The organism is Ningiella ruwaisensis (assembly GCF_004798935.1).
GTDB classification, from domain to species: Bacteria; Pseudomonadota; Gammaproteobacteria; order Enterobacterales; family Alteromonadaceae; genus Glaciecola; species Glaciecola ruwaisensis.
In genome coordinates this window covers 1-57,671 of sequence record NZ_RAHT01000011.1, presented here as the reverse complement: position 1 = coordinate 57,671, position 57,671 = coordinate 1, and the positions used below count along the sequence as shown (strand labels likewise).

General features: G+C 42.7%; 52 protein-coding genes (1 of these 52 running past the window's edge). 29 read left to right on the top strand and 23 right to left on the bottom strand.

What is annotated here, in order from left to right; all coding sequences use genetic code 11:
* Positions 1-37, bottom strand: partial view of a TetR/AcrR family transcriptional regulator gene (locus D6V41_RS17270; RefSeq protein ID WP_168711074.1) — the start only. It extends 533 nt beyond the left edge of the window; 37 of the gene's 570 nt are visible here — the first part of the coding sequence; the start codon lies at positions 35-37; its stop codon lies beyond the left edge, outside the window.
* 243 nt (positions 38-280) lie between these two features.
* Here D6V41_RS17270 and D6V41_RS17265 point away from each other — a divergent pair, with 243 nt between their 5' ends.
* The 4 genes from D6V41_RS17265 to D6V41_RS17250 all read left to right on the top strand — a co-directional run bounded on the left by D6V41_RS17265 (position 281) and on the right by D6V41_RS17250 (position 5,632).
* Positions 281-1,945 carry a serine hydrolase domain-containing protein gene (locus tag D6V41_RS17265; RefSeq protein ID WP_136252797.1) on the top strand — a complete coding sequence of 555 codons (1,665 nt, stop codon included), beginning with the start codon at positions 281-283 and terminating at the stop codon, positions 1,943-1,945.
* Positions 1,945-3,069 (top strand): sensor histidine kinase, encoded by a 1,125-nt coding sequence (locus D6V41_RS17260; RefSeq protein ID WP_136252796.1) that lies wholly within the window; start codon positions 1,945-1,947, stop codon positions 3,067-3,069. Before D6V41_RS17265 ends, D6V41_RS17260 begins: the two co-directional genes overlap by 1 nt.
* Entirely contained in the window at positions 3,070-3,765 is a 696-nt protein-coding gene (locus D6V41_RS17255) for a LytR/AlgR family response regulator transcription factor (RefSeq protein WP_136252795.1), read from the top strand.
* 238 nt (positions 3,766-4,003) lie between these two features.
* Positions 4,004-5,632, top strand: a complete 1,629-nt coding sequence (locus D6V41_RS17250; RefSeq protein WP_421907943.1) for a M28 family metallopeptidase — start codon at positions 4,004-4,006, stop codon at positions 5,630-5,632.
* A 41-nt stretch (positions 5,633-5,673) separates the two neighbouring features.
* Here the strand turns inward: D6V41_RS17250 and slmA are convergent, their stop codons facing one another.
* Entirely contained in the window at positions 5,674-6,261 is a 588-nt protein-coding gene (gene slmA, locus D6V41_RS17245) for a nucleoid occlusion factor SlmA (RefSeq protein WP_136252793.1), read from the bottom strand.
* 14 nt (positions 6,262-6,275) lie between these two features.
* Entirely contained in the window at positions 6,276-7,523 is a 1,248-nt protein-coding gene (gene coaBC, locus D6V41_RS17240; RefSeq protein WP_136252792.1) for a bifunctional phosphopantothenoylcysteine decarboxylase/phosphopantothenate--cysteine ligase CoaBC, read from the bottom strand.
* 117 nt (positions 7,524-7,640) lie between these two features.
* Here coaBC and radC point away from each other — a divergent pair, with 117 nt between their 5' ends.
* The 7 genes from radC to mutM all read left to right on the top strand — a co-directional run bounded on the left by radC (position 7,641) and on the right by mutM (position 13,702).
* Positions 7,641-8,315, top strand: a complete 675-nt coding sequence (gene radC, locus D6V41_RS17235) for a RadC family protein (protein ID WP_136252791.1) — start codon at positions 7,641-7,643, stop codon at positions 8,313-8,315.
* Positions 8,316-8,477: 162 nt separating this feature from the next.
* The gene (rpmB, locus tag D6V41_RS17230) at positions 8,478-8,714 is read left to right on the top strand and encodes a 50S ribosomal protein L28 (RefSeq protein WP_136252790.1); all 237 of its coding nucleotides are present in this window, start codon (positions 8,478-8,480) and stop codon (positions 8,712-8,714) included.
* A 33-nt stretch (positions 8,715-8,747) separates the two neighbouring features.
* Positions 8,748-8,903: a 50S ribosomal protein L33 gene (gene rpmG, locus D6V41_RS17225; RefSeq protein ID WP_136252789.1), complete on the top strand. Its 156-nt coding sequence runs from the start codon at positions 8,748-8,750 to the stop codon at positions 8,901-8,903.
* Positions 8,904-9,124: 221 nt separating this feature from the next.
* Complete coding sequence (locus D6V41_RS17220; RefSeq protein WP_136252788.1) at positions 9,125-11,353, top strand: VTT domain-containing protein; 2,229 nt, start codon at positions 9,125-9,127, stop codon at positions 11,351-11,353.
* A gap of 25 nt (positions 11,354-11,378) precedes the next feature.
* Entirely contained in the window at positions 11,379-12,092 is a 714-nt protein-coding gene (locus D6V41_RS17215) for an endonuclease/exonuclease/phosphatase family protein (protein ID WP_241664590.1), read from the top strand.
* Positions 12,093-12,337: 245 nt separating this feature from the next.
* Positions 12,338-12,889: a hypothetical protein gene (locus tag D6V41_RS17210; protein WP_136252787.1), complete on the top strand. Its 552-nt coding sequence runs from the start codon at positions 12,338-12,340 to the stop codon at positions 12,887-12,889.
* A complete protein-coding gene (gene mutM / locus D6V41_RS17205) occupies positions 12,890-13,702 on the top strand; it encodes a bifunctional DNA-formamidopyrimidine glycosylase/DNA-(apurinic or apyrimidinic site) lyase (RefSeq protein WP_136252786.1) in 813 nt (270 codons plus the stop codon). It begins immediately after the preceding gene.
* Between the two features lie 26 nt (positions 13,703-13,728).
* On the opposite strand, the gene D6V41_RS17200 is transcribed toward mutM, so the two are convergent.
* Positions 13,729-14,499, bottom strand: coding sequence for a glycosyltransferase family 2 protein (locus D6V41_RS17200; protein WP_136252785.1), 771 nt, complete (start codon positions 14,497-14,499; stop codon positions 13,729-13,731).
* 259 nt (positions 14,500-14,758) lie between these two features.
* Here D6V41_RS17200 and D6V41_RS17195 point away from each other — a divergent pair, with 259 nt between their 5' ends.
* Positions 14,759-15,487, top strand: a complete 729-nt coding sequence (locus D6V41_RS17195; protein WP_136252784.1) for a glycosyltransferase family 25 protein — start codon at positions 14,759-14,761, stop codon at positions 15,485-15,487.
* Between the two features lie 65 nt (positions 15,488-15,552).
* On the opposite strand, the gene coaD is transcribed toward D6V41_RS17195, so the two are convergent.
* Positions 15,553-16,077: a pantetheine-phosphate adenylyltransferase gene (gene coaD / locus D6V41_RS17190; RefSeq protein ID WP_136252783.1), complete on the bottom strand. Its 525-nt coding sequence runs from the start codon at positions 16,075-16,077 to the stop codon at positions 15,553-15,555.
* A 162-nt stretch (positions 16,078-16,239) separates the two neighbouring features.
* On the opposite strand from coaD, the gene D6V41_RS17185 reads away from it, so the two are divergent.
* The gene (locus D6V41_RS17185) at positions 16,240-17,712 is read left to right on the top strand and encodes a capsule assembly Wzi family protein (RefSeq protein WP_241664589.1); all 1,473 of its coding nucleotides are present in this window, start codon (positions 16,240-16,242) and stop codon (positions 17,710-17,712) included.
* Here the strand turns inward: D6V41_RS17185 and D6V41_RS17180 are convergent.
* A complete protein-coding gene (locus tag D6V41_RS17180) occupies positions 17,709-18,434 on the bottom strand; it encodes a 3-deoxy-D-manno-octulosonic acid kinase (protein ID WP_136252782.1) in 726 nt (241 codons plus the stop codon). The two genes, D6V41_RS17185 and D6V41_RS17180, sit on opposite strands and share 4 nt — an antisense overlap.
* 198 nt (positions 18,435-18,632) lie before the next feature.
* On the opposite strand from D6V41_RS17180, the gene D6V41_RS17175 reads away from it, so the two are divergent.
* Positions 18,633-19,703, top strand: a complete 1,071-nt coding sequence (locus D6V41_RS17175) for a glycosyltransferase family 9 protein (protein WP_136252781.1) — start codon at positions 18,633-18,635, stop codon at positions 19,701-19,703.
* Between the two features lie 93 nt (positions 19,704-19,796).
* Here D6V41_RS17175 and D6V41_RS17170 read toward each other — a convergent pair whose 3' ends face one another.
* Positions 19,797-20,306 (bottom strand): acyl-CoA thioesterase, encoded by a 510-nt coding sequence (locus tag D6V41_RS17170; protein WP_136252780.1) that lies wholly within the window; start codon positions 20,304-20,306, stop codon positions 19,797-19,799.
* 315 nt (positions 20,307-20,621) lie between these two features.
* Between D6V41_RS17170 and kbl the strand changes: the two genes are divergently transcribed.
* The 4 genes from kbl to D6V41_RS17150 are packed head-to-tail and all read left to right on the top strand — an operon-like array spanning position 20,622 to position 24,250.
* Complete coding sequence (kbl, locus tag D6V41_RS17165; protein WP_136252779.1) at positions 20,622-21,821, top strand: glycine C-acetyltransferase; 1,200 nt, start codon at positions 20,622-20,624, stop codon at positions 21,819-21,821.
* A 56-nt stretch (positions 21,822-21,877) separates the two neighbouring features.
* Positions 21,878-22,906, top strand: coding sequence for an L-threonine 3-dehydrogenase (gene tdh / locus D6V41_RS17160; protein WP_136252814.1), 1,029 nt, complete (start codon positions 21,878-21,880; stop codon positions 22,904-22,906).
* Between the two features lie 50 nt (positions 22,907-22,956).
* Positions 22,957-23,286 carry a thiosulfate sulfurtransferase GlpE gene (gene glpE, locus D6V41_RS17155; RefSeq protein ID WP_136252778.1) on the top strand — a complete coding sequence of 110 codons (330 nt, stop codon included), beginning with the start codon at positions 22,957-22,959 and terminating at the stop codon, positions 23,284-23,286.
* A 40-nt stretch (positions 23,287-23,326) separates the two neighbouring features.
* Positions 23,327-24,250 carry a rhomboid family intramembrane serine protease gene (locus D6V41_RS17150; RefSeq protein WP_136252777.1) on the top strand — a complete coding sequence of 308 codons (924 nt, stop codon included), beginning with the start codon at positions 23,327-23,329 and terminating at the stop codon, positions 24,248-24,250.
* Between the two features lie 15 nt (positions 24,251-24,265).
* Here the strand turns inward: D6V41_RS17150 and D6V41_RS17145 are convergent, their stop codons facing one another.
* Positions 24,266-24,715 (bottom strand): flagellar basal body-associated FliL family protein, encoded by a 450-nt coding sequence (locus D6V41_RS17145; RefSeq protein ID WP_241664588.1) that lies wholly within the window; start codon positions 24,713-24,715, stop codon positions 24,266-24,268.
* 82 nt (positions 24,716-24,797) lie between these two features.
* Between D6V41_RS17145 and D6V41_RS17140 the strand changes: the two genes are divergently transcribed.
* The 3 genes from D6V41_RS17140 to D6V41_RS17130 all read left to right on the top strand — a co-directional run bounded on the left by D6V41_RS17140 (position 24,798) and on the right by D6V41_RS17130 (position 27,371).
* Entirely contained in the window at positions 24,798-25,454 is a 657-nt protein-coding gene (locus tag D6V41_RS17140) for a chorismate--pyruvate lyase family protein (protein WP_136252776.1), read from the top strand.
* A 54-nt stretch (positions 25,455-25,508) separates the two neighbouring features.
* On the top strand, positions 25,509-26,378 hold the full coding sequence (gene ubiA / locus D6V41_RS17135; protein ID WP_136252775.1) for a 4-hydroxybenzoate octaprenyltransferase: 870 nt from the start codon (positions 25,509-25,511) through the stop codon (positions 26,376-26,378).
* Between the two features lie 207 nt (positions 26,379-26,585).
* Complete coding sequence (locus tag D6V41_RS17130; protein WP_136252774.1) at positions 26,586-27,371, top strand: alternative oxidase; 786 nt, start codon at positions 26,586-26,588, stop codon at positions 27,369-27,371.
* Between the two features lie 123 nt (positions 27,372-27,494).
* On the opposite strand, the gene D6V41_RS17125 is transcribed toward D6V41_RS17130, so the two are convergent.
* Positions 27,495-28,580 carry a hypothetical protein gene (locus tag D6V41_RS17125; protein WP_136252773.1) on the bottom strand — a complete coding sequence of 362 codons (1,086 nt, stop codon included), beginning with the start codon at positions 28,578-28,580 and terminating at the stop codon, positions 27,495-27,497.
* Positions 28,581-29,014: 434 nt separating this feature from the next.
* Entirely contained in the window at positions 29,015-29,287 is a 273-nt protein-coding gene (gene ubiK / locus D6V41_RS17120; RefSeq protein WP_136252772.1) for a ubiquinone biosynthesis accessory factor UbiK, read from the bottom strand.
* A gap of 170 nt (positions 29,288-29,457) precedes the next feature.
* Here ubiK and rep point away from each other — a divergent pair, with 170 nt between their 5' ends.
* Entirely contained in the window at positions 29,458-31,470 is a 2,013-nt protein-coding gene (gene rep, locus D6V41_RS17115) for a DNA helicase Rep (RefSeq protein WP_136252771.1), read from the top strand.
* A 20-nt stretch (positions 31,471-31,490) separates the two neighbouring features.
* Here rep and D6V41_RS17110 read toward each other — a convergent pair whose 3' ends face one another.
* The 4 genes from D6V41_RS17110 to D6V41_RS17095 all read right to left on the bottom strand — a co-directional run bounded on the left by D6V41_RS17110 (position 31,491) and on the right by D6V41_RS17095 (position 37,176).
* The gene (locus D6V41_RS17110; protein WP_136252770.1) at positions 31,491-34,073 is read right to left on the bottom strand and encodes a sensor domain-containing phosphodiesterase; all 2,583 of its coding nucleotides are present in this window, start codon (positions 34,071-34,073) and stop codon (positions 31,491-31,493) included.
* A 104-nt stretch (positions 34,074-34,177) separates the two neighbouring features.
* Complete coding sequence (locus D6V41_RS17105) at positions 34,178-34,579, bottom strand: c-type cytochrome (RefSeq protein ID WP_241664587.1); 402 nt, start codon at positions 34,577-34,579, stop codon at positions 34,178-34,180.
* Positions 34,580-34,828: 249 nt separating this feature from the next.
* A complete protein-coding gene (gene nagZ / locus D6V41_RS17100) occupies positions 34,829-35,884 on the bottom strand; it encodes a beta-N-acetylhexosaminidase (protein WP_136252769.1) in 1,056 nt (351 codons plus the stop codon).
* A gap of 50 nt (positions 35,885-35,934) precedes the next feature.
* Positions 35,935-37,176: an anhydro-N-acetylmuramic acid kinase gene (locus D6V41_RS17095; protein ID WP_136252768.1), complete on the bottom strand. Its 1,242-nt coding sequence runs from the start codon at positions 37,174-37,176 to the stop codon at positions 35,935-35,937.
* Positions 37,177-37,533: 357 nt separating this feature from the next.
* Between D6V41_RS17095 and D6V41_RS17090 the strand changes: the two genes are divergently transcribed.
* Both D6V41_RS17090 and D6V41_RS17085 read left to right on the top strand, forming a co-directional pair.
* Entirely contained in the window at positions 37,534-40,245 is a 2,712-nt protein-coding gene (locus tag D6V41_RS17090) for a TonB-dependent receptor plug domain-containing protein (RefSeq protein WP_179952569.1), read from the top strand.
* Positions 40,246-40,389: 144 nt separating this feature from the next.
* On the top strand, positions 40,390-41,127 hold the full coding sequence (locus D6V41_RS17085) for a GntR family transcriptional regulator (protein ID WP_168711073.1): 738 nt from the start codon (positions 40,390-40,392) through the stop codon (positions 41,125-41,127).
* Positions 41,128-41,149: 22 nt separating this feature from the next.
* Here D6V41_RS17085 and dkgB read toward each other — a convergent pair whose 3' ends face one another.
* Positions 41,150-41,959 carry a 2,5-didehydrogluconate reductase DkgB gene (dkgB, locus tag D6V41_RS17080; RefSeq protein ID WP_136252766.1) on the bottom strand — a complete coding sequence of 270 codons (810 nt, stop codon included), beginning with the start codon at positions 41,957-41,959 and terminating at the stop codon, positions 41,150-41,152.
* 81 nt (positions 41,960-42,040) lie between these two features.
* On the bottom strand, positions 42,041-42,598 hold the full coding sequence (locus D6V41_RS17075) for a redoxin domain-containing protein (protein ID WP_136252765.1): 558 nt from the start codon (positions 42,596-42,598) through the stop codon (positions 42,041-42,043).
* Positions 42,599-42,923: 325 nt separating this feature from the next.
* Between D6V41_RS17075 and D6V41_RS17070 the strand changes: the two genes are divergently transcribed.
* Positions 42,924-43,169 (top strand): hypothetical protein, encoded by a 246-nt coding sequence (locus tag D6V41_RS17070; protein WP_136252764.1) that lies wholly within the window; start codon positions 42,924-42,926, stop codon positions 43,167-43,169.
* A gap of 20 nt (positions 43,170-43,189) precedes the next feature.
* On the opposite strand, the gene D6V41_RS17065 is transcribed toward D6V41_RS17070, so the two are convergent.
* Both D6V41_RS17065 and D6V41_RS17060 read right to left on the bottom strand, forming a co-directional pair.
* Entirely contained in the window at positions 43,190-44,059 is an 870-nt protein-coding gene (locus D6V41_RS17065) for a LysR family transcriptional regulator (protein WP_136252763.1), read from the bottom strand.
* 454 nt (positions 44,060-44,513) lie between these two features.
* Positions 44,514-45,743, bottom strand: coding sequence for a serine hydrolase domain-containing protein (locus tag D6V41_RS17060; protein ID WP_136252762.1), 1,230 nt, complete (start codon positions 45,741-45,743; stop codon positions 44,514-44,516).
* A 261-nt stretch (positions 45,744-46,004) separates the two neighbouring features.
* On the opposite strand from D6V41_RS17060, the gene D6V41_RS17055 reads away from it, so the two are divergent.
* Positions 46,005-46,460: a methylglyoxal synthase gene (locus D6V41_RS17055; protein ID WP_136252761.1), complete on the top strand. Its 456-nt coding sequence runs from the start codon at positions 46,005-46,007 to the stop codon at positions 46,458-46,460.
* 48 nt (positions 46,461-46,508) lie between these two features.
* Complete coding sequence (locus D6V41_RS17050; protein ID WP_136252760.1) at positions 46,509-47,195, top strand: hypothetical protein; 687 nt, start codon at positions 46,509-46,511, stop codon at positions 47,193-47,195.
* Here the strand turns inward: D6V41_RS17050 and D6V41_RS17045 are convergent.
* Together D6V41_RS17045 and D6V41_RS17040 are read right to left on the bottom strand one after the other, a co-directional pair.
* A complete protein-coding gene (locus D6V41_RS17045) occupies positions 47,166-47,990 on the bottom strand; it encodes a gluconate 2-dehydrogenase subunit 3 family protein (protein ID WP_136252759.1) in 825 nt (274 codons plus the stop codon). The genes D6V41_RS17050 and D6V41_RS17045 overlap by 30 nt on opposite strands.
* Positions 47,983-49,707: a GMC family oxidoreductase gene (locus D6V41_RS17040; RefSeq protein WP_241664586.1), complete on the bottom strand. Its 1,725-nt coding sequence runs from the start codon at positions 49,705-49,707 to the stop codon at positions 47,983-47,985. Before D6V41_RS17040 ends, D6V41_RS17045 begins: the two co-directional genes overlap by 8 nt.
* 212 nt (positions 49,708-49,919) lie before the next feature.
* On the opposite strand from D6V41_RS17040, the gene D6V41_RS17035 reads away from it, so the two are divergent.
* Complete coding sequence (locus tag D6V41_RS17035) at positions 49,920-52,103, top strand: prolyl oligopeptidase family serine peptidase (RefSeq protein ID WP_136252758.1); 2,184 nt, start codon at positions 49,920-49,922, stop codon at positions 52,101-52,103.
* Positions 52,104-52,165: 62 nt separating this feature from the next.
* The gene (locus D6V41_RS17030) at positions 52,166-54,244 is read left to right on the top strand and encodes a S9 family peptidase (protein ID WP_136252757.1); all 2,079 of its coding nucleotides are present in this window, start codon (positions 52,166-52,168) and stop codon (positions 54,242-54,244) included.
* A gap of 715 nt (positions 54,245-54,959) precedes the next feature.
* On the opposite strand, the gene D6V41_RS17025 is transcribed toward D6V41_RS17030, so the two are convergent.
* From D6V41_RS17025 to D6V41_RS17015, 3 genes are all read right to left on the bottom strand, one after another.
* Positions 54,960-55,664: a hypothetical protein gene (locus D6V41_RS17025; RefSeq protein ID WP_136252756.1), complete on the bottom strand. Its 705-nt coding sequence runs from the start codon at positions 55,662-55,664 to the stop codon at positions 54,960-54,962.
* A gap of 85 nt (positions 55,665-55,749) precedes the next feature.
* Complete coding sequence (locus tag D6V41_RS17020) at positions 55,750-56,034, bottom strand: hypothetical protein (RefSeq protein ID WP_136252755.1); 285 nt, start codon at positions 56,032-56,034, stop codon at positions 55,750-55,752.
* A 453-nt stretch (positions 56,035-56,487) separates the two neighbouring features.
* A complete protein-coding gene (locus tag D6V41_RS17015; RefSeq protein WP_136252754.1) occupies positions 56,488-57,420 on the bottom strand; it encodes a toll/interleukin-1 receptor domain-containing protein in 933 nt (310 codons plus the stop codon).
* Positions 57,421-57,671: the final 251 nt, after the last annotated feature.

The following is a 57,671-nucleotide window of genomic DNA, read 5'->3' as shown; positions in this document are numbered from 1 at the left end:
ATACATTTTCTAATTTATATTTGGCTTGCTTGGGCATGTTAATCCCTCTCATTCCATACGCTCAAGTAATAAAAGCTAAAAAAAGAGCTGTACATTAAGCGCTTAGAATATTTGTTCTTGTAAAGCATAGTAACGCATTTTAAACAGAGGGTAGTATAATTTTTGTTCACAACACTTTTGACCTTCCGTTTATCATCTTTATTTCCCGTTCGTCATAAAGTTATGCATAGCTTTAATATTCGCGCTAGATTTGCGGTGTATCTACAAAAAAGGAGCGTATATGTCTACGTTAAAACAAATTGTAAACGCCATTTTATTGCTGATTGGTTTGTTTATTTCGTATTTTAGTTATGCAGCAAATGATCAAGCTATGATTATCGATGGAATTTGGCGGGGTGAACTGCAGGTGCAAAAAGGGGTATACCTTGCACTAGGGATAGAAGTGCGTGATGAAAATAAAACGCTGACGTTAAGCAGTCCAAATCAAGGCATGTATGAGCGAGCGCCCACTGCCTTTTTGATAGATGGAAATACCTTAACATTTAAAGATGAGGGCCTAAGTGCCAGCTTTGAAGGAGTTATTGAAGGCGATAAAATCAGCGGTACTTTCACGCAGGGAAGAAAAATGCCGCTGACTTTACGAAAGTTAGATGAGAGCGATTTGGCAAGAATGCAGTACGAAGGTAAATACACTGGCGATTTGCTTGTAAACGAAAACTCAACCTTGCCACTTGCCTTAAACGTTGCCGTGATAAAGGATGCTTATTCCGCTACTTTAGATAGCCCCTCACAAAACAGCTTTGGTATTCCAATTGAACAAATTACGATAAACGATGAAAGTTTGCGTTTTACCTCTAAAATGATTGGCGCCAAATTTTCTGGAGAGAGCGCTTCTGGTAAAAGCTCCTCAGGTGACAAGCAAGTAGCCGTCTATGAAGGAACCTTTATACAGGGAATGCCAATGTCTTTAAGCCTGAAAAAGGTGACTCAAGAAAACGCTCATCTACAGTTTGTTCCACCTACCTTTGGCGAACAAGGCGGTGCGATCGCCATTATCGAGCCTAATGAGACTCAAACACGTTATTTTGCCAATCATAATACATCCACGCAGTATGAAATTGGCTCTATCACAAAAACGATGACCGCTTACTTGCTTGCTTTCCAATCGCTTGAACAACAATTGCACTTATCTGATCCACTCACACTATTTTTTGAGGATGGCCCATCGCTTAAGCTTCAGGATTTGGCCACTCACACCAGCGGTTTAGCGCGCGTGCCGCCAAGCCTTTCCAATTCGCTTGATATGACAAATCCTTATGCGCATATTTCAAGAGACGATCTCTCACGTGATTTAAAAAATTTGAGTCTGGAAGAAACAGCACATCCCCACGCGTATTCAAATTTTGCTTATGCACTATTAGGAGAAGTTTTAGCGATTAATGCCAAATCAAGCTTATCTGAGCAATTTGAAAAGGTGCTATTTGCTCCGCTAAGCATGCAATCCACTTATTTGGCTGACTCAGCTTTGATGCGCAGCAAAAAATTAGCTCAAGGGTATAATACCTTGGGCGAGCCGGTGGTAGCCTGGGAGTTTGCGGCCGCGTCCGGGGCGGGTGCGGTTGTATCAACGCTAGACGATATGTCAAATTATGCGCGTCATATGATGTCAGAAGCTAACAAAGATACCGCGCTTGCAAAGCTGTTATTTACGCCATACCTTGCAATAGGGGATTGCTGTGAGCAAGGATTGGCATGGATGATGAGAAAGGACAAGAGAGGAAAACCCTACGCCTGGCATAACGGAATGACAGGAGGATTTAGCGCATTTTTAGGATTTTACCTTGACGGTTCACGTGCGGTTGTGATGCTCAACAGCCAGGCCGCTAATTTTGATAAGCTGGCGCACGATTTATTAAGTGGTGACGCTTCTTTACAGAGTATTTAATGCAATCAAGCTATTTTCATTACTACCAATGTGTTGCATGGTTAGCGGTTTTTATCGTAATAACGACCACGATCCATTTATCCAGAGGGCTAACGGAATATGAGTTATATTTTGCTGCGGCGTTGATTGGCAGTACGGCGCTTTATTCTTATTTCATACGCTATTTGTTTCTTCGTTTTATGAGTCATCGTGCAGTGCTTCTGCAGGTTGTTTATTTTATTTTTCAATCCATACTCGGTGCTGCGTTTGGCAGCTTCATGCTGATTTTATGTATTCTCGCGTTCAGCTATTTTCAACTGATCCCTCATATACCTTCTGACAGTGTTATGTTTGCTGTTAATACGCTGTTTTGGGGCAACTGGTACAATATGTTTAGTGCGCTTGTTTTATGGTCAAGCGCTTATTTGGTTCTGATTAAAGCGCGTCAGCTTTACGCGGCGAAAGAAGCGCTGGCGAGTAGCCGACTGGAGGCGCTTTCTCAGCAGCTTAATCCCCACTTTTTATTTAATACGTTAAACAATATTCGGGCACGGATTTTAGAAGAGCCGCAAAAAGCAAGGGATTCCCTTGCTCAATTAGCTGATATGTTACGCTACACACTCGAGCAGCATAAAGACAGTAAGGTCATATTGAAAAAGGAGCTAGCGGTAGTTGAGCAGTTTATTGCGCTTTGTAAAATTCAGTTTGAAGAGCGGCTGAACTTTGAAGCGCAAGTCGATAAGCGTGCCGAAAACGCGCTAATTCCAAGAATGGTATTGCAGCTTTGTGTCGAAAACGCCATAAAACACGGTATTAGCAAGTTAAAAAAGGGGGGTAAAGTTGCATTAACAGTTGGCATTGAAGCTGATAACGCCCTAAGTGTGCAAATAACCAATCCTGTTAACGAAGCGATTTCGGCAAAACCTGATCGTCAAAATGACAATGCAAGTGAGTACCTCAATGCAGGTGTAGGCCTAAAAAATATCCGACAGCGTTTGACACTGTTATATCCTGAAAACAGCGAAGTAAAGCCATTTTTTGCTTTGAATATTGCCGATAATCTTGCAACGACGCGAATGAAAATACCGCTTCAATATCTCGAATCTGAAACCGAATCGCAAGTAAAAGAAAAGGGACTTGTCTAAATGCGGGTAGTGATCGTAGATGATAGCCGACTTGCACGTCTTGAGCTAAGGCAACAATTATCAGACCTAACAGAAGTAGAAATTGTTGCTGAGGCAGCAAGCGTTAGCGAAGCGCTCGATGTTTTATCTGAAAAGACAGTTGATCTTTTGCTTTTAGACATCGATTTACCTGATGGAGATGGCTTTGATCTATTGCAACAGACAGAACAAGTCCCCCAGGTTATTTTTGTGACTGCCTTTAATGAGTATGCCATCAAGTCTTTTGAGTTTAATGCTTTAGACTATTTACTTAAACCGGTCCGTAAAGAGCGTTTAATCAAATCGTTGGAAAAGGTAAAGATTGCTTCAAATAATCAAAAACTGACGCCTGATAGACGCATCTTTATTAAAGATAGAGAGCATTGTTATTTCATTTGTATCGATGATATTTATGCGTTTGAAGCTCTTGGGAATTATACAAAGGTGCATTTGCGCGATGCTGCGCCCTGCGTTTATAAATCAATTGGCAGTATTTTTGAACGGCTAGACCCTGCTCAGTTTTTTAAAGCCAGCCGCAGCTGGCTGGTGAATACCCATTTTATTGAAAACATCGAAGCGTTGGACAATGGGAGTTTCAGCGTACATTTGAAAAACAGACAAAAGGTTATGATTTCTAAAAGACAAGCGGCAGAGTTCAAGCGCAGATGGGCACTCTGACTTATGCTCACACCGTTCGACGATTTAAGCTCACACAGTTAGACGCGCATCTTATTAAGCATGCTAGGACCTGTGCCAAAACGATAAAACCTGAAATTGTGTAAGCAATTATTAATAACAAGCACGCGCTACGCCATCGCCATTACAATTGTGATATAAAGCACGTTTTGAACGATAGACAATGGACATACGTGTGAGATTATCCAAACACATTTTTGTAGCGGCGCTTTGTGCCAGCATTTTCAGTTTGCTCCTTTTCGGATGCGCTCAAACTCAGACATCAGCAGTCAGTAGTGCCCAGCAGGTAAAACCAGATGTAGAGGTTGAGCGCATTAAAGCGCACATGGCATTTTTAGCTGATGATCTTTTAGAAGGCCGAGATACCGGCTCAAGAGGTCATGAAATAGCGTCTCTGTATATCGCTGGCGAATTTAAGAAATATGGATTGGCGCCCGCGGGCGAAAACGGCTCTTATATGCAGCGTGTTACCTTCAGAAAAACCAGCCTGGTTCAGGAATCCCCGCGCTTCATGGTTCAAAGTCCTGACGGGAACTACGAGTTGAGTTATCCAAAAGATTTTATTGTGAGCCCTAGCGCAGTACGAGTAGAGTCAAATGTGTCTGCTCCATTGGTGTTTGTCGGCTACGGTATTGTAGCGCCTGAATTTGGCATTGATGATTATGACAATATGAATGTCAAAGATAAGATTGTTGTTGTGTTATCAGGCAAGCCCAAGTCTCTGGAAAATGAAGAGGGTGCGCATCTTTCGTCTGGTGCCCAAAAAGCCAAATATGCCGTCGAAAAGGGGGCTATTGGTATGATCACGGTGCAAACTCCGGCAGGTGAGAAAGTGCGCCCTTACGAGCGTTCACTCAATTACATTCATGCGCCTCGAATGCGCTGGGTGGATGAAAAAGGGAATGTTGGTAATACTTATCCACAGTTGCAAGGCGGCGCTTATTTAAATATGCAGAGCGCTGAAACACTCTTTGCAGACGCGCCGAAGCCTATTAAAGACATTTATGCCGCGTTAGAAGATGATAGGCATGTAAAAGGGTTCGACATTCCGGTAACGGTAAGCATCAGCAGTCAATCTGTTCATGAAGAGTTAAGCAGCCCGAATGTAGCGGCAGTTTTACCGGGTAGCGATCCAATACTAAAAAATGAATATGTTGTATTTACAGCTCATTCTGATCACTTGGGTATCTCCAAATCGGTGGAAAAAGACCGCATTAATAATGGCGCGATGGATAATGCTTCAGGCACTTCAGTAATGCTTGAGACCGCGCGAATGTTTGCCGCGTTATCAACAGCACCAAGGCGGTCAGTTATGTTCTTGGCCGTAACAGGAGAGGAAAAAGGCTTACTGGGTGCAGACTATTTTGCAAAACATCCAACGGTGGATATCCGTTCGATTGTGGCAAATGTCAATTTAGATATGCCTTTATTAACCTATGAGTCTGCTGATGTTATTGCCTTTGGTGCTAGCCATAGCAGCATGGGATCCTATGTGGAATCTGCTGCGGCTAATGCGGGAATTAAACTGACGGATGATCCGTGGCCTGAACAAAATCTTTTTACGCGTTCTGATCACTATGCTTTTGTGAAGCAAGGCGTACCAGCCGTATTTTTAGTAACGGGTATTGAATCAAAGACACCTGGGGTGGATGGCAGTAAAGCCTTGGGGAACTTTCTGGCTACGCACTATCATCGACCCTCAGATGACATGCATCAGGATTTTAATTGGGACGCCGCAAGGACCTTTACTCAGGTCAATTTTGAAATAGGTAGCACGCTTGCCGATGCGCCAGAGCGACCCACCTGGAATGAAGATAGCTTTTTTGGAAAAACCTTTGGGCGCAAGTAAGCGCCCAGCTCAACCTGGTTCAACCGGCGTTTAATAGCAAATTATAAGTAAGAGCTTTTGATATGCGCCCAATGCTCATTAAATTGCTGCGTTGGGCGTCGTTTGAATTGACTGCGGACATATTGATTGATTTTACCGTCGACAAAACAAATAAGCATATTGGCAAGCAATCCTTCGTCAACAGAAGACGCTTTTCCTTCTCGCAGTTTACGCTCGCGTAATACTTGCTTTAGCTGAACCTCAAGACGATCAAATAACTGAGCGATGCGCTCTCGAAGGCGCTCTTGTTCACCCATTAGGGCATCGCCATTTAATATTCTCGTTATGCCCGGATTTTTTTCGGCGAAGCCCAGCAAAAGATGCAAAATCAGTTGGCATCGGTTGGCGGCATCTTTTTCATCGCTTATTATTTTGTTGATTCTAGAAAAGAGTGTCTCTTCAATAAACTCAATTAAGCCTTCAAACATTCTGGCTTTTGAGGGAAAGTGGCGATAAAGCGCGGCCTCTGATACACCAACTTCTTCTGCTAATTTTGCTGTGGTAATACGCTGCCCATGGTGGGTTTCAAGCATTCCAGCGAGTGATTGTAATATTTGGGCCTTTCTGTTTGGGCGTTTTGCTGCAGGCATAATTAATCTATCTTCTACTTCTTATGTGATTTAAATAACTCATCTGACACAATTTTCAACAAATCGCGTGCAAGTGAGTCTTTACTAGCTTTTGCCAGTTTGCGAGTGTTATCTTTAGTAATCACAAGCAATGCATTTTGATCAGAGTTAAATCCTATATCTGCTTGCGATACATCATTTGCGGCTATCATATTCAGCTTTTTGTCTTCAAGCTTTGTGCGAGCGTATGCTTCGACATCCTGTGTTTCAGCTGCAAAACCTAAGGTAAATGGTGCATTTTTTCGTTGAGCTACACGCTTAAGGATATCAGGGTTTTTAGTAAATGTAAGAACAAGGTCTTCAGCTTTTTTCTTCAGTTTTTGCGTATTCTCATGCGCAATTCGATAATCAGCAACCGCTGCGCAGGCTACAAATACATCTTGAGAGTCGATGTCTTTTTCTACCGCATCTAACATTTCTTGTGCGCTGGTAACATCTACTCGAGTTATACCATCAGGTGTGGAAAGACTAACGGGACCTGATATCAAGGTCACTTTAGCGCCTAAATTTTGCGCTGCTCTTGCCAACGCAAAACCCATTTTACCGGAGCTGTGGTTACTGATGTAACGAACAGGGTCAATCGCCTCTCGAGTGGGCCCGGCCGTAATCATAACTTGTTTGCCTGCAAGCGGCTTTGGCTGCATTTCATCAGATAAGTGATTATCGTCAGCCAGATTAATAGCAACAAAACTCGCTAACGCTTCGACTATTTCGACCGGTTCCAGCATGCGTCCATAACCAAGATCGCCACAGGCCTGCTCGCCGGATGCCGGCCCTAACTGCGCCACACCCCTGTCTAGCAAGGTTTGCATATTCTGTTGGGTTGCTTTTGCGGCCCACATTTGTTGGTTCATCGCCGGTGCTATTAAAATAGGCGCAGGTGTAGCGAGCGCAAGCGTGCTCAGTAAATCGTCTGCCAAACCAGTAGCAAGCTTTGCAATACAATTTGCGGTTGCAGGTGCAATTAAAAAGATGTCAGCCCAGCGAGCCAGTTCAATATGGCCCATGCCAGCCTCTGCATCTTCATCTAATAAGTGAGTGCTCACTTTTTCACCAGATACGGCTTGTAGGGAAAGACTTGATACAAAATGTGTGGCTGATTCGGTTAACACAACTCGAACATTTGCGCCCTGTGCTTTAAGTTTTCTGACAAGATCCGGTGTTTTATAGGCCGCAATGCCGCCGCTTACGCCAACTAATACATTCTTTTGTTCAAGTTGCATACTTATCCTAATCGCAGGCAAAATGTTCGATATGGTGTGTTCAGATGCATATCCATTTCACGTATTGCGAAAGCAATTTCTTGTATTATTAAACCATTGTTATCCAAGGATGGGAACATGAAAATATTAGATTGGCCAGAACAAGAGCGCCCTCGCGAAAAATTATTGCATTACGGAGCGCAAAATTTAAGTGACGCAGAATTATTGGCGATATTTTTACAAACGGGTGTTAAAGGGCAAAATGCTGTGCAGCTTGCTAAATCGGCGCTACAGCGCTTTGGTTCGCTTCGCTCTTTACTTCAGGCGCCTAAGCGTAAGTTGATGAGTACACCGGGCTTTGGCGCTGCCAAATATGCGGTATTACAAGCCAGTATCGAACTTCAAAAAAGGCACTTAAGCGAGCAAATGGTGCGTGAGCGCAGCTTTTGCCATGCTGATGATGCCTCTAATTATTTAATATCCCAATTGCGTGATAAGCAGCGAGAAGTATTTTCTATGTTAATGCTAGACAGTCAACATCAGCTCATTGCCTATCGGGAAATGTTTCAGGGAACCATCAACAGCGCAGCCGTCTATCCTCGCGAATTAGTGAAGCAAGCGATGGAAGATAATGCAGCAGCCGTTATTTTAGCCCATAATCATCCCAGTGGGCGCGCTGAACCCAGCCAGTCGGATATTGCCATCACACAAAAAATCAAACAGGCCATGCAACTGGTCGAAGTGACCGTATTAGATCATTTTGTTATTGGGGATGGAAAAGCGGTTTCGTTCGCCCGACGTGGGCTTTTGTAATCAAAATAGCCGCGAGGCCTTAAAAAGATCGCCTTTAGCTCGAATTTTAGTTGTATTTTTTGCCGCGTTGCTGTATAAAATGCGCCCTCTTAATTAAACGCGTTACACAGCAAAACAGTTTGCTGTAGTTAAACGGCAAACAACCTTGTTTTGGAGACAAACATGTCTAGAGTATGTGCAGTTACAGGTAAGCGACCTGCAGTGGGTAACAACCGCTCACACGCTAGAAACGCAACACGTCGTCGTTTCTTGCCAAACCTACAAACACACCGTTTTTGGGTTGAAAGCGAAAATCGCTTTGTAAAATTACGTCTTACCGCTAAAGGTATGCGTATCATTGATAAAAAAGGCATTGATGCAGTATTGTCTGACATCCGTGCTCGTGGTGAGAAAGTTTAAACCTTTCTTTTAACCCTTTTAAGGAAAAGAACAATGCGTGATAAAATCAAATTAGTATCATCTGCTGGCACAGGTTTTTACTACACCACAGACAAAAACAAGCGTAACATGCCGGGCAAAATGGAGATCAAAAAGTACGATCCTAAAGTCCGTAAACACGTTATGTTTAAGGAAGCTAAAATCAAATAGACTTTTGTCTAGGCTCAATTGAGTCGATTTTTGTCTCCATAAAAACCTCGCGCACGCGGGGTTTTTTGTTTTAGGCGCAGCAAGATCTTAATTCCCTCAAGCGGCACTCATTTTGCTATCTTTTATCCTGAATAAATAAAAACACGTAAATTCAGAAAGATACCTAAAAAGAAGGCTTGAAAGCGTGAAGCTTTTACGTGTTTGCAAGTAAGGGTTACCTAATGAGTACACAAGCATCAATATTTAAACCGGATGAAAATTGTTCAACGATAAGTAAAGCGCGCTTTGCCGCGCCGGTGGTTGACTGCGCCAATTACTATCGGGCACTGCATGAAGCAATTTCAAAGGCGAAGCATTCTATTTTCATTGTTGGATGGGATATTGATAGTCGTATTCGTTTATTGCGCGGAGAAGAGGAAAAACAATCAGAACTGCCGTCGGTTATCAGCGAGCTAATTGCCCTCAAAGCAAAAGAAAATCCAGAATTAACGGTTCATCTGTTGCGCTGGGATTCTTCCCTTGCATTTCTGGGTATGCGAGAGGTTTGGGCAAAAGAAGTGTGGGATGAAAAAACACCCGATAACGTGCACACCGTGTTAGATAGCAGCATCCCGATGGGGGGAAGTCAGCACCAAAAAATCGTTGTGATTGATGATGAACTCGCATTTGCTGGCGGCATGGATGTAGCGGTACATCGATGGGACACTCGAGAACACAAAATTGAAGAGCCAGAGCGCGATGATGGAGATGGTACTTATGGGCCATTCCATGATGTACAAGTAGCTGTTTCAGGCGATATTGTAACTGAGCTTTCGAAGCTTGTGAGGTGGCGATGGAATAGGTTGGTTACTGCAGACCAACAGGTAAGTGAAGAGGTTAAACCTGCAATTACCGATGACATTCCACACTGCTGGCCAGATAGTGTTGAACCTATTTTTGAAAATATAGCGTGTGGCGTTGCTCAAACCGTTCCTTTCATGGACAACCAGGAGCCAGTTCAGGAAGTACGAAAAATGCTACTTTCACTTATTGAACAGGCAGAGGAATTTGTCTACATCGAAAATCAATTCGCCAATAGAGGCGAAATTGCGGAGGCCTTAAATAAACGTCTTAAAGAATGCCCGAAGCTAAAAGTACTTATATTCAGTTCCTATGAGCCCAAAGGAACGGTTGAATGTGAAGCATACTGGGCGGGACGAATTGATTTTAAACGTATACTCGAAAATGGCGTTGATGATGGGCGCGTCCTAATGGCTTACTCGTCATCTACTAATGCCGATGGCCTGGCGGGCCATAAACGGGTACACGCTAAAGTGACGATCATTGATGATAAATATTTTGTGATTGGTTCATCAAATTTAAGTAATCGCTCGATGTCGTTGGACACTGAATGCGATCTCATTTTTGAAGCAACTACAAAAGCACACCGCAATAAAATCCGCTGGTTTAGAAATGATCTTATAAGTGAACACTCCGGCTGGGCCGAAGAAGAGGTGCAAAACTATATTGAAAGCAAAGATACGTTTGAAAAGCTCACTTCATGTAAAGATGAGTATGCGTATTGTTTAAAAGAAGCTGAAGATGAGAATTTTACCGACCAAGGTTTACAGGATTTAATTACGCCTTTTGGTGATCCCCAGGAGCCCATCGTGCCCTCTATTCCCTTACCGGGAGGCAGAAAGTTCTTTCTGCCTAATCCAAGCAAACGCACGCTCATTTTATCTGCGGCCTTTTTTATTGTAGCGCTTTTGGTAGGCGGCGGTTATCTGCTCAGTCAAAACGTCGATTTTATGAATCGGGAATATTTAACTGATGTACTTGAATCCTTTCGAAACAGCCCTTGGGCTTTGTTTATTGTTTGCGGTATTTATGTTGTAGCTGGATTGCTGTTTTTTCCGGTCACGGTGCTTTCACTTGCAGTAGCAATGGTATTTGGCGCTTTGTGGGGGACGATTTACGGCATGGCTGGCGTGATGGCATCAACGGCTGTATTGTTCCTTATTGGTCAGATAATGGGGGATAAGGGTTTACGAAAACTGGCTGGCCCAAAAGTCAGTCGCATTGACCGAAAATTTGCTGAAAACGGCATTTTTGGTGTCGCGGTGCTAAGAATGATCCCGGTTGCTCCATTTAGTTTAGTGAATCTGGTTGCTGGGATCTCTTCCATTCGCATCAGCTATTTCCTAGCGGGTACCTTTATGGGCATGCTTCCTCCGATGATTGTCAAGGCGCTGGTAGGGGGTTCAATTGCGGATATTTTCAGAAATCCAACGCCCAAACACATTGCATTTTTAGTAGGTGGCTTACTAGCATGGTTTGGTATGGCCTACGGCTCGCAGAAGCTGGTGACATTTTTTCAAAAGAAATACCAGACAAAAGAAAAAGAAAACCAGACGCCTAAAAGTAAAGAGAGTGAGTCTGAAGATGAAACCGCTACACAGTTAATGTAATGGCGAAATTGATTTAGGTTATAAGATGTTGAAAATTATTTCGTATAACATTCACAGTGGCGTTGGAACAGACGAAAAATTCAGTTATGCGCGTATCGGCAAGTTTTTAGCGTCTCAAGATGCAGATATTGTTTGTTTGCAAGAGATGGATTTGCGCGATCCCAAACTGGACAAGGCCGAGCAAATTCAAGCGCTTTTGGCAGGGCATTTTACAGAGTTTATTCCTTCACCTGCTGTGGTTACTGATCATGGTTACTATGGAAACGCAATTTTATCGCGTGTTAAGAAATTGCAGAGTCGCTCGGTAGATATCAGCGTGGAGAGTCGTCAACCTCGCAATATTCAGGATGTGCTATTCGACTTTGGTTCGCAAAAATTGCGTGTGCTTAATACTCATAAGGGACTAAAACAGTACGAAAGAATGGCACAATTCGAGCAGTTAGAAAATGTGGTAGATGAAATACTCAACGAACAAACTGAGACAGGTCACATTCCCTTATTAGTGACAGGGGATTTTAATGAATGGCAGTTTTTCCCTAAATCACTCAAGCGCATTAATAAAAAACTGCATGCACATAAGTTAGGAGCCACCTTTCCCAGTAAGTTTCCACTTTTTAAGCTTGATAGGTTCTGGTCTAAACCTGCCCACATTGTGCATCGTGCTGGTATTTTGAAAACGCCTGAAACCCGCTATTTCTCTGATCACTATCCTATATTCGCAGAATTAAGTTTGTTGTAATTTAATAAAACAGAAGACAATGCTTGATGTCACAGAGAATTAAGCGATAAATGGATAAGGGGGAGCGATTTTAAGGTTTCAAAGGGCAGGAAGCCCTTTGCAAAGCGACCATGGATGGGACAGCGTCCTTAAAATCGCTCCCCCTTATCCATCAGTGAAGATTCTCTGTGGCATCAAGCATTCTCGTTTCGGTTTTCCTCAAAATTGAGTAAGATTAGCTGTAATGAAAATATAGGTAATTGTGCGTGAGAAAACTGTCCCAAAAAGCCTGGAATAATGTGCTGATTTTTTCCATGTTGATATTAATTGTTGTTTTGAATTACGACAGTCTGTTTAGCGATAGGGGCGATGAGGTGATACCTCTAGTGCCTGAGGGCGCATTTGTAACAAGCATGCAAATCAATCAGCTTACCTTCGAGCGGATTGGCAGCGGATGGCGTGTGTCGGCGCCGAGTGAAGAGGATTTGGCCGGCTTGCAGATGTATCAGCAGTCCCAAGCGCGTAATGGTGAACCTTTTACCGGCGAATCCTTGAATGGTGAAAGTATGTCGCCAACGGACATTATCAATAACATCGTTAGCCAGTGGCAAACAGCTTCAATGCGAATCACTGACAATACCTTGGACAGTAAGCTAAGCGCAAATCCCCAATATATAGTTAGTCTGAACCTCGCCGGTGAAAATCAAACGCGGGTGTATGGCCTGCTCACAGCGAACAATACTGAATATGTGATATATCAAGGTGAACTTTACTTGCTAGATTTCCCTAACGTAAATCAACTGGTCCCTTTTAACTAAATGCCTGAATTACCAGAAGTCGAAGTTACGCGTTTGGGTATCTTACCTTACCTGCATAATCAAACCATTGAGCGTATTTTGGTGCACCAGCCACAAATGCGCTGGCCTGTGCCTCAAAACGTTCATTTATGCGAAGGTTTGCCTGTTAGCGCTGTGAGCCGTCGTGCCAAGTATCTTTTTATTACAACACAAGCTGGCTCGCTCGTGCTTCATCTGGGCATGTCAGGTCGAATGCGAGTGGTTGACCAAGCGCTTGACAGGCAAAAGCACGACCATATCGAAATTTTTCTCTCAAATGGTAAAAAGCTTGTGCTTAACGACGCTCGCCGTTTTGGCAGTTGCTTATGGCAAGGCGCGAACGAACAATCGCTCAAGCTGCTGGAAAATTTGGGCCCTGAGCCTCTTACTGCAGAATTTGATGAGAATCGCTTATATACACTTTCCAGAGGTCGCCAGTCACCCGTTAAAAACTTTATTATGGATAATCAAGTTGTAGTTGGCGTAGGAAATATCTATGCCAATGAAGCCCTTTTTTTAGCCGGTATTGACCCAAGGCGCAAAGCTGGCAAAGTCAGTCGAGCGCGCTATGTCCAACTCACTAAGCACATAAAAGAAGTACTTGCTCAGGCAATAAAACAAGGCGGCACGACCTTAAAAGATTTTGCCCAGGCTGATGGTAACCCGGGTTATTTTGCGTTAAAACTTAATGTTTATGGAAAAGCGGGGCAAGCTTGTGTAGTTTGCAATACTCCCATTCGCAGTCAAAATGTCGGGCAGCGAAACACTTTTTTTTGCATTAAATGTCAAAAATAGCCTTCAAACCTATGACGATGAATAAACTATTTTTTATTCGCAGTTTCCAAGCTATTCTGTTCAAGTTCAAAAAGCTTTGCTTCTTTTATGAAGGCATAATATGCCGTTAATATCGATAGTATAAAGCCTCTTGTACCAGAAAAAACTTTGCGTTGGAAAACATACTCTTTTATAAAAATTAACGGGAAAATAAAAATCAGTTTTACGTAACTGAAGCTTTTACCTCGCTTGAACTTTTCCAGTGCTTTTAAACTGGAGTATTGATTATTCTTATCAGTAACGGTTTTTATTGTTTGATAGCCATAGTGGTCGAACTCTAGATTGGCGAATATTTCTTTACCTGACACAGTTGCACTTTCATGAACCAAGGTTGATGAATCAAAATGAGCCAATGATTTTCTATAAAATCGCAAATTATTAGCTTTTTTACTAAACTTCGATAAGCGCTTTCCTATAAAAATATCATTGCGCCATACTCTTACGGAATCTGCGTTATCTGTGCTTATTATTTCACGTAGACCTTGAAGAAACTCAGGATTAACTACTTCATCTCCATCGAGGTTTAACACCCATTCATGAGTGCATAAAGACATGGCAAATTGTTTCTGCTTTGCATATCCTAGCCATGGCTGGTGCACGACTTTTGCGCCATACTGCTGTGCTATTTCAACGGTTTTATCTGAACTACCGGAATCAACAACAACTATTTCATCAATTCCTTTTATACTCTCAAGGACTTTGCCTATATACTCTTCTTCGTTTTGCGTAATGATAAAGACGCTTATAGGTAATTTCAAAATCAGACCACCATCAATACACTATCGGAACTTTTATGATATACCAAAAATATTGATGCGTACCAATAATTAGACTCAATTTACAAACACATGGCATTAGATATTATCGCAGTTATGCAACAAATTTTCTTTCCCTTTCTGCTTTACCTTCGTCATGCTATCGGTCAAACTTAACGCATCATTCATCTGTTTAGGTGAACTGCTATTAAAGAATTAAATCGAATATTGTGGCGCATACAATAAAATACGTGTTGAAAAGATGTTACCTATTTTTGTGATTAATCTGGATAGATCTGAAGGACGACTTAAGAAAGCGTCTACTCAGCTTGATAATTTAGGTATTAAGTTCGAGCGAATTAGTGCGGTAGACGGCAGAGCGATTTCTAGAGAAGAGTTATACAAACATTATTGTATTGAACAAAATAAACAAAAATACCATCGCGCTTTAACGCCGGGTGAAATTGCATGTTATCTAAGCCACCGAAAAGCTTGGCAACAAATAGTAGAGCGAGCTTTACCAGCTGCAATTATATTAGAGGATGACTTTTTAATAGAAAGTGGGCTAGAAAATATTCTTGCTTTGGTTGCTTCAAACCGCAAATTTGATTATGTAAAGCTGGCAAATCAGCTTGGCAGGCCAAGAAAAACGAAAGTGCTTGAGATGGTAGGTTCGGGTGAGCTAGTTGCGTTTAAGAAAGTTCCGGCTCAAACCTGCGCGCAACTAGTTAGTTTAAATGGTGCGAAACGACTTCTCGAGTTTTCTGACCGATTTTACAGACCAATCGATGTAGATTTGCAGCATTGGTGGGAAATAAATATTGAAATAATCGGCTTGCAACCGTTCCCATTTTCTCATACCCATGACATTAAGAGTGACATTTGCGATACGTCTAAGCGAAATCTCCAAAAAAAGCGACGATTAAACCGAATTTTCCAGCAAATTTCTTTCAAAATTAATAACTCTATCAAACCAAAAAAACGTTATTGATTGTTGATTTTGTAGTTCGAAATCAGTTGTATTTAAACTGGGAGGATAAACTTGTAACTCTATGATTATAAGTGCTTCTTTTTCTCAAATCTATCTTTTAGTGCTTTCAATACAATAGGATGACAGAACTCCCTGACATCTCCGTTGTGCAAAGCAACTTCTTTTACCAAAGATGAGGATATAAATGAGTTTTCTTCTGAAGGAGTTAAAAAAACGCTTTCTAATTTTGGATTCAAGCGTCGATTCATATTTGCTAACTGAAACTCATATTCAAAATCAGAAACGGCTCGTAAACCACGAATAAGAATATTGGAGCCCTGTTCTTTCGCATACTCCGCGAGCAAACCAGTAAAACCCTTGACAGTGACATTTGATAGATGAGCGGTGACTTGTGTGATCATATCGACTCTTTCTTCTAAAGAAAACAGTGGCTTTTTACTGGGGTTAGAAGCAATAGCAACAATCACTTGGTCAAACATGTTAGCTGCACGTTCAATTAAATCTGCGTGCCCATTAGTAATGGGATCAAATGTTCCAGGGTATATAGCAATATTATTTGGATTACGAGAACGTGTCGTCACTTTTGACATAAATGCACCAGATTTTAAGTTTGTACCAACATTAACGAAACCAGTAGGATATTTGCAAATCAAATTTGTGAATAATCAGTTCAATTGGATTATAATCCGATCTCATTTTTGCTCTAGGTGATGAGCAAACACTATTTCGATTGGCGAAGGAATAATCAAAATTTGAATAAATTGGCTTTTAGCGTTGTTTACGCGTTTATATTTGGTGGTTCAATTTCGTATTCATCTAATTTAGAAGCGTCGGCATGGATTGGTACACAAGACAAACAATTGCATTACGATGTGCAAACCCTTGCCGAGTGGGGCTATATAAATTCAGCAGTAACGACCTTCCCAATACCATGGAAAGGTGTGGCTGATGAACTGGCAAGCATTGATGATGACTCCATGCCTTATATGCCGGCTCAAGCGCTAAAACGATTGCAACATTATTTGTCTATCAATAAACGTCAGCAATCCAGGCAGTTTATTACTCTACAGGCAAGTAGCGATGAAGTGCGTTTTCGTAGCCTCGATGATGGAACGGAAGAAACCGGAAAATTAAGCATCAGCAAGGAGTTTTATCATCAGCGTTGGTCAGGTCAATTAACAGCGAACTACGCAAGCGGCGGGCGCACGAATTTTGATAATTCTTTTTTAGCCTATCAGTTTGGTGACTGGAATCTTCGGGTAGGCTCACTTGACCAATTTTGGGGACCGGCTCAGTCTTCGTCATTAATTTTGTCAAATAATACCCGTCCAATAAAATCCGTCGCTTTGTCTCGCTCCTTGACTACCGAATCCGAGAGTAGGTGGTTAAGTTGGCTAGGTCCCTGGTATTTCACTACTCAACTAGGGCAATTAGACAGCAATCGAATTGTACCAGATGCAAGAGTCATTATGACGCGGTTTACGTCCCGTCCATTTAAAGGTTTTGAGTGGGGAGCTTCTTGGGTAGCTATGTGGGGTGGGGATGGTCAACCAGACAGTTTATCGGATTTATGGAAAGTCATCACATTTGAAGCAACGTGTGAACTACCAGAAGGTTGTACAGACGCACAGGTAACAAAGCAGGGAAACCATCTCGCTGGCTTTGATATTTCTTATAGTTTTACAGCCTTTTCTCGCCCAGTAAGTATTTATGCCCAGCGTATTGGCGAAGATGCTGTTCATGGTTACAAGGTGACAGACAATGCAAATTTGTTTGGAGTGTCAACATATATTCATACAGCTAAAGTGTTTCTTGAAACCAGTGATACTAATGTGGCCTGTGCAGGTCAGGGAAGTACTATAACCAACTGTTATTATGAGCACGGTACCTATCAAACGGGTTATCGTATGTACGGCAGAGCTTTAGGCAGTACCTTTGATTCCGATGCCAAGCAAATTACTTTAGGCGCAAATTATCGTTTTGAAGATGGCGCGGTGGCGGAAGTTTATTTGCGCTCTGCTGAATTAAATCCTGATGGTACACGCCCGTCGCCTGTACTGACTGAAGATGTGACAGAGGATGTACTCGAGCTGTCGGGCTATTACCAAAAGCCGGTGGGTAACTGGCTGTTAAAAGCAGGGGGCAGCGTTGCAAATCGCGAGTTTGTCAATCAGGATGATGAGGTTGATGCACTTGTTTATCTTAAAGCCCAGTATGCTTTTTAAGACGTGATCTCAGCATAGCCAGCTTGCAAGCTTTCCCAGTTCGACTGAGTAAAATAGTACGGCTGATGGCCTTTGCTTTGCTTAATCAAAGAGCGATAAAAGCGCGCAAGATTCGCTGACTGCCAGTTTCCGTAGGCTTGCCGGGAGCACTTATCAAAATCAATCAATACAATTTTTTTACCGCCTTGCACCAGGATATTTTTCACATTGATGTCGTCGTGTCGCACCTTCAACCGATGTAATTTCCCTAAGGTTTTGCCAATTTCAACCCATAGCCCATCGTCAACCGTGTGCATTTTTAACATTTCATGCAGCTCTTGTGCATCAGCAACCACTTCTGTGATGATGTCCGCCCTATAGGAAAAGCCGAACCGCTCAATACGCGCGGCAACAGGATGAGGAACGTTAATATCCTGATCGTTTAAAAAGTCTAATATTTGTAATTCTTTAAACGCGCGCGTTTGGAAGATGCCAGTGTAAATAAAATGGTCCTTATTTATTTTACCGACCAGTCCTCCACGATAGTAATGCCGAAGCACCAGCTCTTTATCTGCATGGCGAAAAAAGTAGACTTTTCCGCGACCAGCGGCAGTGTGAGTGATTGCGTTTTTACTTTGCAGATATTCTAAATCGAAGTGTTTTAAACCAAGATGCAGTGACATGCCTAATTCTGTGCGCAACAAACTCACTTTATCGGGTGAGGTCTGTACATCAATGCTCATCCATTCTGTCCTAAAAAAGCCCTTAAAGTAAAAAAACTATGATTATTTTTATCGTCAGGTAACATAACAAAAATTTTAATGCTGTGCCTTGCTTAAACGCTACGTTTTTTAATTAGCTTGAAAATAGGACCACTTAAGCAGTGAACAGTCGACCTCTTGCTTGAAGCAAATTGTGTTAGTAAATGAGCATCATCCGCTGTGACTAAGCCTTTCAAACTTTGTATCCTCAGACTATCGGCCATTGGCGACGTATGCCACGCTGCAGCTATGGTTAATGCCGTGCAAATTCATCGGCCCGATATTGAGATTACCTGGATTATCGGAAAGGTTGAATACAGCTTACTCAAGCATCTACCCAAGGTTCATTTTGTTGTTTACGATAAAAAAGGCGGGAAAGCAGCTAAACAGCAAGTCAAAGCAGCATTGTCAGGTACGGAATTTGACGCACTTTTTGTGATGCAAGTTGCGCTTAGAGCGAATTTGCTTTCAAGACTGATCAAGGCAAAGCGGCGTATTGGTTTTGATTGGCACCGAAGCAAAGAGTTGCACTCGCTGTTTATAAATGAACGTATTGAAGCGCAACCGCATGCACATGTATTAGACGGATTTATGGCCTTTGCCCACACCATTGGTGTGCCTAAAAATGCTGAGATTAGTTGGTCTTTAAGACCTTCTGAGCAAGATGAAGAATGGTTTAGGCAAACTTTTTCAACGTTAAGATCACATGGCGAAAATGAAAATTCGCATGATTTGTGTCCCTATGTGGTGATAAGCCCCACCGCTTCCAAAGCACAGCGAAACTGGTTACCCGAGCGCTATGCCGAGATTGCGGATTATATAAAAAGCAAAGGATTCCACGTTATATTGTGCGGTGGCCCCGGTCCTTTAGATGCAAGCACGCGCGACGCAATCATCAGGTACAGCCCTTCAATAAGCATGGATTTGGTGGGCAAAACCAGTTTATTACAGATGCTTTGCGTGCTTAAACATGCAGAATTGGTGCTCGCCCCAGATACAGGACCTGCGCACATGGCGACCACACAAGGCACCAAAGTCATTGGTTTGTATGCGCATAGCAACCCAAAACGCACCGGCCCCTACATGAGTCAATCGCTGGTGGCGTCTGTTTATGAGCAGTGCGTTGAACAGCAATTTGGTCAGTCGTGGGAAAATCTGCCTTGGGGCAAGCGAGCGAAAGGCGATAACTTAATGGCGAAAATTGAGCTTGAGCAGGTAAAGCAGCTTGTAGACGAAGCATTGAAAAGATGATTCAACACCACGGTCTGGCTTTCTCAGGCAGAATCGAATCGCCATAACGTAAAGCTTTGGGAGTTTGCGCCTCTCGCTTTTAGTTGCGCCTTGCTAGTGAGACTGCATTTTCACTACGCAGTTTTCTACCAATAGTTTTTCTTTCTCTTTTTCCATATCCAGATTTTCTCTTAAGTCCATAAATTGACGCTGATAATCTATTTTGTATTGCTTTCGAAATTTCCCTTTTATAAAGCGCTCTACCTCTTGATGTGTTTCGAGGATTAAGCCTGGCACGGGGATAGATTTACGGCTTACTTCGTCTATCGCTACCATGGTGAAGTAAGACGTGTTGGTGTGTTTATCTATACCTCGTTTAAAGTCCTCAGAGATAACTTTTATGCCTACCTCCATAGAGGAGCGCCCAACATAATTTACAGACGCCATAAGCGTTACGAGTTCACCGACATCGACCGAATTCACAAAATTTACCGAATCCACAGAAGCGGTCACACAATATGCCCTGCTATGAGACGCAGCCGCCGTGTAAGCAATTTTATCCATTAGAGACAGGATCACGCCGCCATGTACTTTGCCGCCAAAATTAGCATAACTTGGGATCATGAGCTCTTTTAAAATAATTTGCGACGATTTAACCGTGCGGAAGTCGCTAGGGGCGTTTTTGTTCTCTTTGAGCATATTATGATGAGTAGTAAGTCGGTAATAGCACGAGCATAAATGCTATGTCTTATTGGATCAATGCCACAGCAGAGTTGGCGAAAGTTTTATTGGTTCGCCAATAAGCATTAAAATGCCTCTGTAAATCCGCGCTACCAATACCTTCACTTTCGCTAAAACTAATTTTTACATAAAGTTTTGCTAAAGCTGTGCGAAACGCTAAAATTCACGCAAATTTGAATTTAGCTAAAAGGCGCGCACATGTCTCAAGCATTTGTTGATCATCTCAATACCCAACTTAACGAAACCAAAGAACAAGGGCTTTATAAAAAAGAGCGGGTGATTACTTCTCAGCAATATTCCGATATTGAAGTGCAATCAGGTGAGCACGTACTGAACTTTTGTGCGAATAATTATTTGGGTCTGGCCAATCATCCTTCCCTCATTCAGGCAGCAAAAGATGGGTTAGATAGTCATGGGTTTGGTGTGGCGTCTGTGCGCTTTATCTGCGGTACGCAAGATATTCACAAAGCATTGGAGCGTAAAATTAGCCAGTTCTTAGGAATGGAAGACACTATCCTGTATCCATCTTGCTTTGATGCAAATGGTGGTTTGTTTGAGACCATTCTAAGCGCCGAAGACGCGGTCATTTCTGATTCGCTTAATCATGCCAGTATCATTGATGGCGTAAGGCTTTCCAAGGCTAAACGATACCGTTATGAAAGTAACAATATGGAAGCACTAGAAGCGCAGTTAAAACAAGCGGCTGCCGATGGTGCTCGTTTTAAACTCATTGCAACCGATGGCGTATTTTCTATGGATGGCGTTATTGCCAATTTGAAGGGTGTGTGTGATTTGGCAGACAAATACGATGCCATGGTGATGGTTGACGACTGTCACGCAACCGGTTTTGTTGGCGAAAAAGGTAGAGGCTCTCACGAATATTGTGACGTAATGGGCAGAGTAGACATTATTACCGGTACGCTTGGAAAAGCACTTGGCGGCGCCTCAGGTGGATTTACATCGGGTAAAAAAGCGGTAATTGATTGGTTGCGTCAGCGTTCGCGCCCGTATCTGTTTTCCAATTCTGTTGCGCCCCCTATTGTTGCCGCTTCGCTCAAAGTATTCGAGATGATGGAAGAGGGACAAGAACTGCGTGATAAACTTAAAGCCAATGCGGCGCATTTTAGAAAGCGCATGGAAGAAGCGGGTTTCACTTTATCTGGCAAAGACCACGCGATTATCCCGGTCATGCTGGGAGATGCCAAACTTGCCAGCGAAATGGCTGATAAAATGCTCGAGCGAGGCATTTATGTGATTGGCTTTTCTTATCCTGTGGTACCAAAAGGAAAAGCGCGAATTCGCACGCAAATGTCGGCTGCTCACAGCATTGACCAAATCGACCAAGCTGTGGATGCCTTTATTCAAGTAGGTCGCGAAATGGGTGTCATAGGATCATGAGCATAACAAACATACGTTCTCAAAATACCGGTTCTACTTCCACAATGAATACGACTATGAAGTCGCTTTCAAAACAAAAGCGTGAGCCCGGAATATGGATGGTTGAAAGCCCAATTCCTGAAATCGGTCCAAACGATTTACTGATTAAAATTCGTAAAACTGCTATATGCGGCACCGATATGCATATTTACAACTGGGATGAATGGTCTCAGCAAACAATTCCGGTGCCGATGGTAGTTGGCCATGAATATGTGGGTGAGGTGGTTGATATGGGCTCTGAGGTCGCCGGCTTTAAAACCGGTGATCGAGTCAGTGGCGAAGGTCATATTACCTGCGGGCACTGTCGCAACTGCCGGGCAGGTCGCAGACACTTATGTCGAAATACTACAGGCGTTGGCGTTAATCGCCAGGGTGCCTTCGCTGAGTATCTGGTGATTCCAGCGTTCAATGCTTTTAAAATTCCAAATAATATCAGCGACGACCTTGCCGCTATTTTCGACCCCTTCGGCAATGCCGTACATACCGCGCTTTCTTTTGATTTAGTGGGTGAAGATGTGCTTATTACTGGTGCCGGACCTATCGGTATCATGGCTGCAGCGGTAGCACGTCATGTCGGTGCACGTCACGTTGTCATCACAGATATTAACGACTACCGTCTTTCTCTTGCTTCTAAAATGGGCGCGTCTCGCGTGGTGAATGTTGCTTCTGAAAATTTAAAAGAAGTAATGAACGAACTGGGTATGACAGAAGGTTTTGATATTGGCCTTGAAATGTCAGGTGTACCGGCTGCTTTCAGAGATATGCTTGATAAAATGAATCACGGCGGCAAAATTGCGATGTTAGGTATTCCGCCGCAAGATGTGGCTATTGATTGGAACAAGGTTATTTTTAAGGGGCTGACGATTAAAGGCATTTACGGAAGAGAAATGTTCGAAACCTGGTATAAGATGGTTAGTCTGTTACAGAGCGGATTGGATCTCTCTCCCATTATTACGCATCAAATGCCGGTGGATGAATTTGCAAAGGGTTTTGAAATTATGGGCTCTGGTCGCTCAGGCAAAGTCATATTGGACTGGATAGCCTAGAGCACACACCTTACTAAAATCTAAATTCAAGCTTATTTAAAGAGACTGTCATGGAACAATTTGAACACATTTCGCCAGAACAAACCAAGCAACGCCTGGATAAAGGTGAGATCAAAGTGGTTGATATTCGCGACGAGCAATCTTTTGCAAAAGGTCATATTCCCGGTGCGTTTCATTTAACAAATGGAAGCATAACGCAGTTTATGCAAGAAAATGATTTTGATATGCCCGTTGTAGTTTGTTGCTATCATGGTATCTCATCTCAACAGGCCGCTCAGTATATGCTGCACCAAGGATTTGAGGAGGTTTATAGCATGGACGGCGGATTTGAAGCGTGGCGAATGAATTATCCTTTCGACGCATTGTCAGATGACCAATAGTGTAAACTAAACACCAAAACCAATACGAGAAGGTTCGTTCTTGAAAGAGTTAACAGATCATCATCCACTTATTCGATTTGGACAAGAACAAGCCGCACGTTTGCTTGCAGCATATCTGAATGAACAGGGAATAAAAGCCTTTGTCAACGAGGCTCCGCAGCAGGACGCCGGTGATAGCGAGGCAATTGATTCAAGTCATTCTTCTGAGGCCTACTTGTTAAGCATTGAAGATCTGTCTCAGAAAGATGCTGCTGTAGATATTGCACAGGAATTTTTAAAAAATCCGAATGCGCCCAAGTTTCAGCAGGCAGCATGGTCAAGTGGCGAGCTCGCAAGGAGCCGTTCGCCAATATTGGCATCAAGTGGATTACCAGGTGTTTCAGATATATTAAAAGCGCCCTTTACTGTATTGGTAATGGCATGTTGTCTATTTGTATTTGGCGCAAGCATGCTCGGTTACTTCGACTTTTGGCAACAAGCGTTGAGCATGCAGTACTTTGATCAGCTTGCCGAGAATCATCAGTGGTGGCGCTTATTTGGCCCCGCATTTTTGCACTTTTCGGCTATTCACATTATTTTTAATTTAATGTGGTGGTGGATATTCGGCGGTCAACTTGAACGTGTGTTCGGTACTTTCTGGCTGATTGTACTTTTTGTGGTGTCTAATCTGTTTGCCAACATTTCGCAGCTACTGGTTTCGGGCCCAAACTTTGGGGGCTTATCGGGTGTCGTTTATGCTCTGTTTGGTTTTGTGTGGTGGATAGGCTGGTTACGCCCTAAGTGGGGGATCAGTATTCCCAATGGTTTTGTGATTTTTCTCCTTGTATGGCTTGCCTTAGGGTATGCCGATTTACTTTATGTCAGCATGGCGAATGAGGCTCACACCTTTGGTTTGATTGCAGGTTGCTTACTGGCTCTGAGTTTACACTTGCTGGTTCCAAAAGCGCAAAAAACCTCTCATTAAACACGCTTTTAGCGCTTAACCGCCTTGTCTTAAATATTTGGTGAAGATGATGTCGCGCACGGTTTCTTCACCCGTCTCACGCACCATAATGTCCCTAAAGCGTTTAAGAATTAGTCGGCGCATCTCTTCGCGACCGGTTAAAGACTTTATTTTTTGCTCAGGCTGTGCACCAATCACCTCGATTGCAGTGGCGCGCAAAAGCGGCATATGATGTTCAACTTCCGGGATCAGAGAAGGTTCATCAAGCATCATTTCAATGGTGATGCGCAAAAACCCTAAACGGTCGCTGTTGTCGCCTGCATAGTTTGTGACAATGTCAGGCTCAATCGCAATGTATGCAATACTTGGTGCAGAGCTTACGCTTTCTTCTTGCGCTTTTACCGCCGTATTGCCTAATATCATTAACCCAAGCATGCTTATATAAATAAAGCACCATCGTTGAGTGTATTGCCAATGTCTCGACATGTTCAAACTCTTTTCTGTTTAGGGAAGTCTTTTTGTCTATGTTAGACTTAGGTTATCGGTAACTAATAAGAATTCTTCACTTTTGTTAATCAATTCTATATTTCCTTTTGGCCTGTCGGTGGACTGGCAGGCCCCAGACTATTTTGCACCATTGTCTCCTGCAATGCAGGACTGGTTACTAGACACCGGCTCGTTGACGGAGCGTTTACAGTCCTTATGTTCAAGTTTTGAGGTAGAAGTTCTTGGACAAAAATCCTTACCTTTGGAAGAGGCGGAACGCGCGGCCATACCAGGTTTTGAAAGTCAGAGATGGCAAATACGAGAAGTCATTTTGCGCGGTGATGGAAAACCTTGGGTGTTTGCACGTTCGGTTTTACCCCACAGCCTATGTGAACAAAAATGGGCAGACTTGGGCAATCAACCCCTGGGACAGCGAATTTTTAATGATACGAGTTTTATTCGGAGTAATTTCGATATTGGGAAGTTATCGCGCCATCCACTGACTCACAAAATATTTGAGCATAAGGATTTGCAAAATACGTCGACGGGAACGAAAAAAGCGGATAGCTTCTGGGCAAGACGCTCCATATTTAGTTATGAAGGTGATGCGCCATCAGATGGTCAATCAAATTATGAAAATAATACATTAAGTCGCACCATACTGGTTGCGGAAGCCTTTTTGCCAGATTGCCCCTGCTATAAAAAACAGACCCAGAAATCCAGCGAGCTTGAAGTCTAAACCTTGCGTTTTTAATATCGTGTAAATGTAATTCAAGGAAAATCTACTTTAAATATGCTGGCTCTCACACCCAAACATAGTAAATACTACTGGCAACTAATGCGGCTTGATAAACCCATTGGTATCTATTTGCTTTTGTGGCCAACATTATGGGCGCTATTTTTAGCCGCCGACGGACTGCCATCGTGGCATATTCTGAGCGTATTTGTGTTAGGTGTGGTGCTTATGCGAAGTGCAGGATGTGTCATTAACGACTACGCAGACAGACATTTAGATGGTAGTGTCGCTCGCACAAAGTCTCGCCCTTTAGCCAGCGGCAAAGTGACAGAAAAAGAGGCTTTACAGCTGTTTGCTTTGTTAGTAGTTCTTGCTTTTTTATTAGTGCTTACCTTGAATTGGCAGACCATACTTCTATCTGTTGTGGGCCTGGCTTTAGCTAGTATTTATCCTTTTATGAAGCGCTTTACTCATATTCCACAAGTGATATTAGGCGCGGCTTTTAGCTGGTCAATGCCCATGGCGGCCATGGCAGTGCTTGAGACCATTCCCTTTTGGATATGGGTTTTATATCTGGCAAACCTATGCTGGACAGTTGCATATGATACCCAGTACGCAATGGTAGATAGAAAGGACGATATTAAAATAGGTATCAAATCAACAGCAATTTTATTTGGAAAATACGATTTACTGATCATCGTATTATTGCAAGCATTAACTATTATTCAACTGGCGTATGTGTTTGATTTACTTAATCTTTCCGTGCCTGCTTACTTGGGCTTAAGTCTGGCGAGTGTTCTATTCACACTTCAATTCGTCAGCACTCGTGCCCGCGACGAGCAAGCCTGCTTTAAGGCTTTTTTAAATAACCATTGGGTAGGACTTATTGTTGCAATAGGCATATTGACGGCCTTACTTCTACCTTAATAACTTACCCATATAAAACATTAACACTGAAAAGTTTTTACATTCGATGTAAGAACTTACTCATCTCACCGCATTTATTTACGACATTCGCTTTTATCTCTTTGAAAACACAGCATAAAACGTTTGGAATAATTCTTGTAAACATGAAAAAAACAAACGTGAGCTAGCGAAAAACGTTAGCGACTTTGACTTATCCAGAGGTGGCAGATGACAAACGAAAGTAAAGAAAGCAAGGCATCTTCATTAGAGCGAGACAGTCAAGATCATCCGCTCGAACGTTACGCTGACGAGAAACATGCTGAAGATGTGCACGTGCATCATGCCCCTAAAACGTTTGGCGACAGATTCGCCTTTGGGTTTGTCAAATTTTTAAGAGTGTTTGCGGATGCCTTTTTTGCCAATCGATATGGACACAGAGCAGTTGTACTCGAAACGGTGGCTGCGGTTCCGGGCATGGTGTCAGGAGCCATGTTGCATCTTAAGTGTTTGCGACGAATGGAAGATGATCACGGTTGGATCCGCACCTTACTAGACGAAGCTGAAAACGAACGTATGCATTTGATGACTTTTATTGAGATTGCCAAGCCCTCAAAGCTAGAGAGAGCGTTAGTCATTATCGCTCAAGGCTTTTTTTATGTCTGGTTTCTGATCCTCTACCTAATATCCACTAAATCCGCTCACCGCGTGGTTGGCTACCTTGAGGAAGAGGCTGTAGTAAGCTACAGCGAGTATTTGAAGATGGTGGAAAAAGGTGAGGTTGACAATATAGCTGCTCCACAATTGGCAAAAGAGTACTGGAACCTGTCAGAAGATGCGAGGTTAACAGATGTAATTCGCGTTATTCGCGCCGATGAAATGATGCACCGAGAAGTGAATCATCTTATCGCAAATAAAATTAAAAAAGAGGATGCTGACGTCAAAATTTATGAAGACATGAGTGAGGACGCCATTGCCAAGCTGCGACAGTATGAAGCGCGTCAGTTTCCAGATTAATATGTGATAAACCTCAACTTAAGATACGCGACAGCGCCACGTAGCGCTAAAAACGAGAACTACTGCGTGCAAAAGCGAGCAATAAAGTGACTATTATGTTACTTTGCATCTCGTACTTCACAATTATTCGCATCGCAAAAATCCCTCAGGTTTACCGCGGTTAGCAACGCTAAATTTAAAATCAACAACCGCCGCTTGAGCAGATTTTGTGCGCAAAAGCCCAATCACCGGGCAGTCATCATTCTCGTTTCTGTTAGAAAAGGCCTTTGCGTATTTATCTGAGGCACTTCTTAGAGCAGCTGGAACAATTGGGCTTCTGGCATTTCCTTGCATGTAGTCACGTGCTATTTTTACCGCGTCGTTTTGACATAAAAAAAGCGTTTCAACTGGTTCATGTGTTTCGCTTTCGATAACTATGTCGATGTGATCTGAGCTACTGCTATAAGGACCAAACAATAAAATAGAAGATGATGGGAGGGCGACTGGTTTAACGTCACTTTCTTTCCTATTGATCAGTGCTTGTTTCAACGCATTGCTGTCGAGCTGTCCTAATTCGACAATACGTTCACCGGTACAAAGGCTGTAAGCCATACTTACGCCATCTTCCAGCTTCTGTTTAAAGCGTTTTTCGCCAATTTTATCAAAGCGTTCATCAGCAATTGAATCGGGCGATTGGCCAACCATTGTTGCTGCGCCGCTTACAAACGAAGACCACACGCTTTGTTTATCAACATCAACATCGCCAGCCACCTTAAAATCAATCTGAACCTCATTATAAGGATGATACCGAATATACATAATCTTATCTTGAGCGGAGTAATCGCTGCTAATAGCACCTTCAAATATCACCTTTACGGTAAAGCGAACAACTTCATTCACTTTAAAGTCAGCGCCTAATTTACTTGAGTTTCGATTTAGCCATCGCCAGCCTTCCAGCTGTAGGTTAAGCGTAAGTTTTTCGGGAGCTTGCAGGTTTGTTTGGGCAACACAATCAGCTACCCAGAGTGTGCCACTTATAACAGAGTTACCCTGCGTATCCAGGCCTTCTATTTCTCGAAAACGATTATCAAGTTGCTCACATATTTTTGCAGCCGCCACATCACTTAATACTGCCTCAAAATCAGCACCGTTGGCGTGCACAGATGTCATAAACAGCGAAATTACAAAGCTAATAAATAGATATGAAATCCGCTTTTTACGTGCTCTCATGATGCTCTCCTTGTTTAGATGATTTTCAGCCAGCAGACTTTGTGATATGTCTGAACGTCATTTTTCTCTGTTTGGAACTGTATTTGTGTAGTGTTTAGCTTCATGAAAACGGTCAAACTAAAACCAAAAAACCAACAAACACAGTATTCAAAAGACAAGCCAAAAAAATTATCAATCATTTCAATCATGTATTTTCAACACTTCATGTATGTCGAGAAACTTCTACAAGAGACTGACAGAACAGTTGCAACTTTTACAGACACAAAAAAAGGTGAAAGGTGTTCTATAACATCTTTGGAAAACGGCTGGATACAAATAGTAAGATTTATATAGAAATGGGTGACGATGCTTTTGCTAGCTTGCAAACGGCTTTGTTGTAAAGATACAAAGCACGTCACCTTCCAATCACAAACAAAGACAATAAAATTTAAAGATTAGGCATCAGCTTGAGTTGTTTCGTCATCTTTACCTGAAGCTTCTAATTCGTTCAAACGAGCTTCAAGTGCTTCGAGCTTTTCTCGGGTTCTAATCAGTACCTGGCTTTGAATATCAAACTCTTCTCGACTGACAAAATCAAGCTTACTTAATTGGGCTTGCAAAACCTGCTTTATTCTCCCTTCTGCCTCATCAGCCATGTTTTTTACACCAGGGGGAATGGCAGAAGAAATATTTTTAGCAATTTCTTCCAGCTTTTTCGGATCAATCATAATTACTCCTATGTCTGCAACCTTATCGTTTAATGGACTTTTCAGGTTGCGAAGCTTTAGCTACTGTCATCTATGCATTGTAGACCCTGATGCAAATAAATGCAGTGTTTAATAAGCCTAATTTGCTATAATTTACGGCCTTTTTATTTTTTCTCAAGTGCTCGAGGTATATGCGCTTAAATGACGCTCAACAATCCGCGGTAGAGTATGTGTCTGGCCCCTGTTTGGTCCTGGCAGGGGCAGGCAGTGGTAAAACTCGGGTGATTACCAATAAAATTGCCTATTTAGTAAATACATGCGGTTACAAGCCTTCGCAAATCGCCGCAGTTACATTTACGAATAAGGCGGCGCGTGAAATGAAAGAGCGAGTCGCGCTGACTCTCGGCAAAAAGGCCTCAAGAGGTTTAAAAGTCTCTACCTTTCATACGCTTGGTTTAAATATCATTAAAAAGCATGTGGGCACGCTTGGCTACAAATCCGGCTTTTCGTTGTTCGACGACAAGGATACCTTCTCATTGTTGAACGATCTGACTCTAGAACACTATGATGGTGATAAAGATGCCTTGCAGGCGCTGATGACGCGGATCTCAAATTGGAAAAATGAGTTGATCGTCCCTGAAGTAGCCATTAAGCATGCAAGTGAGCCACTGTTAGCAGAGCAAGCCGCGTTTTATAAGGAGTATTCGCGCCATTTAAAGGCGTATAATGCGCTGGATTTTGATGATCTCATTCTTTTACCCACCTTGCTTTTCATTCAATACGAAGAAATACGGCAACTTTGGCGCAATAAAATTCGCTATTTGCTGGTAGATGAGTATCAGGATACAAATACCAGTCAATATCAGTTAGTGAAATTGCTAGTGGGTGAACGTGCGAGATTTACGGTCGTGGGAGACGATGACCAGTCTATTTATTCATGGCGTGGCGCTCAGCCAAAAAACCTGCTTTTGCTGAAAGAGGATTTTCCCAGTCTTAAGCTTATAAAGCTTGAACAAAACTATCGTTCGTCAGGACGTATTTTGCATACAGCCAATATTCTTATTCAGAACAATCCGCATGTCTTCGAAAAACGACTATTTTCTGATTTAAGCTATGGTGAACCGCTTAAAGTACTCGTTGCAAAAAATGAAGAGCATGAAGCTGAAAAAGTGGTGGCAGAGATGCTTGCCCATCGTTTTATGCGCGACACTCAATATAAACAATACGCCATTTTGTATCGGGGAAATCACCAGTCCAGAGTATTTGAGAAAGTACTCATGAAAAACCGTATCCCCTACAAGATAAGTGGCGGCACCTCGTTTTTTGGGAGAGCGGAAATAAAAGATATCATGGCTTACTTGCGCCTTCTCACTAACCATGAGGATGACAACGCCTTGCTGAGAATTGTAAATACCCCTCATCGCGGCATAGGCAGAGCCAGTCTCGCCAAAATAGGAGAGTTTGCTAATGCGCATCAATGCACGCTGTTTGAGGCAATGTGTCATAAAGGGCTTTCTTCTGTGTTGCCAGGCAATGCCTTTCAAAGCATTCAGACTTTCATCAGGTTAATAATAGAGACTAAATATAACATGCAGCGAGGTGAGGCGGTTGATGTGCTTCGAGACTTTATTAAGCACCTTGGCTTTGAGGAATGGTTATATGCGCAAAGCGCTAGCCCAAAAGCCGCTGAAATGGCAATGGCGAATGTCTCTACGCTATTTTCCTGGGTCAAAGACATGTTAAAAGGCGATGCTTTAGAAGCGCCTATGAGTCTGGCGGAAATTGTGCAGCGTCTGACGCTTCGCGATATGATGGAGCGGGGAGAAGATTCTGATGAAGCCGACCAAATTCAGTTAATGACTTTACATGCTTCAAAAGGCCTGGAGTTCCCTTTTGTATTTATGGTTGGAATGGAAGAAGGTTTGTTGCCTCACCAAAGTAGCATTGATGAAGACAATATCGAAGAAGAAAGGCGATTAGCGTACGTAGGTATTACCCGTGCTCAAGAACAACTGTTCTTTAGTATTGCGCGCGAACGCCGGCAAATGGGCGAGTTAATTGAGCCAGAGCCAAGTCGCTTTTTATATGAGTTGCCCCATGATGACATTGAGTGGGAGTGGCATAAAAAACAGGATACAGACGAGCAGCGAAAACAAAAAGCGCAAAAAGGCATTGCCAATTTAAAGAATTTATTTTCAGATTAAAAAGTTAATTCGAACCTCACTTAAAGTGCCTGAACTTCTGCTAAATAATCTCCTTGGCCGTATCTGCATCCAGTAATCATTAGCTCTTGCTTAACCGCGGCATCAATTACACCATCGCCAATAACTTCTATATCGATGTGATTTGCAATGCTTATAAATGACTGCACAAGTTTATGATATTTATCAGACATACCAATGGTATTGACCAAGTTTGCATTGAGCTTGACCAAATCAAAATCGTATTTAAATAGATACGAAAGCGCAGCCGTTTCACTGCCAAAATTGTTAAGCACCAACGCTACCCCCATATTTGTGAGAGTATCGAGGATATTCGGAAGATACTTACTAAAGCGAGCTAGAGACTGTTCAGACAGTTCAATGAGCAGTCGACTAGGATCGACTTCGGCCCACTCCAGCAATTGAATTAAACTATCCATCGATTTTTTATGAAGCAGATGCTCAACAGACAGTTTCATACTGATGCGTTGATCATATGTACTGTCGCTTAATCCCCACTGTTTGAGTACTTTGAAACTTTGGTCAATAAGGTATTGATTGATACTGAAGGTAAGACCGCACTGGTCTGCTAATCGCCAAAAGGCCGCATCTTTAATTTCACCGTGGGTATCACTTTCCCATCTGAGCGTATGCTCATAATAAAGCACATCACCATTGTGTAAATCGACAACTGCTTGTAAATAACAATTAAACGCATTTTGCTTGAAGGCTTTTCTGAAATCGCGCTCTAACTCGACCTCTTCAATGAGTTGATTACGCATACTTACATCAAAAACAATAAAGCGATTTTTACCCAGATTCTTTGCCTGATACATAGCTGCATCGGCGTCTCGCAATGCATCGTCTGCTGTCGTATAAGTTTCGCTCAATTCAGCGACACCTACGCTGGCACCAGAATAAACTTCTTTCTTTTCGATAGTGAAAGGACGCGAAACTATATCAACAATACGTTGCGCGATGGCTTCTACATCACTTAGATGATTGTAGCTATCTACTAAAATAACAAACTCATCTCCACCTAAGCGAGCCAGTAAATCATGACTACGTTTACACTGCTTAAGTCGAGCCGCAACTTCTATTAAAAATTCGTCGCCAGCATGATGCCCTAATGTATCGTTTATAGTTTTAAAGCGGTCTAAATCGACAAATAAAAGGGCATAGTTATGCTGACCATGTCTGCGTTTGCTCGATATAGCGAGCTCAAGACGATTATTAAACATTACTCTGTTTGGCAAGCCAGTTAGCGCGTCATGATGCGCATCGTGAATAAGCTTCAGTTCAATTTCTTTACGCTGTTCAATTTGACGTTTGAGAGATTCATTGGTTTGATTTAGCTCAGCAGTGCGCTCTTTGACTTTGTCAGATAACTGCTTGTTATAATTTTTAAGTGCCTGAGCATTTTCTCGTCGCTCCATTGCAACGGCAATATGCTGTGACACATAGCGCAAAATGTTCAAATCTTCTTCGCTATAGTCCTCGCTTGCACCATAGGTTTGCACGGCAATTACACCAAAGACTGCATTATCTAACACAAGGGGTGCACCCATCCATGAATTGCCCTCAATAAGCATATTCTTCCCAATTTGCTCTCTTAGCTCGCCGCCTTCAATAAGACTGCTAATTTTAGCTGCATCGATGAGGCAAGCTTTTGCTTTGCGGATAACATATTCAGTTAATCCTTTTCCCATTTTACGAGAAGAAGAGGCATCTTCGCTTTTACCTACAAAATAGGGGAATGTCAGCAGCTGTTTCTCATCGTCCAGAATGGCGATGTAAAAGTTTTCAGCTTCAATCAAGCGTTTGAGAATTTGATGAATGGCGCCGTAGAAACGAAGAATGTCCAAATCGTAAGAGGCAGACAGTTCTGAAATTTCAAAAAGTGCTTTTTGCAAGGCTTCCACGCGCTTACGCTCAGCAATTTCATCTTCCAACTCTTTATTCGCAATTTGCAACTGCTGGGTACGCTGCTTTATTAGCTCTTCGGTAAGCTCGCGATGCTTCACCCTGTCAACGGTGGTAACGATATGTTGCGAGATAAAAGTAAGAATCTCCAGGTCATCGTCGCTGTAACGCACGTTTTCGTTATAGCTTTGAACGACCATTGTGCCAATAACCTGATTGTTACGCATTAGGGGCACGCCAATGAGGTCTACTGGCGGGGTGCCCAACATTTCAATGCCGTGTTTGGCATACACTTCTTCGTAGTTTTCTTGCGTAATGACGAGCTTTTTACCACTGCGAAGAATGTGCGCAGTGATGCCTTTTTTTATTTTTTCATAAGGAATAGACAGGATGGCTTGTTCATCTCTTTCATCCACAAAATAGGCAAAATTGATGCGTTCGTCGTGTTGTTCATGAAAGGCAACATAAAAATTGTCGGCTGTCATGAAGTCTCTGACGACGTTATGAATAGATTCGTAGAGACTGTCAAGATTAACTGCTGAACTGGATAGCTCACTGATGAGATAGAGCGCTTTCTGAATTTTTTCAGCGCGCTTGTAGCGCTCTGTTAAATGCTGAAGCTCCGGCACAATACTCCGGAGCTCGTTTTCACTTAAGTGACTGACCACTTCACGTTTTTGCATTTACACAATACACTCGCTGGTTCTTGATCAAAGTGCTTTTTTTTTTTACAACTAAAGCGCCCTTGTCGAGCGTTGCCTAGCGAGTCGCTATGCGGATATTAGTTTTAAATACCTTCAATCATATATTCAATTGCTGTTTTGATATCTTCTTCAGTACAGTCGCCGCAAGTTCCCATTGCTGGCATCGCACCAATACCATTAACCGCATTTTTCCAGACCTGATCGAATCCTTTCTCGTCTAAACGTGGTTGCCAATCAGCAGCTACTTGTAACTTGGGAGCGTTTAACACACCGGTTGTGTGACAGGCAACACATGCCGCATCGTAAATTTCCTTACCCGTACGTGGACCGGCTGCTGCTGCACTTGCATCAACTGCGCCTGCTACATTCACTTTACCAACTGGCTTGATTCTTTCTTTGATTTCTTCTTCGCTCATTGTTTGAGCGACTGCAACACTAAAGAACAAACCGGCTAACCCTAGCGTTATCACTGCTTTTAATTTCACAAAAATTCTCCCGCAAACAGGCTGTATAAAATTACTGCATGATTATAACCACATCCAGATGCATCACAACCTCAAAGTCATGAATATCCAATATTTTCCTGTTGCGTATATATGACAAAAGCAGTCTGACAGATTAGTTACTGATGATATATAGCGGTAAATCAAACAAAACCTACAGCAATTTCTAAATAATTGGGTATGAACATCGATACCAACAAATAAATCTTTAGTTGCATGCTAGAGCACGCTCTAGTCTGTTGCTATGGCATGCGTCGCAAAAATATCGCTCATTTCAGCCAGTACAGCTTCATTGTCAATTTCATTGGCTGGCTTTGAAGCGCTTTTACAGGCGTTTATATAACGCTCCAGCGCGCGTCCACTCAATACTTCAAGTGAAGCCGAGAGATCTTTCAAATCTTCGAAGCGACCGCTACACTGTAATACAAGATCACAGCCCGCCGACAGCGCATTTTTTGCTTTTTCATAGGTGCTACCTTGTAGTGCATGCATATCAATATCATCGGTCATAATGAGTCCGTCAAAATTGAGGTGTTTCCTGATAACATTATTGATAACTTTGCTACTCAAGGTTCCAGGCACGTTTTTATCGATATCGCTGTAGAGAATGTGCGCCGTCATCAACATAGTTTCCTGAGAAAAATGAGCAAAAGGAAGAAAGTCCCACTCTGCCAAGCTCTTAAGTGAATCGTCTACTCGAGGTAATGCTTTGTGACTATCCAGTGTGGCGCGTCCATGCCCGGGTGCATGTTTAATAACAGGCTCTACACCACAGTGCTTAAGACCGGCAATAGTCGCATGCCCCAGCGCGATGACTTGCTCAGGTGAATCACCTAATGCTCTGTCAGTAACAACGGTAGACGCGTTTTTTTGAGGGATATCAAGCATTGGCGCACAATTAACGTTTATACCCATTTTTTTTAGGTCATCGCCAATGAGTTGGTAGTTGAGTTCACATGCTTTTAGGGCAGCTTGTTTCGAGCGCTGATACAAAGCTGCGAAGCGTGTTGGACTTGGAGGAATACGCCAGTGAGGTTTTGGCAAACGCGACACCCTCCCGCCTTCCTGATCGATTAGGATGAGAGCGTAAGGATTGTCAGTTATTTCCTTAAACGAATTCGTAAGCTCCCTCAATTGAGAAGGAGAGTCTATATTGCGGGCAAACAAAATCATGCCCGCTGGTCTGATTTCTTTAAATAGCGCACGTTCGTCAGTGCTAAGTACCGTGCCCGATACGCCAACAATTGCGTTGGTAGGAGCGGTATCGAAATTAAGATTTTGCGCCATTTAAGCCTTCTCTCTTTTGCAATTAATCATATATAAAAAATCATGTGCAGTTAATCGGGGAAGCTAATTTTGCCCATCGTAACCGCAGGCACTGCAAGGTCTGACGGATTGATAGAAAACATATCTCTAGCACTTTGATCTGCACTTAGCGTTTCATTTGCCAGTAAGGCGAATAATACCGCTTCCTTTGCATCGGGGTTGATGTCAAAAGCATCAGTGGTATGCAGATTTACGCCTTTAAACTGCACCTGCAGTTTGCGATAAATACTTTCCATTAACACGGGATTGTGGATCCCTCCTCCGCTGCTATAAATATGCACATTGTCTCTGTGAGAAAGGAGCGCACATATCGCATTTACTATCGTAATTGCGCTAAATTCGCATAAGGTTGCCATTACATCCTCATGCCGCAACTCCATCTTTGGATTTTCATGCGTCACTTTAGCAATTGCTGCATCTAAAAAATGCAAATTAAACACTTCCGGGCCTGTTGTTTTTGGGAATCCTAAGGCAAAAAATGGATGGTTCAACAGTGCATTCAACAAAGCTTTATTCACTTTTCCTTGTTTGGCAATCCTGGCATCTTTGTCGAATTGCAAATTGTTAAAAGAGCGCTGGATATACGCATCCATCATTGTGTTGCCCGGACCAATATCGCTGCTGATAATGGTATCTAACTTCGCATCTTTAGAAATAAAGCTTAAATTCGCAATTCCCCCTATATTCAGCAAAACACGATCTTCTTCTGGAGAATGAAATAACAAATAATCGCCATACATGACAAGCGGAGCACCTTGACCGCCTGCGGCAATATGCTTTTGCCTAAAATCGCTTAGGGTAATGATATTTGTGCCAAGGGCGATATGGTCACCATCACCAATTTGTAAGGTGGAATTTTCGTACTGCGCTTGCTGATGTTGAATTTTAGGGCAGTGATAAACCGTTTGCCCATGACTGGCGATGATATCAATTTGCGACGAAGTATAGCCAAGTTCTGCAATGGCTTGATTAACTAATTTAGCGTGGTAGCGGCCAACCCAGGCATTTAGCAGACAAAGCGTTTCTAAGTGACCGTCGGGCTTGGCAAAAATAGAACGGATTTTGGTCCGATACTCTTGATCATAATCGAGTGTTGTAAAATCCAGTAATTCACACTCAGTATGTTTGCCGGCGCCCGATATCTTACAAATTGCAACATCTAGTCCATCTAAAGATGTACCACTCATAAGACCAATAATGATTCGGCTAGGTTTAGCACTGATCTCATAAAGCTTTTTAATATGTGGATGCATTCTCTATTCCGTTGCAATGGCAAGTTGACTGAGTGACTTATCTTTTAATGACGCTCTGGCTTACTTATGGGATATTAAAGACCACTCAAGCGTACCACTGATAAATTACTGAGGTCAATGGAGCTATCATCTTACAAATCAATGAATAAATGTTCGTCCAAATCATCAGTTAGTTTAAATTTTAAACAAAAGACTTGTTGACAGGTACTTAACAAGCACGCTAATTTAATACCAATATAATACAAATTTAAAAGTTTTGTGTTACTTGGTCCAATATTAAGGACTCGTCATGTTCTGCAAATTAGCCTTGAGAGCTAGGTAACACGCATAATAGTGTAATAAAAAGGGACGACCATTATGAAATTTCCACGTAAATCCATCAGCCAGTCTGTCATGTTAGCGCTTTCGTCTATCGCCATCTCAACTATGGTAGCCCCAATTGCGTTTGCCCAGAGTGATAGCGAAGAAGACGAAGCAGAAACCATACAAATAACGGGCTCACGCATAGCTCGAACGGAGCTTGAGGCAACCAGTCCCGTATTTACCGTTAGCGAAATACAGCTTGAAATGGACCAGGCGGTGACGGTTGAAGACATTGTTCGCAAACTGCCTCAAGCGGCAGCAGGTGCCAACTCGACAGGGGCAACAGTGGGCGATTCTCTGGGATCTTCTACTATTGATTTGCGAGGCTTAGGTCAAAATAGAACACTGGTATTGGTCAACGGTTCCCGAGTAGTACCTTTCAGCTTCAGAAACGCTGTGGATGTGAACAGTATTCCCGCTGGTCTTATAAAACGTGTGGAAGTATTAACGGGTGGCGCGGCTGCGGTCTATGGTGCTGATGCAGTGGCAGGCGTGGTTAACTTTATTCTGGATGATGAATATCAGGGATTTGAAACCACTGCAGGTTATGAATTCACCGATGGTGGTGGTGAAACCTTTAACATTGATGCAACCATGGGAACAGCAATAGATAACGGTCGGGGTAATATCACTGCATACATCGGCTATACAAAACGTGAAGAGCTGCTTGCTGGAGAAAGAGATTTTACTGAAAACGGACCCACCCTTGTGGCAGGAGTTGGTGGTAACTTTAGCGATGTAACAAGTGGTAATAGCTTTGCTTTTACCGAATCGGGTAATCTGGTGGACGATGCTCAATTTGTAAACATCACACCACAACGTTATTTGATTCAACCCATTGAACGTCTGACCGGAAACGTCTTTTTCAACTACGAACTTTTCGAAGACAAGATTGAAATGTATGGCCGTGCAATGTTTACTCAGGTTCGGGTAACTGGCGCTGGCTCTACTGGTCAAACACCCGTTACCGTGAATGAACAGGTACTTATCAATAGCGATAATCCTTTTTTAACGCCCGCTATCAGTGATTTGCTGACCTTTGATGCAGACGGAAATGCCCTTGTTTCTGTGCAAAAGAACTTGGGATTTGGTTTACAGGAAACGCGCACTGTGCGCGACACTTTACAATTTCAGCTAGGGTTCAGAGGAGATATCACTGATTTTATTGGTTGGGACATTTACGGACAATACGGCCGCACTGACGGTACAGCAAAAGTCTACAATAATGGTATTCGCACTGATTTCCAAAGCATAGCCGATACGCGCAATATTTTTGGTCCAAGCGACCTGCGAGATCTGTCTTCTACCTTAATTCATTCCAATCGTGAGCGCATTCAGTCGGTTGTGAACTTGACAATATCGGGTGATTCCAGTGATTTCTTCGAATTGCCGTCTGGGCCAGTTGGCTTTGCTTTGGGTTATGAATATCGAGATGAAGAGGGTGTTCAAACCCCTGGCGCTGCGCTTGCCTCAGGCACGGCTTATGGTTTAGGCGGTATCTCTGCGATAGATGCTGGATTTGATACTAAAGAATGGTATGCAGAAGTCTTGGTTCCGGTATTAAGTGATTTGCCATTTATCAAAGAGCTTTCTGTAGAGGGTGCTTACCGCCACTCAGATTACTCCAATGTGGATTCTGCCAGTACGGACAAAATCGGCCTAAGCTGGGCAATTACTGAAGATTTAAGATTTAGAGCTACGCAGCAAAGTGCCATTCGAGCACCAAATTTAGGAGAGTTTGCTGGTCCGGAAGTGGCCTTGTCTTTAGCTTTATTTGACCCCACAAGTCCTTCGTTCATTCCTCGTTTAGGGGGTCGCTTCGATGGCGATCCATGCCTGGACGGAAGAGGAGATAGCGCGCAGTGTGCACGACTTGGTGCTGCCGCGCCGGGGACGCCATTTGATACCGCTCAGGCTATCTATACCTTTGGTGGAAACGATATGATCCAGCCAGAAGAATCGGAAACCACAAGCTATGGGATTGTTTATACGCCTGAATTTGTCGATGATTTGGATATTACCGTAGACTACTACGATATTGAAATTACCGATGCGGTGAGTCAAATTCAGCCCATAGCTGCGTTAACGAGCTGCTATATAGACGATCCAGTTGAAGGCAATCCGCTTTGCGGCGCAGTGCTTCGGGACCCATCCACAGGGCTTATCAGCCAGACGCTCGTGAATGATTTTAATCTCGCCGTGTTATCTCAGTCGGGTTTTGATATTGGTGTCAGATATGGGTTTGGTGATTTAGGCGAGTATGTAAAAGGCTTGCAGATAAGCTACCAGGGCAACATTGTTGATGAACAAAGCCGGCAAAATAACGCAACGGTTGCTGCGCTGGATTGTAAGGGAACCTTTGGGACTTCTTGTACAGGTGATTTTGCCAGCATTGTGCAAGCAGACTATCGTCATAGAGCGTGGATTGATTTTTCAGTTGATGCTGTCGACATTCAAATAGGTTGGCGCTTTATTGGAGAAGTAGATGCAGCGCTTGACGACAGCATCAGTATCGATTCTCAAAGTTACATCGACATTGCCGCTACCTACAAGTTTGCAGAAAAATATGAACTGACTTTTGGTATTGATAACTTATTTGACGAAGAGCCGCCTATACCTGAGGCTGGTGGTAACTTTTTCGGTACGGTGAGCGATTACGATGTGATTGGTCGAACAATTGGGCTAACCTTCAGATTCAGACCATAGTTTTCGTTGAGCTTGTATTAAAATCCGATTCAATTTGCCTTGTTGCCAGCGTATTGACCGAGAGTAGGTAACAAGGCATGCTGAGTTGAGACTTGGTAAGCATTTCATCCGACTTTCAAGGGGACCGGTATAAAAGATCTTTTTTTGAACGACATTGGCTCCAATTGGAACAAGCATTCACCCTTGTATCAGCAATTGGCGAATGATCTGCGAAAGCGTATTTTAGGCGGGCAAGTCAGCAGCGGTGAAGCGATTCCGTCTGAGCGCATATTACAAGATCGAACAGGCGCTTCTCGCGTTACCATTCGAAAAGCCATTGATCAATTAATCGAAGAAGGCTTGCTGTTTAGACGCCAGGGTGCGGGTACGTTTATTAGCGATCGCATTGAGCATAAAGGGGAAGATCTCTCCGGATTTACCGATGAAATGCGTAATCTGGGAGTAGATCCAAGTTCAATCTGGCTTGTCAAAGTTTATGCAGAAGCAACACAAGAAGAAGCTGAGGCCTTAAAACTAAAAACAGGTGCTAAAGTCTGTCGGCTTGGCCGCGTTCGCTTATCGAACAATACGCCAATGGGCATCGAAAATGCTATTGTTCCAGCAAATTTTTTACCCGACCTAAGCACAATATCTGATTCCCTATATCACGCACTAAGTCAGCAGAATTGCGCCCCAGTGCATGGAAAACAAAAAGTCACAGCTTCCATCGCCTCCCCGACGGAGGCTGGCCTATTATCCATTAGGGAAGGCGATCCGGTACTTCGAATCGAACGTTTTACCTTTTTGCAAGACAACACCCCGCTTGAATTTACCCGAAGTGTGTATCGTGGCGATAAATATGTTTTTACTTCTCAGCTTCAGAATTTTGGTAGAGCCTGGTAGCTCAAAACAGTATTGAAACGCGCTAGTCCCACTTAGGTGCAAAATCAGGGTCAACAATCCTGTCTTGATGGTCAATATTGTCTATTCGAGCAATTTCCGCATCGGTCAACACAATATTTTTTGCCGCCAGATTATCCGCCATATGTGCTTTATTTGTAGATGATGGAATGCTAATCATCAGTTTCATATTTAACCATGCAAGTGCAATACTCGCTGGACTGGTATTTTTCTGTTCTGCCAATTCTTTTAATACTTTGTTTTCCATCACTTTGCCCACCGCAAGCGGCATGTAAGCGGTAATTAAAATATTTTGCTTTTGACAATATTGCACTAATTCATGGTTGTTAAACAAGGGATGCACTTCAATTTGATTGGTAAGAATTTGTCGTTCACCCAGAATTTCGATGGCTTTATCGATATGTCCTTTAGTAAAATTGGACACTCCTATATTTTTTGTAAATCCCTCCTGTTTGCATCTTGCTAACTGCTCCAGATACTCTGTCATGGGGACTTCGTTTTCAGGAGAGGGCCAGTGGATTAGAAGTAAATCTACAGAAGAAACTTTTAAGTGGTCCAGACTGTCCTGTACACTATCGATAAACTTTTCTTTTTTAAAGTTATCAAACCACACCTTAGTAGTAAGAAAAATTTCATCACGAGGAATATCAGAGTCTTGGATCGCTTGACCCACTTTATCTTCGTTTTCATAAATCTGTGCAGTGTCAATGTGACGAAACCCAACATCTAACGCGTCTTGCGTCGCTTTGTATGCTTGGTCACCTTTTAATCTGAAGGTACCAAAACCGGAGCTTGGAAGGGAAAGATTTGTCATGGTTACTCTCCTTTGAAATTTATTTATCTAACAACATTTGCCTATTAATGGCATCTGTGAGAATGCATTGCGCGCAATGGATCAATTGTGCTCATACTCCCCTCTAATTGGGTAAACATTTTCCTGAATATGTTTTATTCCAGCTAATAAAGTATCCACTTTAGGCCGTATAAATGGCGCATTAGCGACGTCAACAATTTGTACCTGCCGTTGAGGATTGACTACAAACAATGCAGGTTCGGTAAAAACATGATCCGTTTCAGATGCTGACATTGGCGACGATAAGTAAAGTCCAAAATGTTTAGCTACATCCAGCTTTAGGTTGGCATAGACTGGAAAGCTCACGTCAGAAATTTTTTCCTTGTAAAACTGATTCAACTGCTCAACGCTGTCTGTAGAAACGGCAACAAGTTTCACATTCAGTTTTTCAAATTCATTCTGCTTATTTGCCAGTTCATTCAGGTAATTGGCGCAGATGGGGCAGTGTTGGCCTCGATAAATAACAATTGCGTACCAGGTATTTTCTGAACGGCTAAAGTCACTTTTAATTTTGGGAATAAGCGATACTTCTTCAGAGTCTCGCGTGCTCACCTGGATGTCAGGAAATATGCTGCCTGGTTTTGCATCAATGCTACTCATGTTTACTCCTCTTTCACGCTAATTAATTTGCAAGTCACCCGTAAGTTGCGAGAAGTGTTCCAAAAGCAATTTACTGTTTTTAAACAATAAATTTAATGGCGAAGCGTTTTTATGATGCAAAGTGCGTAATTTGTGCATGCTGCTGTTACGCTATTGCAGACGAATTTGCCATACTGCCTAAAACGCCTTGGGGCTATCAGCCCTTGGGCGAATAATTAAGACTTTATTCGCGCAATAATTTTTGCGCTCAGGAATAAATTAATTTGCTTTTCGTTATCTGTAATTGGCGTTATGTTGCGCGCGTTTCTTTCACTTGGAGAATACAATGAAACGCTTTTTGACAGTATTATTTGCAAGCGCCTTAGTTTCGTTTGCCCCTGCTTTTTTAGCGCAAGCCGACGACCGCCCAGTCGCTGAAGAAGATGTAGTTCTTGAACTTAAAACTTATTGCCAAGACATCGCAAACGATGAGGGCACAGACGGTATGTCACTCGACCAATTTTTGTTGGATTGCGTGAACGAAGAATTAGAAGCCGAAGGTTATCAACCAGTTACACAACTACCTAATTAATCGCTTTAATTATCCGCATATCAATCACAAACAAGGAGGTTTGTGATTTCATCTACACAGGGGTGTCGCCCTTCCTTCAAGCGAACCAGATAAAGCGTTAAGCCAAAAGAGCATTCTTTTTTGTTAAACTTTTCGGTGTGCCTATCTCCTTGTTTTTCCAGGCGCTTGATTAAAATATCAGGCAGGATTGCTCGTCCGTCGCGTTCACGAAGAAAATCAATCGCTTGTTCAACGCTATTGGTTTTAAAGCGTGCATGCTTAAATTCGGGCATGGCGCCTAGAATGCGATCGCAAAGTTTTTGGCTCCACTCAATATGCACATTGTGCATATTTTCGTTTTCACCGTCATTTTCCTCGGCAGGCTCGACCAAATAAAGTTTGAGTGTACACAATTCGATGTGTTCGACATCTCCTGACTTGAGCGTTTCGCTTGTCACTGCAAAATCAATTGTCCGCTCGTGCAAGTGTCGAGAAAGCTGCTCACTGCTGAGTGTATCAACCCGAAAACTCATGCTTTGGTCGTGTTGTGAAAGTTTGAGCATAAGAGAATGTTCCAAACATGCGGCTGCGTTAGGTGTTATCCCAAAAGCCAAAAATGCTGCTGCTTGTTCATTAAGTGCATTGCGCGCATTGTTTAATCCATCCACCAATGATTTTGCATATGGCACTAATTTCTCGCCGGCCGGAGTTAACTGAATGCTATTACGAACACGAAAAAACAAAGTTGTATTAAAATGTTCTTCAAGTTGTTTAATTCGGGCACTGACCGCCGCAGGTGTCAGATAGAGGTTTTCAGCCGCTTTACCGAAGTGTCGTGTGTAGGCAACCTCTAAAAAGGTTGAAAAGAATCGTACATCCACAATGTGTCTCAGGTTAAGTCTTTGCAACAAATTACGATCTTTGTCGTAAAAAGCAAACAAGTTTTTGTAACACAGGAGAAAGGCAAGTGAGTGAAATGAAGCGCTAGCCTGAAGTCAGAGAAAGTGACTGAGCTTCAGACTAGCCTAATTAATCTTATCCTTGGCGTGCCATCCGTTTGAAATTGGTCTTCGCTTTTTGTTTTGCGAGACGCTTTTTATCGCCAATGTTTCGATGTGAATTGTCAGCATATTCGGCTGGCTCATCATCGAAGCCGTATTCTTTTTTGTTAAATCTATAATCCTTGCTCATATTACTTTACCAAAGTTTATACAGGTCGCTGTTTAACACGATTAAATTGGTTGCGACGTTATTATGAGATGACAATCAGTCTTCTCATTTGCGTAATATCGGTATTACTGAGCAAAGTGCAATCAATAAATTTTTACTTTCAAAACAAAAAATATTAATCACAAAAAGAAGATATTAATCATGAGCTTGCAAAACAAGGCTGACAAGCTCGCCAATTTTACTTGGCTCTAACCAACGCGTTACAATAACTAAATTACGCTTTTTATCAATGACAATAAAATTTCCGCCAAATCCCGCCGCATAAAAGATGTCCTCATCCTCTACCTTTTCCCACTTGCGAGGACCGCGGTTTAGCCACCACATGTAACCATAACTTTCATTTGCATTTGATGGACGTAAAGCCTGTCGAAAATAGTCTTCAGAAAGGATAGGCATATTATTCCAGGTGCCCTCATGCAGGGCCAAAAGGCCAAATCGCGCTTGGTCATAAGTATTGATAAACACACCTCCACCGGAGTGTCCTCCGCCTGTCACTGACTTCATCTTTAAGCCATCGACTGTCACCCAGGCATCATCATAACCAAACCAGCGCCAGGTAGTTGAAGCGCCTATTGGGTCCATGATGCGTGTTCTAAGGACGCGCGGAAGGGGCTCTCGAAACACATGAAGAAGTGAATAGGCGAGCACGTTGACTCGTACGTCGTTATACTCCATTACGGTATCTGGTTCATATAGCTCTCGATATTTCCACTGATCGATACCACCCTCACTTGGCGGCCTGTCTGCCCAGTCCTTTATACCAAAGAGGCTGCCAGACCAGTCTGAGGATTGATTCAGCAAGCTGTGCCAGTCGATTTTGCTATTGTGCTCTCCAACAAAGGTATCGTCCCAGACATATTCATTTACCCGGTCTGAAAAGCTGCCAATGAGCTTTTTGTCTAGAGCCAGACCAGCAAGCGATGATAGGTAACTTTTTGTCACGCTGAAGGTCATATCAACACGTGATAAATCACCCCACTTGCCAACAATATATCCATCTTTGAGAATAAGACCCGCGGGTCCGCCTCGTTTTTTGGTTGGCCCAAGAATTTCATGAAAAGGCTCACGTTCAAAACCTTTTAAAATAGCGATACGCAAGTCTCTAGAGCCAGAATATTCATTCTCATTTGCGAATGTAATTGCTTTATTTAGCGCATTTTTATCAATACCCAGCTCGTCAGGTGCTTTTTCAGCCCACTCTCCCCGTGGAGGAAAGTAAGACGCGCTGTTTTGATTAACTTGCCTTGCAATGGCGTGAGTGGAGACTAATAGAGCAGTGATAGTAATACACGTGAAAAAGAATATGTGAGTTAAGGAGTCACTTCTATTTAGGTGTTTATTCTTTTCAATAAATTTAATTTTCATGCGCTTATCCGGTTAATTTCTAGCATTTTTTTACAACAACCAATCAATGGGTAAAGCGCAGGCACTTAACATGAATGCGCTTAATAGGATGAGTAACTTGGCTAAGGGCTTGTGCATTATGCTTTTCCGTTGTCGCGTTAGGGAATTGTACTCGTTTTTCCTGAACTTTATGAAATAATGTTTGCTATCAATACAGCAAGGGTCAACCTGCCTTATTTAATTCAGGATTTAGGCCATAACATTTTAACGAGAGTCAGTCACATGGAATTTATACACAAAACGGCACCAAAAAAGAAACATATTGCGCTGGTTGCGCACGATCATATGAAAACAAAACTTAGTGATTGGTGTAAAAAGCACTTCGAGGCGCTTAGTGAGCAAGCGCTATTCGCGACAGGCACAACCGCAAGCAAGATATCGCAAGAAACGGGGTTGGAAATTGAAGCCTTATTAAGTGGTCCACTTGGTGGCGATCAGCAAATAGGAGCTCGGATTGCTGAACAGTCCCTGGATATGCTCATATTTTTTTGGGATCCATTGGCATCCATGCCCCACGATCCAGACGTAAAAGCATTACTTCGTATTGCAGCGGTGTGGAATATTCCGGTGGCTTGTAACCCGAGCAGCGCAGATTATTTACTCACATCCCCCTTGCTACAGTCGCAGTACGATTATCTTGTGCCTGACTATGCAGCCTATCAGCAAGGCAGGGCCTAGTATAAAAATAGAGTGTGTATAGATAAATGAGTTAAGGATATAAATGCCATGAAGCCTTATCATATTGCGCTTATTTGTGTATTGCTACCGCTTTTTACTGTGCATTTGACCTGGTTGATTTCAAGCACCATGGGTAATTTAAACATGTGCAATCCCTATTGGTCGCATTGCCACTCGATTAGCGCAACAGGGCGTCAAGTACCAGAATTTTTTGTATTTAAAGCACTGATGATACCCACAGCCGTTTGTATGGCCGCATACTGGTTTTTATTGAAGATATGGATTGATAAAGTGTCAAATGGGGCGCTAACGATTCGTTTGATAACGAGTTTAGGCTATATCGCGTCTGCGGCTCTTATTGTTTACACCGTTACGCTAGGTGCAGAGGATGAGCCGCAAGCACTGGCAAGACGCATCGGCGTTATTCTATATTTTGCCTTTTCGGCCTTTGGACATTTACTGCTGCTGCAAAAACTTAAGCGCATAAATATCGCATCATTGGGGCTTAGTAATGAACGGAAGTTCATCTATCGCATCTGCGCGATGCTGGTGATAAGCGGTATTGCCAGCGCCATTGCCGGTTTTTTATGGGAGGGCTGGGATAACTGGGAAAACGCCTATGAATGGTGGTTCTCCTTATTGATGATATCGCTTTTCTACTGGGTTGGCCGCATGTGGCAAAAAACGGGCTTTACGGCCATATTTTCACTTGCTTCGATACGAAAAGTCACTTAAACCAAGTTTGTTAAGCACAGTGTCAAGGTGGGCATAAGCTTCTTCTGTTGGGCCGGGATAATCTCCCTGTATCGGTACGTTCCCCATATAACCTATATCTTTCATTCCGGTTGGCGTTGTAAAAAAGGCAGCAAGCACCAGTTCTCTTAAGCGCGCAAATGCCTGACTTGGCCGAATAAATGCCTCAGAAGTGTTTTCGTTTAAATAAGCGATATCATCAATTATCTTAATTTGCTCGTCACGCGACAGGTCAGTAAAACCTGTGGCTTCACCTTTATCATGCTGAGATTCAGTTCTTAGTTTTGCTTCATCATCGAGCCAGGCAAAAAGGTGCATAATGATGTGTCTGTCGCTTTGCTGCCATGCGTAAGGTGCACTAATCCATTCATTGATAACGGCCTGCACATCAAGCTCGGCGGCCGATGGAATATCGCCTTCCTGTGGAACAATGATATCGCACAGTACTGAGCATAAACCTTGCTCACTTTCTGTCATTATCAGCGGCCAAGGGTTTGATGGAGGAATGATTAAATTCGGATCTTTACCATAGCCTTTGGCATTAACGGGTGAAAGGTGTAACTTTGGCCAGTGACCGGCATGTGTGTTTTGAGCATGTGTTTGCTCAAAAGCAAAAGCAAGCGCTGAATTTGTCGCAGCTAATCCGGCAGTCACTAATAAGCCCAAGCACTTTAATGACTCGCGGCGGCTCATTCTGCCAGAGACGCGAAAGCCGCTATCGACGGCTTGAACAGTTTGAGAATCATTATTCTTGTTTTGGTTTTTGTCGTTAAGCATGAGCGGAGCCTTGAATTTGAATCTGTTTGCGGGCAGTCAGTTCTTCAGCCAGTTTTGAAGCGTTTCTCATCGCAAGCGTCATGATGGTTAAGGTGCAGTTTTTGTGAGGGTTTGATGCAAATACGCCCCCGTCCATCACATACAAATTATCGCAATCCCAGGTTTGCCCCCATTGATTAGTGACTGAATCTTTTGGCGACGTGCCCATTCGAGTTGAGCCGACCTCGTGAATAATTTCTCCGCCTTTTTTAATTGCCTGCTCGGGTGGAGGCAAGTCTCCCACTCTCGCTCCCATCGTTTCAAATAGCAGCTTTGCCGTTTTCAGGCCATGATCAACCTGTTTCAACTCATGTTCAGACCAGCGCCAGTGGAATTTAACCACAGGAATGCCCCACTTATCCTTCACTTTGTCATCTATTTCCATAAAACAATGCTCGTTTGGCACCATTTCACCGCGTAGTGACAAATGCACATAGGTGCCATAGTTTTCTCGGGCAATTTGTTTAAGACTAAGTCCATAGCCTTGCAGATCCCCAGCAACACCGGCGCCTGGCATCCTAAACCCGCTTCCAATTTCAAAATGATAGCCTCGCGGAAAGTCTAGTTCGCCTTTTTCCTGCGCCTTATGGCCCCACCAGGGAATAAACAAGTGATTCGCGGTATGGCCATCTTCGTTATATCGCGGGCGATTTTTTAATAATGGCACTTCCACACCCATATCAGCACCGGTGGAGTCCATGATGTTTTTTCCAACTTGAGTACTGGAATTGGCAAGTCCCTTAGGATGATGTTTACTTTTTGAATTTAACAAAATTCGGGCCGACTCGCAGGCACTTGCGGCAAGGATGACATTTTTTGCATGGGTATGGTGCGCTTTTCCAGAAGGCTTTTGAATATATTCAATACCTGTGGGCCTGCCGTTTTGGTCAACGTTTACAGTTTTCGCCATCGCGTTGGTAATAATGGTTAGATTACCCGTTGCTTGTGCCATGGGGATTAATGAGGTGGTTGTTTGAAAGGCTGCACCAATTGAGCACCCTCTGCCGCAAGGCGTTGCGTAAAAGCAGGCAAGCCTGTTATCTAACGGGCGCGTTAATACCGCTCGATGCATCGGCGCAAGCTCTATTCCATGCTTTTTAGCAGCGGCTGCCACTAATAGTTCAGGGATGCGTGGTTTTGGGGGCGGCTGTAATACGCCCTCCCCTGAGTCTGGCATATCGTCAAGGCCAGTATTTGTGCCGCAGACGCCAATAAGCGCTTCGGTTTTGTCATACCATGGTGCAATATCATCGTATTCAAAAGGCCAATCCGCGCCAAGTCCATCACGGCTTTTGCCTTTAAAATCGTGATGAGAAAAACGCAGTGAATATCGTCCCCAATGGTTTGTACGCCCACCGAGCATGCGCGCCCTCCACCATAAAAATTCAGTGTCGTCAGCTGTGGTGTATGGCTCGTCAGGCACCTGCCAACCGCCGTCTACGGTTGCATCATAAAAACCGAAATCCTTATCTGAATTGCCACTACCCATTAATGGCGCTTGTGCATTGGTATTAAACATGGGCGTTTCAGTTTTCGGGTTGTAATCCCTGCCGGCTTCAAGCATCAGCACTTTATGGCCGGCTTTACACAGCACATACGCTGCCATTGCACCCCCTGCGCCGGAGCCGACGACAATCGCATCATATAACATACCTTGCTCAGATGAGGGTGCATTCATAGCGTTTTCCTTCTACATTTGTTAACAGGATGTTATGTGGGAATGGGGGATAAGGTCAATGCTTTACTGCGCGTTTGCCAATAATGTCATTAAGATCACAGGTGGTGCATTACTTAGACATCCTATGTCTAATAGTTGTTAAACCAACCAAAAGTGAATAGAGTATGTAAGGTATTACAATAATAAATCTCAACTTTATCGACGGAAACAATATGCAAAAAACACTGCTTAAATTTAGCTTAGGCGCGGCCGCGTTGTCATTTGTACTTGCCTGCACACCCGGGCAGGATAACGAGAGTCAAAGCAAAGTAGATGCGCCTCAGCAAGAAACATCAAAGGATATCTCAGTGACTTACCCAGTAACGCGTAAATCAGATGTAGTGGATACTTATTTTGGTCAAGAGGTTGCTGATCCCTATCGCTGGTTAGAAGATGACAGAAGCGAAGAAACGGGTGAGTGGGTAAAAGCACAAAATGAAGTAACGCAAAGTTATTTTCAGCAAATTCCCTATCGTGAAGAAATCTCGGCGCTTGTTAGAGAACTGATTAATTACGAACGCATTTCAGCACCGTTTAAACAAGGTGAATATACCTACTTTTATAAAAATGATGGCTTACAAAATCAGTCGGTCGTGTATCGTCAAAAAGACGGTGGCGAGCCTGAAGTGTTTATTGACCCGAATACATTTTCTGAAGATGGTACCGTATCACTGGCTGGTTTGGCGTTTTCAGAAGATGGCAGTTTAGCTTCATATCAAACCTCAACAGGAGGTAGCGATTGGCGTACCGTGTATGTGATTGATACCGAAAGTATGGAGCAAATTGGTGACTCATTGGTCGATGTGAAATTCTCAGGAATGTCGTGGTACAAAAACGAAGGGTTTTATTATAGCAGTTACGACAAGCCAGCAGGCTCTGAATTAAGTGAGAAGACAGACCAACATAAACTTTATTATCACAAGATAGGCACCCCACAATCTGAGGATTTAAAAGTATTTGGCCATACTGAAGATGAAAAACATCGCTACGTTGGCGCACAAGTGAGTGAAGACAATCGATTTTTGTTTGTGTCGGCAGCGAACTCAACGTCTGGCAACCGCGCTTTCTTAAAAGACTTGAGCAAAGAAAACAGCGGCTGGCTTACCGTGAAAGACGATATTGCATCAGACGTTTACATGCTAACAAGTAAAGACGATACCTTATTTTTAGTGACAAACGAGAATGCGCCAAATACCAAAGTAGTATCGGTTAAAGCGGATAATCCAAGCGTTGAAAACTGGCAGGATGTGGTACCTGAAACGGAAAACGTACTTGTGCCAAGCACTGCCGGCGGCTTTATTTTTGCTGAATACATGGTCGATGCCATTTCAAAGGTTTATCAGTATACCTTGGAGGGTGAGCAAGTGCGAAGCATCGAGCTTCCGGGCCTCGGCAATGCAGGGAGCTTCGGCGGGAAACGTGATGATGAACAAACCTATTACACCTTTACCAATTACACAACGCCCACCACCATATACGAATTGGACATTCAAAGTGGAGCATCAAAGGTATACAACAAGCCTGCAACGCAGTTTGACGGCAGTCAGTATGTATCAAAGCAGGTGTTTTATACCTCAAAAGACGGTACAAAGGTACCAATGATGATCACTCACCATAAGGACACCGAATTAAACGGCAAAAATCCCACCATTTTATATGGCTATGGTGGCTTTAACATCAGCTTGAATCCAAGCTTCAGCTCAACCGTCGCCGCTTGGTTGGAGCTCGGTGGTGTGTATGCCGTGCCAAATATCCGAGGAGGCGGTGAGTACGGAAAAGCTTGGCATCAAGCGGGTACGCAAATGCAAAAACAAAATGTGTTTGACGACTTTATTGCCGCCGCTGAATATCTTATTCAAGAAAACTATACCAGTAGCCAATATTTGGCCCTTCGAGGCGGTTCAAATGGTGGCTTACTTGTTGGCGCAGTAATGACGCAGCGGCCGGAACTTGCGCAGGTCGCACTTCCTGCTGTAGGTGTGTTGGATATGCTCAGATACCACACTTTTACGGCGGGCGCAGGATGGGCGTATGACTACGGTACATCTGAACAAAGCAAAGAAATGTTCGAATATCTTAAAGGATATTCACCCGTACACAATGTGAAAGGCGTTGAATATCCAGCGACCCTGGTTACTACGGCCGACCATGACGATCGCGTTGTGCCTGCCCATTCATTTAAATTTGCAGCGACCCTGCAAGAGTATCAGCAAGGCTCGAATCCGACGCTTATACGCATCGAAACTGATGCAGGGCATGGCGCAGGTACACCTATTAGCAAAACCATTGAACAATTTGCCGATATTTACGGCTTTACCTTGTGGAACATGGGAATTGAAAGCTTAGACGAATTGTAAAACGCGTGATAAGCAAGTCGGAATGTTTTTAAAGAATAACGAGAAATTCAACGGAGTTTAGTATGAAATTTTTAAAAGCGAAGCAGGCAAGCGTAGTTGCTGCTGCAATATCCATGGCATTTGCAACGAGCGCTGTTCATGCCAAGGAAAGCTTCGAAATTGAGCACCTTCCAAAAGTGCAGCATGCCGCAAATGTCACTGTATCGCCTGACGGTAAAATCACAGCCTATACTTTATCGGTGCCGCGCGACATTCTTGCAGGCGATGAAGACGGCACGCCAGATACACATTTGTATGTTATCCGTGAAGGTCAAAAACCGCTCATGTTCGCTGGTGGACATGGCAGTATTTCTGGTTTGCAGTTCAGTAGTGACAACAAGCATTTGTTTTTTAAAAGTAAACGCGGGGACGACAAGCACACTTCGCTTTATTCCATTGCTTTAAGCGGCGGAGAAGCTCAAAAGCGATTTGCGTTTGAAACTGATATTGGTGATTACGAAGTTGCGCCCGACAATCAAACGCTTTATTTCGTCGCGCTAAGCAAAGACGAAAAGAGCGAAGATAAAAAAGACCTTCAGGACAAAGGTTTCAAGGCGGTCGTTTATGAAGAAGATCAGCGCTTGGCATCACTATGGTCAGTAAACCTGAACGATGCAGAAGCCTCTGCAACGCAAGTATATGCTGATGGCCATGTTTCAGACTTTGATTTATCTGACGATGGTAAGCAACTTGTTGCTGCAGTAGCGCCTACTAATCTGGTTGATGATTCGCTGATGCAGCGCGATTTGTATTTTATTGACCCAAACTCTGGTGAAGTAAAATCCAAAATCGATATCCCAGGGAAATTAGGAGATTTTGTATTTTCACAAGACGGTGATCATCTTGCGTTTTTAGCAGGAACCGACATTCATGACACCTCTGCAGGCGTGCTGATGGTGGCGAAAACTAACAGCGACAGCTTTACGCAGCTGACCCCGCAGGCCGAACAACATATCATGGATATCGATTGGTTAGACGATGACATTCTTGCTGTGGCTCACAGAGGTGTTGAAAGTGCACTTGTTGTGTACGAAACCGATGGTGATGAAAAACGCGTGCTGAAAACGCCAGATGACATTGTTGTGCGTGATGTCGATGTAGCAGATGACGAGATACGTTTTATCGCCGATTCGCCCAAGCATCCCCGTGAAGTGTTCAGTCAGGATCGTAATACCAGCAAAAAACTTTCGAATCATAACGCATGGCTTGAGAATATCGCGTTATCGGAGCAAACAACCTTTAGCTATACAGCACGCGATGGAGAGATGATAGAAGGTTTGCTGATATTGCCCAATGGCGAAAAACCCGCAGATGGCTGGCCGTTGATGTTACAGGTGCATGGTGGTCCGGAGGCTCATTATTCAGATGCTTGGATCACGCGTTATTCCGACGGTGGACAATTTGCAGCCGCTGATGGCTACGCGGTGTTTTACCCGAATTACCGAGGCTCAACCGGGCGTGGAGTTGCATTTGCCAAACAACATCAAAACGATTATGCAGGCAAAGAGTTTAACGACTTGGTCGATGGCGTTGATGCACTTGCTAAAGAAGGCATCATTGATAAAGACCGAGTGGGAATAACGGGTGGCTCCTATGGCGGTTATGCATCAATGTGGGGCGCGACCGCTTTGTCTGAACACTTTGCTGCAGCGGTTGCCTTTGTTGGCATATCCAATCAGGTTTCGAAGTTCGGTACAAGTGATATTCCTAACGAGATGCATTTGGTGCACTCGCTGAAGTGGCCTTGGGAAGATAACTGGATGAACCTGATTGAGCGTTCGCCAATTTTTCATGCAGGAAAAAGCACAACACCCACTTTAATTATGCATGGAGAAGAAGATACGCGCGTTCATCCTAGCCAATCCATGGAGCTTTACCGTTCTATGAAAGTGCGCACCGACACACCGGTTCGTTTGGTATTTTATCCAGGTGAGGGACACGGTAATCGAAAAGCAGCAGCACAGTACGATTATTCTCTTCGCTTTATGCGCTGGATGGATACTTACTTGGCTGAAGACGCAAGCAGAGACGCGCCTATGCCACCGTTTGATTTAAACCTTTCAGAAAAATTAGACGGCGACAAAGATAAAAAAGCGGATTAATGGGTAATCGAATTAGCCATCTATTTTGGTAAATAAGCAAACGCCTAAGCTAAAACTTAGGCGTTTTCATTATTGTTCAATTTTAGACGTCAACACAATTAGTGAACAGTCAAAATCATCAGTTGGTTAAAAGCTAATGTTTGGATATTTAAGAAATGGTGCTTCGAGACAAAGCTAACGCTTGGGCTATTCTCATTTAGCCTGACTATTCAATAATTTGTAGCTCTGGTTTGGGCGTGAAGCGGAAGTTGGCTAAAGAGAAGCAAACGACAGAACTGAGGCTAAATCTGTTCAATGGCGGTCGTTCACACAAACCGTTATCAATACGTTTTCAGCGATAGTAATGGTATAAAGAATAAATCCAATTTTGAGCCCGTTACGACTTTTTCTTAGATGCATTTTTTTGTTTGTACATACAAATATGTGGTGTCTAGGCAATCAGTAGTGATTCAGATTCAAGTAGAAAATACAATACAGTTTGTAGTGAAAAGTTTATTGTGCATTTTGTGTACAATACACAATTAGAGAAATATGTAAAACTATTCCATTGCACAACTCAAGAAAGCGATGCTGATTTTGAAAAAGGTTGAAGATTTAGAACTCGAATACGTTTAACAGGACAACATTATCCCGTAGCAGAGATGTATTGATGATTCGAAATAGTTTTTAGCGAATGTTAAATTTAGAAAAAACCTCAAAATTCGATTAACTAGCATTATTTTTTAGTATAAGAATCAAGAATCCTGCAAAGATCTTCAATGTTTCTTAACGTTTCATGCATATATTCTGGTTTCATTTCACGCTGGCCTTGGTGAACGACATTATTTCTTTTTTGAATTGCATCCCAACATGAGCTAATTAGTTGCTTTTGCAGAACAGACTCAGGGAAAAGCAGAGGGAGAAGAAAACTGACTGAACCAGAAAACCCTAAGTGCTTAATTTGACTTCCTATCCGACTAAAATTTACACGGTCAGAACATGAGTCTAATTTTAACGATGCAATATCAGTGTCTTTACCGAACCGATTCAAACTGATTTCTAGTGCTGTGATAGCATCGATCAAGCTCCCTCTTGTTTTACCAATTTCAAGAAGTTGACGAGCATTTGATAAAAGTTCAAAAGCCAATTGGGGGCGCTTTGACTCTTGTAAAAATGTTTGCAAGTCTTCCCATTCACTTTCTTTAATCGCCGCTCCTTCAGGTGGTAAATGGCAATCAATCTGAGTAGTGTTGGAAGGAACCCAGCTAAACCAATTTCCGCTATCAATTTTTGCTTTAGCTGGATGTTGAGCCGAGAAACTGCCTAGTCGTTTCACATCATATTTATGTTCGGATAACCAAAACTGTCCCTTCACGTTTCTTGCGTAAGAAATCACCCTATTAAACATATCATTTGCAATGCTGCCAGTGTTTCCGCCCAATTGCTCATATTCTTTCCTAAGTTCTGCATAATCCGAATCTTCGGGTCTAATACCTTAATGTTTATTTCGCGTCCAATCCCTATCGTTATATAAAATCTGCCAGTTTTTTATTTATTCCGTCTATGATGACTTCAATAATCATTTTGCCTACTTGTAAGCCAAGAGATTTACTAATAATTTCATCCGTGATGTCACCGATTTCTGTTATGCAAGATTTATCAATCCGAACAATTACTGTTGTCGAGTCAGAAACGATAATAATAGCGTGATCTTCACTATCAGGAATCCAGCGATTGAAATGAAGGCTAGGTCCTAAATCATATTCTGAATGTAATCTCATTTCATACTTTATAGTTAGCGTCGCGCTCATTGTTTAAATCCAGTCAAGTACTAATTTTTAGATTACTAGCTAGTATAAACAACGCGGATGTTCTATTGATAGTCGATTTTTTGAGCAGCAAAACGGGCCATATTAGTGGTAACTCTGACTTTTATGAAAAGTAAAAGGGTATTTTTAAGTGACAACTCGATAGTAAACTCTTGAAACTAAACCAAAGCTCAATGGATTAACTTTTTATGGCTATTTGCCTTCTAGCGTTGAAATCTACTACACGTGCGTCTAGAAAAAAATCAGTTTTGTGCAAAAATTGGTTTAAATATTAACTCTACAGGAGACTTTTGATGTTCATTAGCCGCCGCTCAACTATCGCCTATGCGACGCATGATTTGTAGAGGAACTTTTAAATATGTAGCGAAGGGAAATGTCAATTGCACCAAAAATTGTGTGTCCGAAGCGGCAGCAGCGACTGGTATGAGACCTTTGTTAGCTGCCGACAGATGAAAAGTTTGGACTACCATTAGTTTGAATAAAGTATTCAAAGGTTATTTCATCGTACTCGTAACCACGGGTATCATCTTTTATATCTAGTATCTTGATTGCTGCAAAATAGCCGTTTCTATTTTGAATTACTGCTATCTGGTTTAATTTTGGTCTTCTAACCCTCGATGACCCGTCATAATCTCGTGCATCTAGTATCTGAGAGATTTCCAACTTGTCTTTGACAACCGCAACCGTTTTGATACTGCTTGGATCGTTAAGAAGTTGAATGTTGTCGTTACTAGATTTGTAAAAATTAAGTTCGAACATTAATGCATCTTGTCCAATGTAGTATCGCCCATTATTATTTGAGTAATCAAATGTGACTTTTCCACGCACCGACGGAGATATATATCTCTCAGAGTTAGGTAAAAATTTTTGTTCTGAAAATGCTTTTATATTCTGAAATGGATTTTTACCAATAGGCGGAATTGGCAATATTGGTTCGTCTAGCAACTCACGCAACAGTTCCTCATAAGAACTTTCGTGTTTTAAATCTTCTTCGAAGCTGACATACATTCTTCCTTTGAGAAAGATTGGCGTTTTATCAATATTTTCGACTGATTTCACAATGGGTATAACCCAGTTTTTATTAAGGTCCGACATCAATTCAGCTGTAATAATTTGCTTCTCGTAACCTACACCACCCGTAAACCCGTTTGCCTTCTGATTGTAGATATCAGTGCAAATACACAAGACTCTCGAAGAGGATGATAAGCCTCTTTCCATAAAGGATGCTAAATCACTTCCAAGTTTTAGATTCCACCTATCCAATAATATATTCACACCATTAGAGCGTAATCTGGTTGCAAGCTGCAAAACCCAGTTTTTATGAGCTTCGCTATCATGTGAATAAGATACAAAAACCGTTGGTTCCATATATAGTAATCACTCCATAAAGTAGCAGCCTACCGAGGCATCTTACTAGGCTGTAGAAAAACTAAAATACTAAATAAATTTCGAGCTCTAAGCTGCTTGTTTCTATAGTTCGGAGGCAAATCCTATATCACATTCACGTAGCCTTACTGTAAAAGTATATAAATTAAGCATTTTTTCAAGGTGAAACTCAAAAACCACTTTTTCTTTTCCATTCGACACCTCTTCTGTAATTTAATGCTACCTCTTAAAAT

Coding starts and splice junctions, on each gene's coding strand:
- D6V41_RS17070 (WP_136252764.1), top strand. CDS start 42,924: ATGAAACGCTTTTTGACAGTATTATTTGCAAGCGCCTTAGTTTCGTTT.
- slmA (WP_136252793.1), bottom strand. CDS start 6,261: ATGCCTGCAGCAAAACGCCCAAACAGAAAGGCCCAAATATTACAATCA.
- radC (WP_136252791.1), top strand. CDS start 7,641: ATGAAAATATTAGATTGGCCAGAACAAGAGCGCCCTCGCGAAAAATTA.
- D6V41_RS17020 (WP_136252755.1), bottom strand. CDS start 56,034: ATGAGCGCGACGCTAACTATAAAGTATGAAATGAGATTACATTCAGAA.
- rpmB (WP_136252790.1), top strand. CDS start 8,478: ATGTCTAGAGTATGTGCAGTTACAGGTAAGCGACCTGCAGTGGGTAAC.
- glpE (WP_136252778.1), top strand. CDS start 22,957: ATGGAACAATTTGAACACATTTCGCCAGAACAAACCAAGCAACGCCTG.
- D6V41_RS17090 (WP_179952569.1), top strand. CDS start 37,534: ATGAAATTTCCACGTAAATCCATCAGCCAGTCTGTCATGTTAGCGCTT.
- D6V41_RS17180 (WP_136252782.1), bottom strand. CDS start 18,434: ATGAGCATTGATGTACAGACCTCACCCGATAAAGTGAGTTTGTTGCGC.
- D6V41_RS17220 (WP_136252788.1), top strand. CDS start 9,125: ATGAGTACACAAGCATCAATATTTAAACCGGATGAAAATTGTTCAACG.
- D6V41_RS17055 (WP_136252761.1), top strand. CDS start 46,005: ATGGAATTTATACACAAAACGGCACCAAAAAAGAAACATATTGCGCTG.
- D6V41_RS17050 (WP_136252760.1), top strand. CDS start 46,509: ATGAAGCCTTATCATATTGCGCTTATTTGTGTATTGCTACCGCTTTTT.
- rep (WP_136252771.1), top strand. CDS start 29,458: ATGCGCTTAAATGACGCTCAACAATCCGCGGTAGAGTATGTGTCTGGC.
- D6V41_RS17035 (WP_136252758.1), top strand. CDS start 49,920: ATGCAAAAAACACTGCTTAAATTTAGCTTAGGCGCGGCCGCGTTGTCA.
- D6V41_RS17045 (WP_136252759.1), bottom strand. CDS start 47,990: ATGCTTAACGACAAAAACCAAAACAAGAATAATGATTCTCAAACTGTT.
- D6V41_RS17145 (WP_241664588.1), bottom strand. CDS start 24,715: ATGTCGAGACATTGGCAATACACTCAACGATGGTGCTTTATTTATATA.
- mutM (WP_136252786.1), top strand. CDS start 12,890: ATGCCTGAATTACCAGAAGTCGAAGTTACGCGTTTGGGTATCTTACCT.
- D6V41_RS17110 (WP_136252770.1), bottom strand. CDS start 34,073: ATGCAAAAACGTGAAGTGGTCAGTCACTTAAGTGAAAACGAGCTCCGG.
- nagZ (WP_136252769.1), bottom strand. CDS start 35,884: ATGGCGCAAAATCTTAATTTCGATACCGCTCCTACCAACGCAATTGTT.
- D6V41_RS17015 (WP_136252754.1), bottom strand. CDS start 57,420: ATGGAACCAACGGTTTTTGTATCTTATTCACATGATAGCGAAGCTCAT.
- tdh (WP_136252814.1), top strand. CDS start 21,878: ATGAAGTCGCTTTCAAAACAAAAGCGTGAGCCCGGAATATGGATGGTT.
- D6V41_RS17260 (WP_136252796.1), top strand. CDS start 1,945: ATGCAATCAAGCTATTTTCATTACTACCAATGTGTTGCATGGTTAGCG.
- D6V41_RS17195 (WP_136252784.1), top strand. CDS start 14,759: ATGTTACCTATTTTTGTGATTAATCTGGATAGATCTGAAGGACGACTT.
- D6V41_RS17040 (WP_241664586.1), bottom strand. CDS start 49,707: ATGAATGCACCCTCATCTGAGCAAGGTATGTTATATGATGCGATTGTC.
- ubiK (WP_136252772.1), bottom strand. CDS start 29,287: ATGATTGATCCGAAAAAGCTGGAAGAAATTGCTAAAAATATTTCTTCT.
- coaD (WP_136252783.1), bottom strand. CDS start 16,077: ATGTCAAAAGTGACGACACGTTCTCGTAATCCAAATAATATTGCTATA.
- D6V41_RS17030 (WP_136252757.1), top strand. CDS start 52,166: ATGAAATTTTTAAAAGCGAAGCAGGCAAGCGTAGTTGCTGCTGCAATA.
- D6V41_RS17060 (WP_136252762.1), bottom strand. CDS start 45,743: ATGAAAATTAAATTTATTGAAAAGAATAAACACCTAAATAGAAGTGAC.
- D6V41_RS17125 (WP_136252773.1), bottom strand. CDS start 28,580: ATGAGAGCACGTAAAAAGCGGATTTCATATCTATTTATTAGCTTTGTA.
- D6V41_RS17265 (WP_136252797.1), top strand. CDS start 281: ATGTCTACGTTAAAACAAATTGTAAACGCCATTTTATTGCTGATTGGT.
- D6V41_RS17095 (WP_136252768.1), bottom strand. CDS start 37,176: ATGCATCCACATATTAAAAAGCTTTATGAGATCAGTGCTAAACCTAGC.
- coaBC (WP_136252792.1), bottom strand. CDS start 7,523: ATGCAACTTGAACAAAAGAATGTATTAGTTGGCGTAAGCGGCGGCATT.
- D6V41_RS17130 (WP_136252774.1), top strand. CDS start 26,586: ATGACAAACGAAAGTAAAGAAAGCAAGGCATCTTCATTAGAGCGAGAC.
- rpmG (WP_136252789.1), top strand. CDS start 8,748: ATGCGTGATAAAATCAAATTAGTATCATCTGCTGGCACAGGTTTTTAC.
- kbl (WP_136252779.1), top strand. CDS start 20,622: ATGTCTCAAGCATTTGTTGATCATCTCAATACCCAACTTAACGAAACC.
- D6V41_RS17255 (WP_136252795.1), top strand. CDS start 3,070: ATGCGGGTAGTGATCGTAGATGATAGCCGACTTGCACGTCTTGAGCTA.
- D6V41_RS17075 (WP_136252765.1), bottom strand. CDS start 42,598: ATGAGTAGCATTGATGCAAAACCAGGCAGCATATTTCCTGACATCCAG.
- D6V41_RS17170 (WP_136252780.1), bottom strand. CDS start 20,306: ATGATCCCAAGTTATGCTAATTTTGGCGGCAAAGTACATGGCGGCGTG.
- dkgB (WP_136252766.1), bottom strand. CDS start 41,959: ATGACAAATCTTTCCCTTCCAAGCTCCGGTTTTGGTACCTTCAGATTA.
- D6V41_RS17215 (WP_241664590.1), top strand. CDS start 11,379: ATGTTGAAAATTATTTCGTATAACATTCACAGTGGCGTTGGAACAGAC.
- ubiA (WP_136252775.1), top strand. CDS start 25,509: ATGCTGGCTCTCACACCCAAACATAGTAAATACTACTGGCAACTAATG.